General features: G+C 58.3%; 54 protein-coding genes and 3 pseudogenes (1 of these 57 only partly in view). 15 read left to right on the forward strand and 42 right to left on the reverse strand.

The features are described from left to right. Positions 1-61: 61 nt before the first annotated feature. From AC1Q6D_RS29445 to mobH, 4 genes are all read right to left on the reverse strand, one after another. Entirely contained in the window at positions 62-1585 is a 1524-nt protein-coding gene (locus AC1Q6D_RS29445) for an anti-phage protein (RefSeq protein ID WP_218277315.1), read from the reverse strand. 64 nt (positions 1586-1649) lie between these two features. Continuing rightward, entirely contained in the window at positions 1650-2543 is an 894-nt protein-coding gene (locus AC1Q6D_RS29450; RefSeq protein WP_103406502.1) for an anti-phage nucleotidyltransferase, read from the reverse strand. Between the two features lie 17 nt (positions 2544-2560). Then, positions 2561-3547 (reverse strand): anti-phage phospholipase, encoded by a 987-nt coding sequence (locus AC1Q6D_RS29455; RefSeq protein ID WP_207291575.1) that lies wholly within the window; start codon positions 3545-3547, stop codon positions 2561-2563. A gap of 150 nt (positions 3548-3697) precedes the next feature. After that, complete coding sequence (mobH, locus tag AC1Q6D_RS29460; RefSeq protein WP_103406501.1) at positions 3698-5425, reverse strand: MobH family relaxase; 1728 nt, start codon at positions 5423-5425, stop codon at positions 3698-3700. 221 nt (positions 5426-5646) lie between these two features. Here mobH and AC1Q6D_RS29465 point away from each other — a divergent pair, with 221 nt between their 5' ends. Further along, positions 5647-5841: a DUF7740 domain-containing protein gene (locus AC1Q6D_RS29465; protein ID WP_020300924.1), complete on the forward strand. Its 195-nt coding sequence runs from the start codon at positions 5647-5649 to the stop codon at positions 5839-5841. 140 nt (positions 5842-5981) lie between these two features. Here AC1Q6D_RS29465 and AC1Q6D_RS29470 read toward each other — a convergent pair whose 3' ends face one another. Together AC1Q6D_RS29470 and AC1Q6D_RS29475 are read right to left on the reverse strand one after the other, a co-directional pair. Beyond that, positions 5982-6941 carry an ArdC family protein gene (locus AC1Q6D_RS29470; protein ID WP_103406500.1) on the reverse strand — a complete coding sequence of 320 codons (960 nt, stop codon included), beginning with the start codon at positions 6939-6941 and terminating at the stop codon, positions 5982-5984. A 137-nt stretch (positions 6942-7078) separates the two neighbouring features. Then, complete coding sequence (locus AC1Q6D_RS29475) at positions 7079-7408, reverse strand: hypothetical protein (RefSeq protein ID WP_103406499.1); 330 nt, start codon at positions 7406-7408, stop codon at positions 7079-7081. Positions 7409-7864: 456 nt separating this feature from the next. Here AC1Q6D_RS29475 and AC1Q6D_RS29480 point away from each other — a divergent pair, with 456 nt between their 5' ends. Continuing rightward, positions 7865-8263, forward strand: coding sequence for a DUF3742 family protein (locus tag AC1Q6D_RS29480; RefSeq protein WP_103406498.1), 399 nt, complete (start codon positions 7865-7867; stop codon positions 8261-8263). On the opposite strand, the gene AC1Q6D_RS29485 is transcribed toward AC1Q6D_RS29480, so the two are convergent. The 5 genes from AC1Q6D_RS29485 to AC1Q6D_RS29505 all read right to left on the reverse strand — a co-directional run bounded on the left by AC1Q6D_RS29485 (position 8252) and on the right by AC1Q6D_RS29505 (position 12808). Further along, complete coding sequence (locus AC1Q6D_RS29485; RefSeq protein WP_103406497.1) at positions 8252-9793, reverse strand: conjugal transfer protein TraG N-terminal domain-containing protein; 1542 nt, start codon at positions 9791-9793, stop codon at positions 8252-8254. The genes AC1Q6D_RS29480 and AC1Q6D_RS29485 overlap by 12 nt on opposite strands. A gap of 10 nt (positions 9794-9803) precedes the next feature. After that, positions 9804-10112 (reverse strand): hypothetical protein, encoded by a 309-nt coding sequence (locus AC1Q6D_RS29490; protein ID WP_103406496.1) that lies wholly within the window; start codon positions 10110-10112, stop codon positions 9804-9806. Between the two features lie 3 nt (positions 10113-10115). Further along, complete coding sequence (locus AC1Q6D_RS29495; protein ID WP_207291576.1) at positions 10116-11495, reverse strand: integrating conjugative element protein; 1380 nt, start codon at positions 11493-11495, stop codon at positions 10116-10118. After that, complete coding sequence (locus AC1Q6D_RS29500; RefSeq protein ID WP_103406494.1) at positions 11492-12448, reverse strand: TIGR03756 family integrating conjugative element protein; 957 nt, start codon at positions 12446-12448, stop codon at positions 11492-11494. Before AC1Q6D_RS29500 ends, AC1Q6D_RS29495 begins: the two co-directional genes overlap by 4 nt. 105 nt (positions 12449-12553) lie before the next feature. Beyond that, positions 12554-12808: a helix-turn-helix domain-containing protein gene (locus AC1Q6D_RS29505; RefSeq protein ID WP_103406493.1), complete on the reverse strand. Its 255-nt coding sequence runs from the start codon at positions 12806-12808 to the stop codon at positions 12554-12556. Between the two features lie 169 nt (positions 12809-12977). Here AC1Q6D_RS29505 and AC1Q6D_RS29510 point away from each other — a divergent pair, with 169 nt between their 5' ends. The 3 genes and pseudogenes from AC1Q6D_RS29510 (at position 12978) to AC1Q6D_RS29520 (ending at position 14374) form a co-directional block, all read left to right on the forward strand. Further along, a complete protein-coding gene (locus AC1Q6D_RS29510; protein WP_016973553.1) occupies positions 12978-13235 on the forward strand; it encodes a LasR-specific antiactivator QslA in 258 nt (85 codons plus the stop codon). Positions 13236-13380: 145 nt separating this feature from the next. Then, entirely contained in the window at positions 13381-13644 is a 264-nt protein-coding gene (locus AC1Q6D_RS29515) for a hypothetical protein (RefSeq protein WP_016973552.1), read from the forward strand. After that, positions 13641-14374 (forward strand): annotated as a pseudogene (locus AC1Q6D_RS29520) (ATPase). Before AC1Q6D_RS29515 ends, AC1Q6D_RS29520 begins: the two are co-directional and overlap by 4 nt. 36 nt (positions 14375-14410) lie before the next feature. On the opposite strand, the gene AC1Q6D_RS29525 reads toward AC1Q6D_RS29520, so the two are convergent. The 28 genes and pseudogenes from AC1Q6D_RS29525 to AC1Q6D_RS29660 form a co-directional block, all read right to left on the reverse strand. After that, complete coding sequence (locus tag AC1Q6D_RS29525) at positions 14411-17164, reverse strand: conjugative transfer ATPase (protein WP_103406492.1); 2754 nt, start codon at positions 17162-17164, stop codon at positions 14411-14413. Further along, positions 17164-17580, reverse strand: a complete 417-nt coding sequence (locus AC1Q6D_RS29530; RefSeq protein WP_103406491.1) for a TIGR03751 family conjugal transfer lipoprotein — start codon at positions 17578-17580, stop codon at positions 17164-17166. Before AC1Q6D_RS29530 ends, AC1Q6D_RS29525 begins: the two co-directional genes overlap by 1 nt. Next, a complete protein-coding gene (locus AC1Q6D_RS29535) occupies positions 17543-19060 on the reverse strand; it encodes a TIGR03752 family integrating conjugative element protein (RefSeq protein ID WP_103406490.1) in 1518 nt (505 codons plus the stop codon). Before AC1Q6D_RS29535 ends, AC1Q6D_RS29530 begins: the two co-directional genes overlap by 38 nt. Then, complete coding sequence (locus AC1Q6D_RS29540) at positions 19050-19862, reverse strand: TIGR03749 family integrating conjugative element protein (RefSeq protein WP_103406489.1); 813 nt, start codon at positions 19860-19862, stop codon at positions 19050-19052. Before AC1Q6D_RS29540 ends, AC1Q6D_RS29535 begins: the two co-directional genes overlap by 11 nt. Then, positions 19859-20500: a PFL_4703 family integrating conjugative element protein gene (locus AC1Q6D_RS29545; protein WP_103406488.1), complete on the reverse strand. Its 642-nt coding sequence runs from the start codon at positions 20498-20500 to the stop codon at positions 19859-19861. The genes AC1Q6D_RS29540 and AC1Q6D_RS29545 overlap by 4 nt, the downstream gene beginning before the upstream one ends. Next, on the reverse strand, positions 20497-20910 hold the full coding sequence (locus AC1Q6D_RS29550) for a TIGR03750 family conjugal transfer protein (RefSeq protein ID WP_103406487.1): 414 nt from the start codon (positions 20908-20910) through the stop codon (positions 20497-20499). Before AC1Q6D_RS29550 ends, AC1Q6D_RS29545 begins: the two co-directional genes overlap by 4 nt. A gap of 7 nt (positions 20911-20917) precedes the next feature. Beyond that, positions 20918-21289, reverse strand: a complete 372-nt coding sequence (locus AC1Q6D_RS29555; protein ID WP_046509162.1) for a TIGR03745 family integrating conjugative element membrane protein — start codon at positions 21287-21289, stop codon at positions 20918-20920. Positions 21290-21306: 17 nt separating this feature from the next. Continuing rightward, complete coding sequence (locus AC1Q6D_RS29560; protein WP_103406486.1) at positions 21307-21546, reverse strand: TIGR03758 family integrating conjugative element protein; 240 nt, start codon at positions 21544-21546, stop codon at positions 21307-21309. Further along, positions 21543-21875 carry an integrative conjugative element protein, RAQPRD family gene (locus AC1Q6D_RS29565; protein ID WP_103406485.1) on the reverse strand — a complete coding sequence of 111 codons (333 nt, stop codon included), beginning with the start codon at positions 21873-21875 and terminating at the stop codon, positions 21543-21545. Before AC1Q6D_RS29565 ends, AC1Q6D_RS29560 begins: the two co-directional genes overlap by 4 nt. Before the next feature lie 207 nt (positions 21876-22082). Beyond that, positions 22083-23063, reverse strand: coding sequence for an integrase domain-containing protein (locus tag AC1Q6D_RS29570; protein ID WP_103406484.1), 981 nt, complete (start codon positions 23061-23063; stop codon positions 22083-22085). Positions 23064-23201: 138 nt separating this feature from the next. After that, the gene (locus tag AC1Q6D_RS29575) at positions 23202-23930 is read right to left on the reverse strand and encodes a TIGR03747 family integrating conjugative element membrane protein (RefSeq protein WP_103406483.1); all 729 of its coding nucleotides are present in this window, start codon (positions 23928-23930) and stop codon (positions 23202-23204) included. 40 nt (positions 23931-23970) lie between these two features. Beyond that, the gene (gene traD, locus AC1Q6D_RS29580; protein WP_103406482.1) at positions 23971-26130 is read right to left on the reverse strand and encodes a type IV conjugative transfer system coupling protein TraD; all 2160 of its coding nucleotides are present in this window, start codon (positions 26128-26130) and stop codon (positions 23971-23973) included. A gap of 9 nt (positions 26131-26139) precedes the next feature. Continuing rightward, the gene (locus AC1Q6D_RS29585) at positions 26140-26655 is read right to left on the reverse strand and encodes an integrating conjugative element protein (RefSeq protein WP_103406481.1); all 516 of its coding nucleotides are present in this window, start codon (positions 26653-26655) and stop codon (positions 26140-26142) included. Then, positions 26652-27200 (reverse strand): lysozyme family protein, encoded by a 549-nt coding sequence (locus tag AC1Q6D_RS29590; RefSeq protein ID WP_103406480.1) that lies wholly within the window; start codon positions 27198-27200, stop codon positions 26652-26654. Before AC1Q6D_RS29590 ends, AC1Q6D_RS29585 begins: the two co-directional genes overlap by 4 nt. Next, positions 27182-27901, reverse strand: a complete 720-nt coding sequence (locus AC1Q6D_RS29595) for a TIGR03759 family integrating conjugative element protein (protein ID WP_103406479.1) — start codon at positions 27899-27901, stop codon at positions 27182-27184. The genes AC1Q6D_RS29590 and AC1Q6D_RS29595 overlap by 19 nt, the downstream gene beginning before the upstream one ends. Before the next feature lie 9 nt (positions 27902-27910). Further along, positions 27911-28582 carry a chemotaxis protein gene (locus tag AC1Q6D_RS29600; protein WP_103406478.1) on the reverse strand — a complete coding sequence of 224 codons (672 nt, stop codon included), beginning with the start codon at positions 28580-28582 and terminating at the stop codon, positions 27911-27913. Next, positions 28579-29121 (reverse strand): PFGI-1 class ICE element type IV pilus protein PilL2, encoded by a 543-nt coding sequence (pilL2, locus tag AC1Q6D_RS29605; protein ID WP_103406477.1) that lies wholly within the window; start codon positions 29119-29121, stop codon positions 28579-28581. Before pilL2 ends, AC1Q6D_RS29600 begins: the two co-directional genes overlap by 4 nt. Before the next feature lie 106 nt (positions 29122-29227). Continuing rightward, the gene (locus AC1Q6D_RS29610) at positions 29228-29974 is read right to left on the reverse strand and encodes a DUF5983 family protein (protein ID WP_103406476.1); all 747 of its coding nucleotides are present in this window, start codon (positions 29972-29974) and stop codon (positions 29228-29230) included. A 53-nt stretch (positions 29975-30027) separates the two neighbouring features. Continuing rightward, positions 30028-30522 carry a RadC family protein gene (radC, locus tag AC1Q6D_RS29615; protein ID WP_103406475.1) on the reverse strand — a complete coding sequence of 165 codons (495 nt, stop codon included), beginning with the start codon at positions 30520-30522 and terminating at the stop codon, positions 30028-30030. Between the two features lie 99 nt (positions 30523-30621). Beyond that, positions 30622-30879: a hypothetical protein gene (locus AC1Q6D_RS29620; RefSeq protein WP_103406474.1), complete on the reverse strand. Its 258-nt coding sequence runs from the start codon at positions 30877-30879 to the stop codon at positions 30622-30624. Positions 30880-30950: 71 nt separating this feature from the next. Next, positions 30951-31532, reverse strand: a complete 582-nt coding sequence (locus AC1Q6D_RS29625) for an STY4534 family ICE replication protein (RefSeq protein WP_103406473.1) — start codon at positions 31530-31532, stop codon at positions 30951-30953. 896 nt (positions 31533-32428) lie between these two features. Beyond that, positions 32429-34403, reverse strand: a pseudogene (locus AC1Q6D_RS29630) (DNA topoisomerase III). A gap of 224 nt (positions 34404-34627) precedes the next feature. Then, a complete protein-coding gene (locus AC1Q6D_RS29635; RefSeq protein WP_103406471.1) occupies positions 34628-35098 on the reverse strand; it encodes a single-stranded DNA-binding protein in 471 nt (156 codons plus the stop codon). Beyond that, complete coding sequence (locus AC1Q6D_RS29640) at positions 35095-35613, reverse strand: DUF3158 family protein (RefSeq protein WP_103406470.1); 519 nt, start codon at positions 35611-35613, stop codon at positions 35095-35097. Before AC1Q6D_RS29640 ends, AC1Q6D_RS29635 begins: the two co-directional genes overlap by 4 nt. Then, positions 35610-36365, reverse strand: a complete 756-nt coding sequence (locus AC1Q6D_RS29645; RefSeq protein ID WP_103406469.1) for a PFL_4669 family integrating conjugative element protein — start codon at positions 36363-36365, stop codon at positions 35610-35612. Before AC1Q6D_RS29645 ends, AC1Q6D_RS29640 begins: the two co-directional genes overlap by 4 nt. A 327-nt stretch (positions 36366-36692) precedes the next feature. After that, positions 36693-37919 carry an STY4528 family pathogenicity island replication protein gene (locus AC1Q6D_RS29650; RefSeq protein WP_492618493.1) on the reverse strand — a complete coding sequence of 409 codons (1227 nt, stop codon included), beginning with the start codon at positions 37917-37919 and terminating at the stop codon, positions 36693-36695. 5 nt (positions 37920-37924) lie between these two features. Continuing rightward, positions 37925-38473, reverse strand: a complete 549-nt coding sequence (locus AC1Q6D_RS29655; protein ID WP_103406147.1) for a DUF2857 domain-containing protein — start codon at positions 38471-38473, stop codon at positions 37925-37927. Then, the gene (locus tag AC1Q6D_RS29660) at positions 38470-39048 is read right to left on the reverse strand and encodes a hypothetical protein (RefSeq protein WP_103406146.1); all 579 of its coding nucleotides are present in this window, start codon (positions 39046-39048) and stop codon (positions 38470-38472) included. The genes AC1Q6D_RS29655 and AC1Q6D_RS29660 overlap by 4 nt, the downstream gene beginning before the upstream one ends. Between AC1Q6D_RS29660 and AC1Q6D_RS29665 the strand changes: the two genes are divergently transcribed. Further along, positions 39040-39615, forward strand: a complete 576-nt coding sequence (locus AC1Q6D_RS29665) for a dehydroquinate synthase/iron-containing alcohol dehydrogenase family protein (protein WP_256590367.1) — start codon at positions 39040-39042, stop codon at positions 39613-39615. The two genes, AC1Q6D_RS29660 and AC1Q6D_RS29665, sit on opposite strands and share 9 nt — an antisense overlap. A gap of 181 nt (positions 39616-39796) precedes the next feature. Then, on the forward strand, positions 39797-41041 hold the full coding sequence (locus AC1Q6D_RS29670) for an OprD family porin (RefSeq protein ID WP_103406152.1): 1245 nt from the start codon (positions 39797-39799) through the stop codon (positions 41039-41041). Positions 41042-41761: 720 nt separating this feature from the next. Here the strand turns inward: AC1Q6D_RS29670 and AC1Q6D_RS29675 are convergent. After that, entirely contained in the window at positions 41762-43135 is a 1374-nt protein-coding gene (locus AC1Q6D_RS29675; RefSeq protein WP_103406145.1) for a transposase, read from the reverse strand. 160 nt (positions 43136-43295) lie between these two features. Next, complete coding sequence (locus tag AC1Q6D_RS29680) at positions 43296-44213, reverse strand: LysR family transcriptional regulator (RefSeq protein WP_103406144.1); 918 nt, start codon at positions 44211-44213, stop codon at positions 43296-43298. 144 nt (positions 44214-44357) lie between these two features. Between AC1Q6D_RS29680 and AC1Q6D_RS29685 the strand changes: the two genes are divergently transcribed. From AC1Q6D_RS29685 to AC1Q6D_RS29695, 3 genes are read left to right on the forward strand one after another with little or no spacing between them, the layout of a single operon-like run. Continuing rightward, positions 44358-45782 carry a purine-cytosine permease family protein gene (locus AC1Q6D_RS29685; protein ID WP_103406143.1) on the forward strand — a complete coding sequence of 475 codons (1425 nt, stop codon included), beginning with the start codon at positions 44358-44360 and terminating at the stop codon, positions 45780-45782. Positions 45783-45832: 50 nt separating this feature from the next. After that, a complete protein-coding gene (locus AC1Q6D_RS29690; RefSeq protein WP_103406142.1) occupies positions 45833-47446 on the forward strand; it encodes a class I adenylate-forming enzyme family protein in 1614 nt (537 codons plus the stop codon). After that, a complete protein-coding gene (locus AC1Q6D_RS29695) occupies positions 47443-48435 on the forward strand; it encodes a thioesterase, FlK family (RefSeq protein WP_103406141.1) in 993 nt (330 codons plus the stop codon). The genes AC1Q6D_RS29690 and AC1Q6D_RS29695 overlap by 4 nt, the downstream gene beginning before the upstream one ends. Before the next feature lie 390 nt (positions 48436-48825). Here AC1Q6D_RS29695 and AC1Q6D_RS29700 read toward each other — a convergent pair. Next, a pseudogene (locus tag AC1Q6D_RS29700) lies at positions 48826-49043 on the reverse strand (alpha-hydroxy-acid oxidizing protein); the annotation flags it as partial. A gap of 497 nt (positions 49044-49540) precedes the next feature. On the opposite strand from AC1Q6D_RS29700, the gene AC1Q6D_RS29705 reads away from it, so the two are divergent. The 5 genes from AC1Q6D_RS29705 to AC1Q6D_RS29725 all read left to right on the forward strand — a co-directional run. Next, complete coding sequence (locus tag AC1Q6D_RS29705; RefSeq protein WP_103406139.1) at positions 49541-51751, forward strand: putative bifunctional diguanylate cyclase/phosphodiesterase; 2211 nt, start codon at positions 49541-49543, stop codon at positions 51749-51751. A gap of 163 nt (positions 51752-51914) precedes the next feature. After that, positions 51915-54911 carry a xanthine dehydrogenase family protein molybdopterin-binding subunit gene (locus tag AC1Q6D_RS29710; protein WP_103406138.1) on the forward strand — a complete coding sequence of 999 codons (2997 nt, stop codon included), beginning with the start codon at positions 51915-51917 and terminating at the stop codon, positions 54909-54911. Beyond that, positions 54908-55714: an FAD binding domain-containing protein gene (locus AC1Q6D_RS29715; protein WP_103406137.1), complete on the forward strand. Its 807-nt coding sequence runs from the start codon at positions 54908-54910 to the stop codon at positions 55712-55714. Before AC1Q6D_RS29710 ends, AC1Q6D_RS29715 begins: the two co-directional genes overlap by 4 nt. A 2-nt stretch (positions 55715-55716) precedes the next feature. Further along, positions 55717-56217 (forward strand): (2Fe-2S)-binding protein, encoded by a 501-nt coding sequence (locus AC1Q6D_RS29720; protein WP_008060977.1) that lies wholly within the window; start codon positions 55717-55719, stop codon positions 56215-56217. 5 nt (positions 56218-56222) lie between these two features. Then, a protein-coding gene (locus AC1Q6D_RS29725; RefSeq protein ID WP_103406136.1) for an AMP-binding protein crosses the window boundary here: on the forward strand, positions 56223-56277 show its start. 1484 nt of this gene lie beyond the right edge of the window; only the first 55 of its 1539 coding nucleotides appear in the window; it begins with the start codon at positions 56223-56225; its stop codon lies beyond the right edge, outside the window.

A 56277-nucleotide genomic window follows, 5' to 3' on the forward strand; every position in this document is an offset into this window, starting at 1 on the left:
TAGTCATAAACATAACCGTTTGCCTATCCCTTATCGTAAGGGGGAAACGGTGTCCTGTCTTTCATGGGGCTCGTTCACTAACCAACCGTCTTATCTGCGGAATAATGTCGGTAGTACGATCATCTGAAACAACAATCGCAAGCCTTCGATGAAACTGCGCCCGTACGTAGCGCACACCTGAGTTGTATCGTGAGCCCCTTGAGGGAGTGCATTGCTCCGTCGCCTCGCCATCGAGAATAATCCCAATAGCGTAGCAGACCCCTAAGGGATCGAGCAGAATTGTCCCGTCGATTCCGCTGAAACTTCTGAGAAGCGCTTCAGTGAGGCGAGTCGGAACAATGCTGGTCCCTTGTTTGCTGAGGCGCTGCGCTTCGCTGGCTGCGTCTTCCGCAACGACGATCATGCTACCGTGATCTTGACTAATCTGCGTAATCAATAGGTTCCACAGATGGAGCGCATCTGCTGGTGACGACAGAGGAAAGAGTCGAGCATAATTTGCAAGGAAATCTGCCTTGTCGAAAGGCTCCTGGGGAAGCGTAGGAACTGCGTAGTGACTGCGAAGTAGTACCTGGTCTTTGTAGCGCAGCTCCCATAGATAGTGATCGATGAAGGCCACCGTAAACGCATCTTGTGCACTGTGATCATGCGAATAACTCAATTGCCCAAGTCCGTAGATGTGGCGGCTGTCCGCGATGACTCCAACTCCTAGCGTAGCCATCTGTAACACTTTACGAACCCATCGGGGCTCACGAAAAGAAACGGGCTCAGAGAATTGAGCGAGGAACTCGATACTTTCGTTGTTGGGGTCAGCGAGTATAAGGTGGCCGACGCCTTTTGCACCCTCGTACATTAGGGACGAGACAAGGTTTAACGAGTCGAAAAGGTCGGTATGGTAATACTGCTGCTCGATCGAAAGCCCTGGAGTATGCAGAAAATCTTTTGCCGCAATGCGCACGACTTCCTGTGCATTTCTAATGCCGCGACGAGTAAAACGCCCGGGCTCAGGATTATTTAACTCTTCGGTAGCCTCACGAAGGACAGCAGATACTGCAGCGTGTATCAGGCTACGAAAGCCATATCCTTGCCGGCGATTTTCAATCGGCTTGCTAGGCAGCGGTGGGAATAGGCGGAAAGTTGCGTTAGGAATCTGCACGATCGGAGTGACATGATAATCACCGATACGTCTAACCTCACCGCAGAAGGATGTTACGTCATGCTCGGAGTCGAAGACCTTGAGTGCCTCTTGAACGGAGGTGCGCACGGAGTCTCGACGGATCCACTCCGGCTTGTCCCGCATACTGGGCGCATCACTATAAAACATGGTTTGCAAGTCGTGGTCACGATAAGTGGATTCGATCGACTCGAGCAAACCGTCAAATAGTTTAAGCGGCCATTTTCCGTCTTCTGGCTCGACACACACTGGATTAGGATTTGTGCTATCGGGACTACGAGCGCCGACGAGTAGTACCTCTGCCTCAGGCGGTGCTCCTAACTCTTTCAAAACGTTTCGCACCAGCGAGCGAATGTGAATTCTATAGGTGTCTTGGTATCCCCACATGAAAAGGCAGATGGTGCGACCGCTCATTCCGAACTTACTCCAGGTTGGTGATTACACTGATCTTGCGACGGGCGATAAATTCAGGTTCATCTCACCATGTATTCCACAGTTTGATAGCGGCGTTGATAAAAGTCTCCGCGTCGATGCTTTCCCATGAGGTAGGCGTTCCAGTTCGTAGCAGGTAGTACTGCTCATTGGCACACACCAACTTGCTTTTGTCCGCCTCCTGCTGAATCCAGTTCATTGCAGCAACGAAAGATTCCACGTAGCTGGAGCCTAACTTCTCGTTCGGTACGTTGTACAGCAGACCTTCAAGATAGTACGACGGCGCGATGCCAGATTTTAATTTTCCATCCTCCACCAGCTTGCTTCGAAGATTCTTCAGAATACGAATCATTGGTTTGAGCCATTGATTACAGCTCTGGTGTTTTCTTGTAAGGTTTTCCGAATGCTGTTTTGGGTAGTTAGCGATGCGTTCGCCCGCTGCATTGAAAAAGCAGATGCCTTGGTCATACTGCATGTCGTAATTGCTATTGAACTTCCTATAGCGGCGGTACTGCATTGCGGCGATGACATCGGCTTTACGCCTACTGCCATTCGATGCTATGGCAATGGCCTTATCTCCCACTTTAACATCAGAGCCAAAGCGATTAGTGAGAGTTTGGACTACATCTGCCTTGTACTGTTCATACAGATAGGACGCCGGAACCCTTGCTTGGTCATACGCTGCTTTTTCCTCAGCGGATAGTAGTGTTAGGTCGCTGTAGTAGACGTCATCAAGTCGTATGACCACATCCACGTCGCTTTCGGAGTAGATGTTGGTATCGTTGCCATAGGAGCCTTGAAGAAAGACCTTGTAGTTCTTCCCGTGATAGTTAGCATCTGGGTTCTCCAGAGTGCTTTTTATGGTGTGGTAGGTTGCAGCAGACTGCGCGATAGACCCTTGGTGCGACCAGGTTTCGAGTTGCGATTCAGGTATTCCCATTTTGGGCCTCGCTCACGTTACGTCAAAAAGTCCCTTAGTTGCGCCTCGCGAGTGGCGAACGATTCGCTACCACGCTGTCGGAGTATATTCAGCTTATCAAGGTCGTGCTCCAGCAGATCTGTTGCCATTTCAGGTCGTTCGAAGCTATCGCTGATACGAATCGTGGGGATGTCTTTGAATAAAACGTCGCGCAGTTGATCCATGGATTGGGTATTGATCTCTAGGGTCTTCTGGAGCAGCTGAACTGCAAGCCATTTTTTGGCTATTCGCATCAGCAGTCCCGGCTTCGGTTCCGGGTAAATACCGACGCCGACGTTCACGACTCGAATGTCTGTGCGCTCTATTTTTAAGGCCACAGTCGCGTCTGCGATTGCAAAAAGGGTGGGGTTGTTGGCGCAGTAGCCGCCGTCGATCAGCTCGATCTTATCGCCCGCAGAGGTGACAACCACCTTTCTCTCAAAGAACGGATAGGCGGAGCAGGACGCCTGCACTGCTTCAGCGATGTTGACCCCGAAGCCAGAGCTGAAGGTGCCTTTGCGGCCATGGGCCTGAGTAACGCTACCCTTGAAGATCATCGGTCTTTCGGTCATCCAACGAGTGGCTACAATACCGACACCTGTCTTGACGTCTTCAAAGGTTTTGTCTTGAAAAACCTCAGCAGCCAAATCTCGAAGTGCCGCTGTTCTTGCTGTCGCTGAACGGCTGGACATAACGCGGGGTACGTGGGCAGTGTAAAGCGCGTGTATCTGGTCTATCTCATACCCAAGAGCGATGAGCGCGGCAATAATCGCGCCTGTGCTCGTACCATAGACGAGATCGAATCGTTTATAGAGCGGGCATCCAAGCATAGCCTCAATTTCTTTGAGAACGCCTAAAGTATAAAAGCCCTTTGCTCCGCCGCCATCAAGCGCTAGCACACGGCATATCCCGTCGCTGGCATACTCCTTGATGAGCGAGGATGATGGGTTTGAGTGTGTCATCCGTTCGTTTTCCTTATTCTCCATGATTGTATCCCGCGTCTATGGCGCTTGATGCCCGTGCTTTTTGCTGTCGGTGTGAAATACGTTGCAGGGTAGGCCATTGTGCCGCAAACGGAGCTGGTTCCGCCGCCGGAGCGTCTACTCAATCACTTCAGTAGGAGATATGGAAATTTACTATTTTTCGAGTTTAAGAAAGGGGTTATCGGCAGGTATGGACCCGGCTTCGAAAAATAGTACTGAGTTTTCTAGAAGATAGCCTTTGAGTTTTGCCTTCTTCCTGGGGCCTTCGACCTGACAGAGCCAGATATTCAAGCCGTCGTCGCGCTTTTTGTGGATCTTCAGCCTCTCGAACTGTTTCTGCACCCATCGCCATTCGTCACCTTCGTGATCGGCACCCATTGAGATGCGCGGAAACTCCTGAGCATAGCGTTGAAAAATGCCAGGCGTGACCAGAAATACGTGGCCACTCACCGTGTGCACCTTGGCCTTGCTGTCGTTGATGATCAGCTTGTGGCTTTGGATACCTTCTCTTATCCAATTCAGGAATGCCTGACCAGGGGCGTCAGATGGGAGCGGGGAGGTTTCGGGCGGGTTTTCTGACGGCAAGTCACTGGTCTCTGGTCCATCCAACTCGAGCATATCGAGCAGAGTTCCCAGGTAGTCGGTGTCTTCCGTTCCCATGGGATCTCTCGGTGACGAGCTCGGGCGCGATCCTGCACTCACAGTCTCGGGCGCTGCAATTGATGTCGGATTGTCAGTCGAGTGGTCATCGACTGCCACGCTCACAGTTCCGCTGAAAGTTTCGGGACGGTCTTCGTTCCCCCAGATCAACGCCGGTTGAAGACGCAGAAACGTAAAGCTCTGCTGCCAGTTCCCCTGTGTCACAAGCGCGGTCCAAATGGCTTTGCCTTCCGGCGTCGACTCAACCAACCCATGCGATTGCAATTCGTCGAACACCGCAAGGTTGGACGACGGAATCCCCTCAATCGATTGCGACAGCAGATAAGCTCGCAGCTTGTCCGTGACCGTCTTGCTCACCAGCCACAGAGCGTCGTGAGTTAGCCATCCCGCGGCACCTGGCTGGTTAAGTTTCAGCTCGTGCTGAACCAGATGACGCAGTCCGCTGATCAAGTGATGTTGCAGCGAATGAATCGGCGCTTGCAGCGCCTTGCTCGGGTTACCACCGATGTTCTGTGCGGTGGAAACACGGTCGGCCTGCATCACCAACTCACCGAGCACGCCGGCACGTTCGTACTGGCCCGCCAGGACATACAGCAGACTGGCCCACAGTGGCGAAAATCCACTGAGCCAATCGAGGATTGGGCGGTCGAGAATTTGGGTGTAGAGCAAGCCTGCGGCGGCGCCGTGCAGGTGGTAGTCACGACCCTTGATGTAACGAAAACGGTAGGGCTGATCCAGTGGGCCCTGCCAGGGGTGCCAAGGACTGCCATCCTGACGTTCGACCTGCAGGTCCACGGCGATCTTGCCGATGTCATGCAGCAGGGCACCATAAGCAATACCCGCCGACCAGGCATCGGTTTGGGCGGCTTGGTCTTCGGGCGCAGCGCCGGTGGGAAGCAGATAGGACTGACGCAGTTTCAAACTGCAGGCGACCAGTTCCAGTCCATGGTCGAGCATGCCGCCGAGATACGCATGGTGGTGCGTCTCGCTGGCCGGGAGTTGCTGGACCTGTTCGGCGTAGCGATGGATCGGATTTAAATAGAGTTGGATGAACTGCGCGTGGGAGAGGGCGGTGTACTGCCAGATGCGATCGAGCAGCTGGCGGCGGTGCTCCGCGGCTAACAAGCTGTGGGCCGACTCGATGGGCAGGTAACCTTCGGCGACGCTCACGGTCGGCGGCGGAGGGGGCTTCTGCCTTTTTGGGCGAAACAGACTGAGCATCGTGACCTCCCGGAAGTGACTGGGTCATTGGCCTTTTAGCCTTTTCGGATAGCGCTCTTACCCTTGAGTCCCCATTCCCTTCCAACCCTTACCCGTCCTTTTGTCTCATGTCCCTTTGTGCGGCAATAGGGATATTGATTTTGCTAGACATCGTTTTGTTGGGGCTAGTACGGAAAAGAAAAGAGTCGGTACACTGCGCGGCATATTCTTTGGGTCTTGCCATGAACCTCACTGACGCCACGCTCGTGCTGCTGCTCGCGGCACGTATCCATGGGACAGACGAAGCCGTCAGGGCCTCGGCGAAGAGTGTGGTCAAGAAGTTGCCGCGCAGTAAACGCGATCTGATCTACAAGGTGATCGACAGCCGAAGTCCGCTCGAACTGGTGGATTTTCTGGCGCAGAACCTGGATACATAACGGCATGCTGCGGGTGTGCGCCCCTCTCTTGTTCCTTGCGTGAGGGGCCCGCCGCGTGATGCCGTCTGTTTTCTGGAAACAGAAAAAAGGGCTCAACTCGCGTTGGGCCCTGTGAAGCGTTTGCAGGGGTGAGGTAACAATTAAACTCCTTCGCTCATGCAGAGTGAGTCATCCAAGACCGCTTGCTTCAGTTGCTGCTCCAGGTTGAGTACATACTCTGAGGCGCTTCGGGCCTGGCCACTGGCGCGGAAGATTGCACGTTTGTCAGCCTTGAGCAGGCGGAGCCAAGAGTCGATGTAACCCTCGTGTCGCAGCTCTCCCTGTATACCGGTGTAGGCACATAAAAACGCGGCGCCCATCTCGGCGATCAACTCCTCAAAGGCATAGCCTGGCGAGCCGAACGGACAGGCGGACGTCACGCCTTCCCGTTGCAACCGAAAATGATGCCCGGTCCAGTGCGTCAGCTCGTGCAGTGCGGTGGCGTAGTACACACCTTCATCGTGAAATTGTGCTTTTGTCGGCAGTTGGATGAGATCCCTGATCGGGTGGTAAAAGGCTTCGTCGGCAGGCCGATGAACGATGTGTGCCCCTGAACTTAACAACAGATTTTCCGCAGCGCTGTTGGCCTGGAAGGGATCGGTCGGTTCCGTTTCGAGCAGGGTTTGATTGAACATCTCGAGCCCCTCCGTTTGCTCGATATTGAACAGAAAATGCGTCCTGAGAATGCCAAAGTGAGCAATCTTGGGCTGACCGTTTTCATCGAGTACGGGGTGGCCCGACTCGGTCTGTTCCTCGCGCTCCATCGGCTTGTAGAGCACTGCCAGGGCGCTGTGTTCACCCTTACGGATGTGCCCACCGGCCTTTTTGGCTTGGTTGAAGGTCAGCCAACGATCTTGAGTGAATCCCTGCAACCTGGCCTCAGCCCAAAGCAACGGTAAATTGATTCCGGAATAGGGACGGCGCGTGATGGCATTGATGGGGTAGGGTTGATGATCGATGTAAGCGGAGCCACTTGAGGACCAGGGTTTGATCCAGGGGGCAACGCCTTGGTCTAACGCGGTAACGATCTTGTCAGTCACGTCTTGGTAGATATCGCGCATGGCATCTTCCTCGAGAGAAAAACGGAGGAACGCCTTGCCCGTCGGGGGAGGGTTCCCCGGTTGGGTGCGGGTGGATTGATGCAGGTCTTGCATGCCGTCTGAGTGTGGATCTGAGCGTCGAGTACAGCCGCGTGCAATCAGCGCTGGTGCTCTCCTACAAGCGCGATCAGCAATGCGCCAGGCTGGCCCGGCTCTTGGAGTAGGCTGAGACTCAATTGCAGCAACGGAGCGTGGTCTAAGTGACCTGTTGGTTGAATGTGTACTACCTCGAACAGTACATAGGGCTCGTGTGGAGAGGCGAGGTGAGCCTCGAAGGCTGCGCGCAATACGTGGCTCAGCCGATCGACCTGCAGCTTCTCAGGAGGACCTGAGCGTTCGAGCAGAACTGCGCGTTGCCACGCGCCAGGAGTGAACACAATGGGCAACCGAAGGGTGTTCAGTGCTTCTGGTGTAAGTGAGTCGGACATGGTGTGCCTCCGTTGAAAGCGCGAAGAAACCTGTCCCGTGCGGGGAAAGATTTCCCCGCCGTGGGTTGAAGAAAAACAAGAAAGTTTGCCTGACGAGCAGAGTTCGAAAGGCGCTCATAAGAGCAGTAGGCGTTCATCACCGTAGAAACGGTCACCGTGCGAGCCACCGAACGCTAATCGCACTTTGGGGGAACCATCACCGAAGTGATGTAGCCTTGAAGGCTCTGGCTACCTGGGCAGGTGCTGTTGATAACAGCGATCTGTACCTTGTATTTAGCCGGACGATTTACATGGGTCAATCACTGTAGAGAAGCTGTTTCACGGGGCTTGTCTTCTGTCTTCCAGTGAAGATTTTTTCGGCTGGGCAAACTGATAAACGGTCAGGCACGGACAGTTTTCAGTAGTAGGCTGTTACTCCTGTCTCAACCATGAAAACGCTCAGAAGAGGGCGAGACCATGCCGACTCAGCAACCTGTTCAGAATTCACGTGGCCACCGCTGGGCATACGCCTGTGGCATGTCGGTAAAGCGTGGTTATCGCCAATTGAAAGCGTTTGAGTCCCGCCTGGCTGAGCGTGCGGTGACGGCAGGTATGCCCGCAGGTAAATTACTTGTTCGCGGGAGCTTTCTGATTGCCAAACTGGCATTGATCGGAGGATTGCTCTTTGTCAGTGTTTGGCTGGTTACTTTTTTTGTGATGATGCTGGCTGTCATCACTTTGCTATGGTTCAGGGCTTTTGTTGGTTCCGATCATCAAGAGGAAAGTCCAGGGCCAGACTACCTAGGTGCTGATCTCTACATCGGTGACTTCGACGACAATGGGCATTATATAGGCGACAGCAAGTCATCTAATTGAACGCTTAGCAGCACCCAATATTTGATCCGTACCTTTGCTCGCTGAATCACTTGCGGCTTTGCTACCGTTCGCCAACATGCCTTGAATCCCGTTGCCGACTGAATATCCTGCCCAGCTCATGGCCCCTAGAAACAGCATGGGTAGCACGATGAACATCGCCCCCATCACATACTCGATCACCTGTGCCGTGACGGTCCCATCCATAAACCCGGATGTGGGCAGCGACAGCAGCACCTGATTGGACGCCGAAACCTGGTTGTACAAGGTGTCGAGCATGCTGGAGTCGACCCAGCGGGCCAGTTCCCACCAGAAACTCAACATGTGCAGCGTGAACAGTGCGAACGTCACCGTCATGACGGTCTTCAGATGGTAGGTACTGACCAGCAGGACCAACGGCAAGCTGATGATCACGCCCATGATCAGGAAAGCCTGCACCATCGGCAGGGCGGCACGTAGCGCATTCATCGCCGGGAAGTTGCTGAAGGAGCCGAGGGCCAACCCGGTGTTGGTGGCGAGGTTATTGAGCCCCTGATTGATCGAGCCGCCACGAGCGCTGGAGCCATAGTCCAGATACACCTCTCCGGGTGACATGGACATCGATTGCTGGCGCGGGCTGACCAGCTCGCGCAAGGTGGCATCCTCGATCTCGTTGCTCGAACGGCCAGTCAACCAACCTTTCAGCTGAGTCAACAGCGAGGGATCAACCTGCTCGATCAAACGTTCGCGTAACCCTAAACCGCTATCGCTCCACCACTGCTTGCAGGTGGGGTAGCCCGCACCATTCTCTAGTCGCGGTAAGGAAACATCGCGGCTTTCGTCATACGGCCAGTTGACTCGCGGTGTGCGTGAGCGATCGGTGTCGTAATAGCCGGGCGTGTCGAGAAAATAGCTTGAGCCGATCCAGGAGGCGTCGTGACTTTGTGCCTTGTCCAGCTGCGGACGGTTGGTGAACAGTCGAGAGCGGGAATAGCCATAGCAATCGCGGGTGAAGTCGGCGACTTCCTGCAGCAGTACCTGATTGTTGATGCGCGAACTGTCGATCTCCATACGCATCTGTCGGATATCCGGTGCGCAGGGGATGGAGGCAGTAGCCGCGGCAGTCACCCCTTTGCTCAAGGCATGCACCAGAAACCACCAGATCGGTACGTTGGCGGAGCGTTCGCCGATGGTATTGAAGGTGGTTCCCCAGGCTGTTTCCGCTGGCTTGGCCACACTCACGCCGCAGCGCTGGCTCGCCGCATCGTCGAACGCCATTGAGGCAAGGCTCAGCGGAAAGACCGGCGCGCAACCGAACAAGACGACGATGTAGGCCAGCCACAGCCGGTTCTCGATCCTCGGCACCGAGAGCAGTCCCTTGTTGCCTTCATCCGCGCCTTGCTGACGGGCCGACAGCCATTCCTGGAGGATGATTGCGCCAAAGGGCGCGGCAAACAGTCCGGTATCGGACAGGATGCTCCAGAGGCCGTTGTTGATGATCCAGGCCAGCAGCGAGAGATAAAACTCCAGGTAGCTGTTGGTGCTCATGAGCATGGTGGTGACCTCACAGTCGGGTGAGTTCGACGCAGGTAAAGAGCACGAGCCCTAATGCCCCGATGCGTTTCATGCGCCGTCGATCCTGTGGTCGATGGCGGTAGCGCCGAAGCAGATCCCACCAGAGCGCAAACAGAGCGCCGTAGAGCAGGGCACGCCACCACCGCAAATAGGGTCGTATGGATTCGAATGCCTGCTGCCAGACCTCAAAGCTGCCCAGCGCATTGCGGCCGATCCAGGCGATCAGTGCGGCGGTCAGTATCATCAGCGCGGCAATCCCCAGACTCGAAAGCAAAGTGAATAGTGGTAAGCGTTTCATGGCTCACTTGCGCCTGGCGTCAGCGTCTTTGAGTCGATCGGGCTCGGGGTCGCCTTGCTCGACGGTGCGCGAAGCATCGGCACCACCGGCATGCCGATCGAGCACCAGGCTGGCGGTATTGGTGGCCAGCATCTGCCGGACCTGCAATTCGGTTTGTAGCAGGCGTATTTCGCGCTCCAAGGCGTCGAGGTTTTTCGCCAAAGCGGTTTGGGCCGGCTCGGCGGAGGCGATGTTCGGTTCGTGACTGCCCGCCAGCAGCGTGCGCAATAGCAGCAGGGCCTTGTCGAGTACGCTAGACAAGGCCGTCTCACTGGCCAGGCGGCGTGCTAGGAGATCCTGGTCGGGATCATCGCGCAGGGCTTCAACCACACCACGGGTCACCGGCAGCATCGGGCTGGAGGCTTTAGCCAGGTTGTCAGGAGTAGGCGGCAGTGATCCCGACAGCAACCCTTGCAGGGCCTTGAGGCGTTCGCTGTAGGCTTCCTGAATCAACGGTGTCAATCCGCTGCCAGCAGTCGCCCTCAGGGCTTCGCAGCTGTCGCAGGTCGAGACTTCGCTCTCGCCCAACACGCGAACGGCCCATTCGGACTCCTCCTGGGGCGAGGTCCAGGTCTGGCAAATAGCGCCACCCAGGCAATCGCTGCTACTGATCGAGGCGCTGTCGTCCACCGACCGGTTATGCAGCAGGTTATAGCCCGCACGGACCACGTCGGCGGTCACCCGAATGGGCGACTGTCCGCTGCCTCCAGCCTTCGAACCACCGACCCAGGACACTCCATTGTTGCCGTTATGGGCCTCGGTGTTTTTCACCGCGGCCACTGCATCACCGCCGGTTTGCTCCAGGTTGCCCTGCATCTCCTGGTTCTTGGCCAACGCGCCCCAACCGGCTTGGCCGACTTTGTCGGCCATTTTCTCGGCCATGGCTTGGCAGGTCAGCTTGGAGCGGTCGAAGTCGATACGCCCCTGCATCACCCCGTTACTGAGCAACTCATAGAGGCCGGGGTTGGCACGCTGGATGATCAATGCCGGCAGCGACATCACCGCTTGGGTCGCGTTCTGCACGATGCTGCCCATGATCTGCTGGAAACCTTCGGTGGCGCCGTTCAGCTGGTTTTGCAGGGTATTGGTGAGGCTCATGTTGCCGCACATCATGTTTGCTCGCCAGGCCCCGCCGACGCCGAGACCGCTGGGTCGGTAGAGCGAGCTGGGTGAGCCGACTGCCGAACCGCCGCCGATGGTGTACATCACCCGGTCGTCGAGCACTTCGCCCTGCGTGCCCAGACGGTAATTGTCCTCGGCGGCGTGGACATGCGTGGCCACGAGCAGTCCGTAGAGCAACAGACTCATTACACCCAACCTGGGTCGCGCGAGAAGCCGACTCATGAAGCACCACCTTCGAAGTCGATGCTGAACAGAAAGGTTTGCCCCTCACGTTTGCAGCAGCTATACGGACGCCACAGCGACCAGGCGTAGCCGCCATGCGCGCTCTGTACCGGATCGCTGGGGAAGATGGCGCACGTGGGCTGAACCTGGGGGTAGAGCAATTGCCATTTGTGGGTCGAGGCGTCGTTTTCAACGATCGGGCCAGGCGGCCAGTAGCCGTCGCGTTTGGCGGGCGTCAGTGGTACGTACACATGCGGCTGCCCGTTGCGGGTAATCACATCGCCGGAACGTTGCGCCATGACGGCGGCTGCCTTGAAGTCGTCGGGCTGTACCAGAAAGCCCTGTCGGGGATAGACGTTCCCCCACATGTTTCCCGAAGCCTGCCGACCGATTTCACGGACCCCTGGCATGAGCGACTCGGGGTAGAAGCTTTCCGGGATGCCCTGGCGCCAGGCCAGCGAGTCCAGGGTGCTCAGGTAGTAGGGCATGAACGCTGTGGCACCGCTGGCGCAGGCATAGCCGGATTGAGAAGCCAATTGCGTGGCGGCCCAGCCACCGGGGTGGCCAATACCGTCGACGTTCTTGAAGCGGGGCAGGTTGTCACGGTGGGTGTTCGGGGTGACCAGGTTGCCGCCCCCTTCCGCACCGTTGATGGGAGAGGACAGAGCGGCCATCTCGGCCCAGGGGTTATTGCCGGTGGTGGCGTAGCTCGAGACCACCAGTTCAGGAATGAAATGACGCACCTTGGTCGAGGTTTTGACGGTGCAGCCGAAGGGCGTGCAGAGCAGCCAGAAACAAATGCCGACGACCCTGTAGGCGAGGCAGTTTGGCGAAAACACGGAGGCCGTGATGCTGGCGGTGTCCAGCGCCATGCTGGGGCCACACGCCAGCAGAATGCATAGCGCCAAGGGCCGTAGCTTTGTGGGCGGGATTGACGAGCAGGCAAGAGGCATGATCCAGGCTCTCGGTGTATGGCCTGGGCAGGTTCGGTTACTGACTGAAGACTGTCAGTGGAAATTATGAAGGCGGATCTATCGGATTTGTGAGGCGTGAGACTATTATTTGACGTGAAGAGCGCTGCGCAGGATGTCGGGTTCTACAAGTAGCTGATCTGTGGTGATTTCGAGAATATTGGCGAGTTTGCACAGGACCATCAGCGACGGATTGCCCGTGCATCGTTCGATTTGACTGACGTAGGTGCGATCGACCTCGGCCATGAGCGCCAGCTGCTCTTGGGTAAGGTTTTTTACGCGTCGCATCAAGCGGATATTTTCCGCCAGTTGCAGGCGCAACTGTTCGTAGTCTTGAGTCATGCGCGCAAACTGCGCCTTGAGGGACTCTCAATCCACGGGATATAGTCTACATTGGTATTGATCTAGGCCATTTGATGCTGATGTCTGTTATCGAGCGTTCATTTGGTGTCGTTATGATTTCGAAGCTGGGTCCAGCGTCTAACAATAAAATCAGCAATCTAGGGTGTGTATGGACGAAAACTACATTTCAATTCCCGCGGCGGATGGTTGCCCGAGTCTTCTGACACCGTGGGGCAGCGAGTTTGCCCCGATGATCGAACGTGGCGTGCAATGCGCCCAGGCTTGGCTTGATACGCCCGGCGAGATACCCCTGTGGTGGGAGCTGGCGCAAACCCGCAAGACGTTTCCTGTTGGCGACTGCCAGGATGCGTTTGAAGCCGGATTCCTGTTGAGGATTCAGCAGCGGCTTCAGAGCGTGTCACATTAAAAACTCTTGAAAGGTATGGTTCCAGACGCCATTCTTCTAGAATGGAGCCAACAGAACCGGCCTTTGCCCTGTTACCAACAGGCTCACGTAGCTAAGATTCTGATTAAGTGCAAATTCTGCACTCTCTGAGAACGTGGAGCGCGATATGAAAGCCAAACGAGTGTCGAGTGACGAAGTGTTGAGTGATGACCTGGTGAGCCGGCTGGAGAATAAGATCCCAGTCATGGCTGAAGGTGCCATCAATACCGCCTATATCAACGCGCTGGCTGCTGGCCGTAGCGTGATGGAAGTCGTGAACGGCATGCTTGTTGAAACGACTGCCGACGGTAAGCACAAGGTCATTCGGGTGGCTAAACCCAAGCACAAAGTGACGCAGGGTGGTGTCATCAAGGTGCGCCGCTGCTCATGATTGTCCCTCGGTTGAGGGTCTTTGCTGGACCCAACGGCTCCGGCAAGAGCACGATGAAAAGTGCCATCCCTTCCCATCTGATCGGCATTTACATTAACCCGGATGAAATCGAGAAAGCTGCCAAAGAGAGCGGCCGTCTGGACTTCAGTGATTTTCAACTGGAAGCGGAGAGTGATGAAATCCTCGGTTTCATTCGGGAGCATCGGCTGGTCAGGTCCGCCCAGCTTGATGAGGAGGCGGCCAAAATAGGCTTTAGCAGCAACGGCCTCGATTTCCAAACGGTCGTGATGAACTCCTATTTTGCCTCCGTGCTCTCTGACTTCATCCGGAACAAGCTCCTCGAAGACCAGCTTTCGTTTACTTTCGAAACGGTGATGTCCAGCGACGATAAAGTCGCTTTTATGCTCAAGGCGAGAGTGTCGGGGTACCGAACCTACCTCTACTTTGTGGCAACTGAAGATCCAGACATCAATATCAACAGGGTCAAGAACCGTGTTGCGGCAGGTGGACACCCCGTTCCTACAGAGAAAATTGTCCAGCGCTACGCCGTTGCTTGAGCCTGTTGCCTGCGGCTATTTCCGCTTCGAATCGGGCCTACATCTTCGATAACTCCGGCGCCGATTTGGTGCTGCTGGCCGAAGTTACGGATGGGACTGACCTTGAATTCAAGGTTGATGAGGTTCCTGACTGGTTCATGGATGCCTACGTTGAAAAGGTGTCCAACGGCTAGCTGCTGGCTAGGCCTGAGCGGTGAGCTACTCCTCCCTTAGACCGGCTCTATTCCTCGCGCGCTATCGATCCGTTCGGCTACCCGGTAAGCCGCTTCCAACTCTGAGCAGCCGTGCTCCTGCATCAGTGTCCAACGCTCGGCTTTTTCCTCGGGCTCCGTCATGGCCAGGGCGAGGTAAAGACTGGGTGGCACGGTTCGAAACAGCGTTTCGAGCTTCTTCGACAGCACGACCCCTTCGGTGTATTTACCTGGTTCCTTGCTGGCGGAAAACAACAGGGCTTTCTGTGCCGGCGTGAGTTTCTTGAACCGTGCGATTTCTTCGATTTCCGCCGGCGGCATGTTCAGACAAATCCACCATTCGATCATGTTGAGCATGGTCTGCGCGGCCGTGGGGAAGTCGGCAAGGTTTTGCGTCGCCAGCCAGAACCACGCGCCGAGCTTGCGCCACATCTTCGTCCCTTTGACCACGAACGGTGCCAGCAACGGGTTCTTGGTGATGATATGGCCCTCGTCGGTGACCATGATGATCGGCCGACCCAGATACTGATCACGCTCGGCGAGATTGTTCACGGTGTTCATCAGGCTGATGTAGCTGATGGACATCTGTGCCTCGTAGCCTTCACGAGCATAGGTGGCCAGGTCGACAATGGTCACATCGCTCTCGGCCCAAGGCATACCCTCGCGATCAAACAGTTCACCCTCGAAACCTTGGCAAAACAGGTCGATGGACTCGCCCATTTCCTGGGCGCGCTCGCGACGCTTCTCCGGCAAGTGCGGGTCGGCGGCGACGTGCAGCAAGGCGTCGCGCACGTCGCGGGTCAGCACCTGACGGCCCACCGCGATACAGGTCTGTGCCGCATCGAGAATGCACTCGCGAATCAAGCTGCGATCGGCTCGACTCAGGCGCGCCTCTTCCTTGGCCTCGCCGCCGGTGATCATCAGGCGGGCGGTGATTTCCAATTCGCCGAGAATATCGCGCTGGTCTTCGCGACTGGTTACCACCTCGTCGTCCAGCTCATCGATCGACAGACTCGCCACCTGATCCGGCTGCTCGACCAGGCGCCAAGCATCGGCGAACGGGGCGAGACTGACCGAGGCGCCCGGTTTCAATTGGACCTTGTTGACCGACAGGCCCTGTGTCGCGAAGTAGTCGCCCTGCAAACCAAACGAATTACCGGCCTCGACGATAAAAAGGCGAGGGCGGTACACCGCCATGACCTGCATCAACAGGGTGACCAGGGTGGCCGACTTGCCGGCGCCGGTCGGGCCGAACAGTAGCAGATGACCGTTCATGGCCCGGTCCAGGCGTGACAGAGGGTCGAAGCTCAGTGGCGAACCGCCGCGGTTGAACAGGGTGATACCCGGATGGCCGGTGCCCGTGCTGCGGCCCCAGACGGGGGCCAGGTTCGCCAGGTGCTGGGCGAACATCAGGCGCGTGTACCAGTTGCGCGTGTCGCGGGCCGGGTTGTAAGCCATCGGTAACCAACGCAGGTAACTGTTGCAGGCGGCGACTTCATCGCCTTCACGTACCGGTTGTAGCCCCGCACTCAGCAGTGCGCTGGCCAGGTTGACCGAGCGCTGGTGCAGTTGCTGCTCATCGTGACCGCGCACGTAGAACGCCAGGGTTCCTCGGTACAGCTTGTGCTGGCGACCGATGATCGCTCGAGCCTCTTCGACATCTTGGCGGGTCTGGGTCGAGGCCAGGTTTTCCCCGATGGCTTTGCGCGCCAGGCGGTTCAACTGGTCCTCGAGCACATCTTGCGGTTTGACCACCAGGGTCAGGCTCATCACCGTCCCTTCGGGTAACTGGTCGAACAGAGCATTCAATGCATCGCCCTTACGGGTTTCCCCGGTGAGCTGACCAATCAAGGGGGCTCGGCGCAGCTTGTCCACCACCATGACCCGATGGGGTTGGCCGTCGAAGAACCAGAGTCCGTGCTGTACATCTGAACTCGGCTCATTGAAGAACAGTCGCTCGGCGAAATCGTGGTCGAAGGGCAGTTCCAGTGACACACCGTCGTTCGACTCCGGATAGGCCACGCGACGGTAGAACTCCTCGGGCGCTTCATCAGTGAGCCTGGGTGCCGGATTGAACCAGGGCAACAACCAGGCATATAAACCTCGTCCATCGACTCGTGTCGTTTGCACTCCGCATGCCTGCAACGAAGCACCGATACGTTCGCAAGCCTGTTGTAGGGATTGCTCCGGAGTGAGCCCCGTTTCCTCAGCGTCAGACTCGAGCCAGCGATAGACCACCAGGCGCACCCGGCGATTATTGCCACGCCAGGGCAGGCGTGTCACCACCTTATCGTCAAACAGACCGCCGGGCTTGGCGATGGCCTTCAGATGGCGGCGAGTAAGCTCCAGGTACGCTTGGGTGAAGACCGTGTCTCGCGCGCTGTCCTGAATATAATCGGTGAGCCGGGTCAGGTAGGGGGTGAAGTCGTTGTCGTCCTGGCAGAAAAACTGCGCCACCCAAGGCGCTTGATCCAGCTCATCGAAACTGTCCTGCAGGGCATCCTCGAGGGCATCGCGGGCCGCCATCAGCCAATCGGGTTCGCGCCCTTCAGTGCCGAGGGGCAGCAACTCGAACACCGCACCCACCGAGCGATTGTCATCCAGCAAAAAACACTGCTCGGTGTCGAGGTATTCGACCCACGGCAGGTGATCGGTGAAGCTGGGATTGTGCGCATTCAGTGCAGCTTCGTCGGCCAAGGTGGCGCGAGGTCGCAATGGGTGGCGCCAGGCTTTCCACGCAGATGTGCGTTTGCCCGATTCGCCGGTACGCACTACAAGTCTTCCTGACGTTCACCCGGTAATGCGTATTGCACCCGCTGGTAGAACGGAAAAACAGTCGAGTAACCCGGCACCGGTGCCTGCTCGGTACCACTCAAATGCGGATACACGTACAGCACTAGATCGGGATTGGGCAAGCGAGGGAACAAATTGCGGATCTCGTTCGCCGCTGTGCGCGTGTACGCTTCTTGGAGAGCAACGGAGAAATCTGCCTGGGCCAGCGGGCGGCGTAACTGCTGCCGAGCCTCCAGCAGTTGCTGCTGAGTGCCTTGCGAACCGACACCGTTCCAGATGTCCAGCATGGTTTGCTCGCCATGGGGCAGCATTGTCTCCTTGTCGGTGGAACACCCCGTCAAGCCCCAGCAGAGCACGCTAATCCAGGTCAGGCAGAGAAGTACGGTCTTTTTCATGGCGAACGCTCCGGCCCTTGGGCTCGTAGTCGATGGTGATCTCATGGTCGAGGTGCAGGGCGACCTGTGCAGCCGGTGGCACGTACACGGCAGCAAAGGCTTCGCCATACAGTTTGTTGACCCACTCGCGGATGTCGCTGACTCCACCACTGAGAATTGAATTCAGCGCGCTGTTGCCACTGCTGTTGGTGACCCCGAGCGTACTGCCGCCCGAACTGATCACGCTGCTGTTGTTCCGCTCATCCCCGAGCAGAGCAGCGACACCTGCACCGGCGGCTGTGATCAGGCTCTGGCTACCGAGGTACTGTTGGGCGTTCGAGCGGCGCACGCCGGCGATGCACGGAATGCCGTAGGGATCGGACAGGTAACCGAGTCCGCCACGGATCTTGTCGGTGCTCGAACTCTGGGTGGTGGAGGCATTGCGGCTGGCTACCGCTTTCGGTTGAGGTACCGTGCGGATGGTGCCATCGGTAAACACAAAGGTGATCGACTCGACTTGTCCGCGTACGCAAGACAGCGTCCAGTCACCGGACGCCGTGCCGCTCATCACGGCACCCGCGACGTCCGGAAGGTCGATGCCGTTGGCAGTCAGGTTTTCCGGACCCACCAGCACCTTGAAGGGATAGGGATCATTCACTGTGCCGTCCACCGGGACTCGGCCGATCAGTGCGGTCATGGCGACCGAACCCATCAAAGTCGCGTTTTCGGGAATGGTGTAGATCGGCTTCGCGCCTTCGGTACGATCTTCGGATCGTGTCAGGTCACGCTCACCCATGGTGGCAGCGCGTAGTTGTTTCTGGCTGCGATCAATCGCGTTGTCTTTCAAACCTTCCAGTGAGTTGAAGGCGGTAGGCAGACTCAGTGCGGAGGAAGTCTTGGCTTTGCCTCGAGCGTCGGTAGACCGAGCATCCGAGGGTTCAATCCACTGCATTTCATCATTGGCTGACTGCCGCCCTTCGAACTGGACACCATCGCCCGGCTCAAGACCCAATCCGATCGGCATGTCCTTGTCTTTGCCGGTCAGCCCCGACAACTGCTCCTGCAATTGCGTCAGCAGACCACGGGCCTGGCGACTGTCTTGTTCTGCTTTGAGTCGGGCCTCGTTGGCTTGTCGGCGGCCTTCGTCGACTTGCTGGGTCACGCTGCCCAGCGCCGTCTGGATACGCGAATCGACACTGTTTTCCCGCTCGCGCAGGCGGTTGTTTTCCGTCTGCAATGAGTCATTGTGTTTCTTCATACCAAGCATGTCGCTGCGCATGGCCTTCACCTGGCCGACCAGGGTGGCGACCGTGTCGCGTGGGGTATCGCCAGCAATGCCGAGCGACTTGGCTTGCTCGGTGGATAGCTGAAGGTTGCCCTGATCAACTGGGTGCTCTGAAGAGGGAGCGTTACTACCCGCGACCCAGGTTTTCAAAATGATCAACGCCACGGCCAGCAGCGCAGCCGGTACCAGCCATTTGAGCAATGCATTAGCTTTCATCGTCAGCACCTCGCGCAACGGGCGGGAGCAGCACGGCGTGTTCGAGGCCGGCACCGCGAGTGACGAGGTAAGCGATCGTGGTGTCTTCAGCACTGCCGACCGGCCCGAGGAAAGCATGTTGGAAGGTTGCGGCGAACAGCTTGGCCTGAAGCCGACGCGGGTCGAGTTGCACCGTCGCTGGACCACGATTGCGCAACTTCACTGCCGTCACCCAATAATCACCGAGCCGCCAGGCGGCGATGGGTGTGCTGGACACGTTTTCGGTCGGCAGCAGGGTCGGCAGTTCGGTGCGCAGCTTGAGTGGTCCGCGACGGACACCGGGCAGGGATTCTACGGTACGCAACGGCGCGTACAGGCTCTGTGCGGCATAGCGCGTCAATGCGACCGGGATCGGCGTACGTTCTGGAGCAGGGACGGTGCTAGATTCCGTCTCGGTAGCCTGCACCTGAGCATGCTTGAGAATGCGCACGGGCTCCAGCGATTGATCGCCAGGTGTGGCCGCGATATCCAGCAAGATGATCTCGCCCGTCGCGACCGATTGCAGATGCAGGCGGGTTGGCGCAATGACTTCCGACGCGCGCAGGTACAGCGTGCCACCGGTTGATTGCACGCGCAGCTTGCCCGTCAAGGTTGAGGGCACGCCGACTCGAACAGCCTCATCGACAAAAACTACCCGCTCCTGATTGATCACCAGTGGGACCGCGAGGGGAAGGCGTTCCCAATGCATCAGCTCGACGGCCTGCGCCGTAAGTCCCCATAACATCAGTACGACGGTGAGTCCTAGGATAGAAATCCGCTTCATGGTTCACCTCCAGGCGAGGAGATTTTTTGCGGCGTGCCCTGATAACAATCCAGTGCGAGCCCCCACTTGTTGCGTTCGGGGTCCAGGTCAAAACGCACCACGCGTAATGGATAACGCACCACCACCCGTTTCACCGGCTCCGCGGCGTAATACTCATCGGCGTTGAGGTCGAGCTTGACCAGCCAGCTGTCGCGGTCGAGTTGCTTGACCCTAAGTTCCGGATCCTCACTGTAACCTCGGCCCAGTATTTCGTAGACGCCCCGCACCCGCTGGCGGAGTTCACCGGCGGCCTTGCGGTACTCGTAGTCGCCATCGAGGAAGGCCTTGCAGGCGGGTGTCAGGTAGGACTGCAAACCAAAGATGGCGCGGCGATAATCCTGCTCGCCATCCGAAGGCCAGCGGTTGAGTTGGCCAAAGATGTACAGGGCAAAGGCATAGACATTCTCTGAGGGGATATCCCACCACTTGCGTGTGCTGCCCGAGCGTAGGTCTGGGGGGACATGCACGGTCAGATCAGTCGGTGCCGAACGCCAGCCATACCAGAGTCCGGCACAGACCAGGGCGAGGACCATTACCGCCAGGCGCAGGCTGAAGATGTGGGCCTGCTGGGCATCCACCTTGTTCCGAAATCGGCTCATGGCTGCCACCGGGAGAGGGCAGGGCGTAGTCGACGCGAACGGCGAACCGTCCAGGCACCGGAGTGAAGGATCAAACTGCCGCGACCCAGGCGCCAACGGCTGGCGAGTACCCATTCGAGCTTGCGGTACAACCAGGTCTCGGGACGGGCGCGTTTGGCCCGACGCAATAGCGTGCCGCCAGCAAATAACACTAGCGCCATGCCTGCGATCATGCCGGTTGGCGCCACGGCAATGGAGGCGGTGGCGATCGCCAGCGGAACGCCCAGCAGCAGGCCAATGACGGCGCCGGTGCCGAGCGCCATCCACATCTCATCATTGGTCAAACCGCGCAATACGGCGGGATCGCGATTGAGCCGTTCCGGCAGAAAGACCAATGTGCCGTCGGCAAGGCGTTCGATAGTGTCGTTCATGGCGTCCTCACAGAATCGCAGCGGCCTTGGTCAGGAACCAGATGATGATCACCACCAACAGGGCTCCTATACCGACGACGGCACCCAAGTCCTTCCAGGTCTTGCGCTGGTTCTGCACGTCGGCATACACCGTCAGCGAATGCCAGGCCACTCCGAGAAATGCGAGCAGGGCGATCAGCAGGCCGAGCAGGATGCCTCCGTCGTAGGCGTAGTTTTTGATCGTCTCGATCAAGCCAGATCCTTCGCCGCGCGAAGGGGCCTCCATGGTGGGAAGTTCGGCAAAAGCCAGGCTTGGACCAAGCACCAACAGCAGACCGATCAAGCGTTGGCTGGCACGATCACGCAGGTTGTTTTTCAGAGGGGCAAAGCACTTGAGCATGGCGGCGATCTCCTGGGTTAGGACAGGGTGAAGAACATCAAAACCAGCAAGGTAAGCAAGACGCGCGCGGCACTGCCGCCGAAGGCTCCAAAGCGCACACTGCCGGCCGCCCAACCCCGGTAAGCCGTCCACATCACCCACGCACACCAAAGCAACGCCAGGACCAGAACCAGGGATAGCCAGAGCGTCGAACTGCTCTGTGCCGAGAAGCCGGAGGCGTTTTGGAACGCTGAGCTCTGGGCGTCGGTCATGCTCATGGCGACGACTCCACAGGCAGTGTGTCGAGACGGTAATCACCGACCAGCTCAGCGGGATCGCGGGGTTGAGCGCGTGAAGGGGACAGATAGCCCCGTATGCCTTGGCGAATACGTTGGATGTCCTGAGACAGGCGGGGATAGTCGAAGCGATAGCGATCGCCGGGTTCAGCCGTACTGGCTACCTCAGCTCGCGTTGCAAGGCGTTCGATGGTGTCGAGTTGCCGCTGGATAAGACTGAGTAGATCCTGCTCATGAGCCGAGGCGGCATAGCTGCTGCCGTGAACGATAGCCAGCGAGAGTAGCAAGCAGCGAAAGACGGAAGTCGGCATGATGCTGTCCCATATGGAGCTGGGAGCAGAATCAAGTCAAAGGGCGAATTATTCCGTAAGAAACCTGAGGTCTGATGAATCGCTTTTTCTGGGAAACGACCATGCCATTCCCAAAGATCCACCAGCACAGTTCACACGTACCTACTGGTCCGATCATGCCGGACTAAGTCGCGACTAGTAGGAACAGCTCCATATCGAATGGCTTGCTCATGTTCGACTACCAATGTAAGTCGATAACAGTTCGACACGGCCGAGCCCCAACTCGTAGCTAATTTGCATTCGGGCATCCTGATCCAGGCGTCGGTCGAGTTGGTAACAACGGCCACCGTTGATGGGCGCGAGATGATGAGTGATCTGCTCATAGCGTTCGCACGCATAGGCGACCCGAAGTTCGTGGAAGCCTTTGAGGTTGTGCGAATGGAGGATCTCTCGTGCGGGGCGGACGATTTGCCGTTGTAAATCGACATAGCTTTCGTTCGGTGCAAGCAGATTGCGGCTACCGTTGGGCGAAGCCTGTTCGGCAAATTTCAGCGCGTCACGAATAGGATCATTTACCGTAATCCAACGAAGCGCCGATGCACGTGAGTGGCCACCTTGGATGCCATCTCGGATGTTGATTTTGCCATAGTGTTCGGTCTCATGTTTTAGGCGCGGTAGGTCGGCCAAAATGGCCTCGCGCAAGCGCATGCCGGTGGCTCGGGCCAACTGAACGATGGCCACCGCGCGCGGCATTTGGTGTTCGCAGAGCACGTCGACGATCCGCTTCACGTGCTCATGGTCTTGGCCTTGCGGCACCGAGCGACGAACACTGGTGCGCCGCATTCCCAACGCCTTACCCGGACTCGGCACCACCACAGAACGATCGTCGCGAAGCGCCGCCATAGTCCGGTTCACGCTAGACAACCGGTTTTGCGCGGTGGCGATGCCGATAGCGCCTTGTTCGACTTGTTGGCGCAGATGCCCTGCGTAGTCCAGCAAGGTCTGCGAATCTATATGTCGCGCATCATTAAATCCAGGCCCATCCTCCGAACGACACCAGCGGACAAACGCCTGCCAGCGATCACTGTGCGCCTTGACCGTGGCGTAATGCCCGCCGCCAAAAAAATCGCGCAATGCTTGCGGTCCGGCATAACTCAGTTGTCGGCCATAGCCAAAATTGCGTCCATCTCGTCTACCAACCAATGCCATGATCACTCTCCTCTAGAAGCCAAACACCTGTGAGGGTTGTCCACTAACGCGGGACTGGCGGCTCCTTACGACCGGGAGCTTGAGCCTCTCATGAGCTGGCCCCATGAACACTTCCGCAGATAAACATTCGTGTCGCACTCAGAGATATTTTTTGAACGTCGCCGCTGTGATGGCCATGGCCACCCCGAGCATCACGGCGCAAGGCAGAAATACGGCCATGGGGTTGAGCGAGAAGGGCAGCGACAAGTAAAGGATCCAGGGCACGATCAGCAGTGGCATGACCGCTCGTTTAGCCCGGTGATAGACAAAGCTGCTTTCGCGCCCTGCTCCAAATTTTCGCAGGTCGCGGCGCATCAGGCCGTCGATAAAGCCGGTGAACATGGCCAGCAGAAACAGGGGAATCGCCAAGGCCAGAATGGTCAGGCGCACCACGAACGTGAAGCTGACGTACACCGCTGCCAGCACAAAGTCCTCGATGTTCACGTAGAGCTGATTGATCCCGCTCCAAAAGTCTTTGCCCTGGCTCGAGATTCGCGCCTGCTGGGCAAAATCCGTAAAACCGGTCTTTACCAGTAACCACTGCTTGAGGAAATCCAGCCACTGGACAATCGTCTGTCCAGGCTGTTGGATAATGAGTGAGGATGTGAAGTGCTCACTGAGCCAGCCCAGTTCGCTGCTCATCATCGCCTGACTGTGTCGCCAGCCTTGATCGCCCCAGAACAGCAGCAGACCGGCCCACTCGATTAGAATCGAGAACAGCAACGAGGCGATCAACAAACCGATAATGCGCAGGACCAGGCTAATCGCCGAGACGATCAGCCCTGGGCGCTGGATGGGTTGCGGTGGAGGGCGCTGAGCTGAAGTCATCCTCCTTGACTCCACGAGATGCACTGTAGGGCCGACGGCGTCATGGGGCCTCCTGAGCAGGAACACTTGCATCCACCGCTGAAGACTCGCGTGGAGGCGTAACCCGATCTGGATCGAAGTCCAGCGTCGGACCGCCGCCACTTGCATTCCACCAGTGCCCCGCCTGTTCGTTGTAGCTGACGCGCATCCGCTGAGTGAGCTCTTGCAGATCCTTGGGCATGGCATCGTCCGGCGATGGTTTGGGCAGTGGCATGCGGACTTTCCAGAGCTGCCCGCCCACTTGGAAGGAGAACATTTGCCCCTTGGGTAAGCTGACGATGTGCGCCGATTCGATCAGTGGCACGCTGGTGCTGCTGACCCGGTCTTGGGAGGAGGAGGTGAAATCCGTATTGGCCTCCGGATCGGAGGTGTCGGTGGCCCCCGAGACCAGAGTCTTGGTCAGCACGTTGATCTTGGGCAACTGTTGGGTGAGCAGCTCAGCGGTGGCGGTTTCGCGCACCCGCAGCATCTGCAGAGTGTTGAAGTTGCCGATGACCTGGCCGGCTTTGGCTCGGCTGCCGATACGCGCTTCGATATCGCTGAGGGTTTGGGTATACGCCGTCACTTGGATACCCGCACCGCCGCCCTTGTTGATCAGCGGAATGAATTCATCGCCCATCAACTCGTTGAACTCATCGGCGTGCAGGTTGATCGGTAGCTTGTCGGCGCTGCTGCCTGCGGTAGGCAAGCCATGGTTGATGCCATGCTTGTAGATGTGCCCGGCGACCGAGACCAGGTCGGCGAACATGGAGTTGCCCACAGCGGCGGCCACTTCCGCGTCAGTCAGCGCATCGAGGCCGACGTAGACGAGGCCGCGTTTCCGGATGATCTGCATCCAGTCAAAGATCGGTCGTGGGTCATCCAGGTCGGTGTAGTTGGGGGCCAGTAACTGGGCGGTCTTGCCGGTGGTGAGTTTCTCCAGCAGCGGCAGTAGCGACGCCACGATTTTGTCGAAGTAGGTGCGGTCGTAACGAACTGCCGAACGTAATCCATCCAACACCGGATCAAATACCCGTTTCACCGCCAGGTACTGCTCGATGGCCACCACCCGCTTTTCGCGCCCGATCATATGCCGGGGAATGTTCTTCTCGGTGAGCTTGCCTTCGAGCTGGACGATCACTTCCCACGCCTTCGGGTCGGTCTTGGCGAAAAACCGCTGGGCGTATTCGATGAACAGGGCGTCGATGTTGACCACATGTCGCTGGATCTGCAGGTAGTCCGGACGTCGGCCCAGCTCGATCAGTGCGCGGGCGATGATGTTGACGAAGCGCCAGGCGAACTCACGGAAGGCCGCCGAGTTACCTTCGCCACTGAGCTGCCCGGCGATGCGCGAGGCCACTTCCGAGATACGGCCGAAACGTCCTACAGCGTTATAGCGGGCGGAGATCGCCGGCCAGCCCAGATGGAAAACATAGAACTCTTTCTCCCGACCGGCGCGTTTGGCTTCGACGTACATGCGTTTGAGCAAGTCGGCATCGCCCTTCGGATCAAAGACGATGACCACCTCGTGTTCGATGCGATGAATGTCCTGGGTGATGTACACCTCGGCGAGCCGCGTCTTGCCGACACGGGTAGTACCCAGCACCAGGGTGTGACCAACGCGTTCGCCCAGCGGCAAACTGACTTCCGTTTCGTCGGGCTCGACCCCATGCAACAGTGGCGAGCCACCGACTGGAGGTAAAGGGCGTAACGGATTGAGGGCGTTATCCCAGGCCGTGACACGAGCCAGCGTCGAGAGCGGAAACGGTGCATGTTCCAGGCGACGTTCGAGTCCACGGGCCAGACGGTAGCGGGTCGGTTGCTCGACATAGTGGGCGACCGCCGGATCCTGGGCCTCGACCAAGCGCTGGGTGTGCAGGCGGGTCCAGCGAAAGCCGCGACCCATGAACAGACGTTTGCGGCTGACCGGAATCTCTTGGCTGGTCAGTTCGTAGCGGGGCAGCCGGCGGATATTGCGCCGATAGCACAGCACCTCCCAGGCTTGTCGCAGGCGGATCAGGCCGAACAGGCTATAGGCCAGCGCTGTAACCAGACCGATCTCGGGTGATAGAGCCACAGCCCAGGGCGAGTACACGCACAACACCGCAGCGGCGATGCAGATCGCTACGGTGTACAGCTCCACCGCTGGCCGGAGCTTGGACTCCATCACATGCACGGCCATGACCTTGACTCACTGTTCCAGTGAGGTGGCAGTGATCAAGACGGGGTAGTGCTCGATCTGCAGGCGGGTGGCGATGTCGTTGCCATTGACCGGGAGGATGGTGATGCCCGGAGCGGCTGCTCGAATCCGGGCCAGGGCTTCAGTATTGGCTACTTCAACGGCGAGGCCCGCCGCGCCCATTTTCTGCAATTCAGCCGCGCGTTGATGCAACCAAGCCAGCGACTGGCTATCCTCACCGACCAGGAAAAATGGTTGTAAGCCCGGCATGTTCAGGGCTCGAGACGTGATCTGGCCTGGGCTCAAGAGAGAGCTGCGGACGGGCGGTATCCACGCTTCATCGGCATAGGTGGTTAGGTCTGCATGTATGGCCCGATCAGGCTGGATCCTGTTGTTTATGGGCGGCCGGGAAACTTGAAAGTGGGGTCGGGTGAAGTCGCTAGGCTGATCCTCCGCAACGGTCAGTTCCGGCTGGGCGAAAGGTGCTAAGAGCAGGATGACATAGCCAGTAAGGGATATTCGTTTCATGGGGGTGTGCCCTGTTTGAAGGAGACCAACAGTCGTGCGAGTTGCCGGGAAAAACCTACGCGGTAACGCGCAGCCGGCGCGCCGCCTGCCGGGCGGTGATAGCGTCCGGCTGCTGAGACCCAATCGCCGGTGGCGGCGTGATGCTCCTGTAACAGCGCGGCGGTCACGGCGAGATTTCGGTAGGGATCCAGGGCTTCGCAGGGGCTGGAAAAACGTTGCCCGTGGTAACCCAGGTTGGTTTGCCCGAGTCCGGCGTCGACCCGCTTCGCGTCATGTCGGGCGAGCGCCTGAAGCAAGGCGTGACAGGCGGCTTGGCGACTGGCGAAGCGGTAGGGGATTCCGGCGATGTTCAGGGTCCACGGCCAGGGTCGCAGTCGACCACGGACGCGAGTACCACTCTCTTGCAGGGCAATGGCGAACAGCACCGTAGAAGGGATATTGGCGTCATGCGCCGCCAGTTGGTAGGCCGGAGGCGGAAGTTCGTCAGCTTGGGCGGTGAGCACCGTCAGCACCAGCGCAAGACCACTCAGTCGAGGCGTTGCCATTGTCCATTCACCTGTTGAAATGTGGCAGGTAATGACCCCAAGGCACCCAGGCTGAACCAGCGACCACGGTCATGGTTCAGGGTGATCTGCCGGCGTTGGACTTTTGCCCGATCAATGCCTGCTTGCCGAGCCCAGCGACGGACGCGTTCATCCTCGCCTTGGCTGCCCACCAGGTAGATATCGAACGCCGTGTCACTGCTTTGCAGACGCTGCGCTTCGGCGGTGCAGGCCGGGCAGTGGTCCTCGACAAACAAGGCTTGGTGGGGCGCGGCCGCTGAGCTGGTAGGGGCCGGGGATGCCATGCCCTGGATCGGCAGCAGCCCGGGGAACAGCTTGGCCCAGGCCGCGGTGTAAGCGTTTTGGTAGGCCAACTCGCGTTCGGCGCGTTTGGCTTCCAGCGCTACTTGTAGTTCGGCATAGCGCTGGCGCTCTTGGTCGGTCTGGGCTTCGACTCCGAGTGTGGTCAACGGATCGAGGGCCGGGCTCCAGAAACCGCGCGGGCCGGCTTGGATCTGTTCGAAGCGCGTCCACTCCTGCTCCGTCAGCCCCCAGCTCGCAGCCTGTTCAGAGTCAGAGCGCCGCAGGGGAGCGGACTGCGTGTCCTGGATCCCTGATTGTGTTGTGACGGGGTTACCCATCGCAGCACTCGTGATCAGTAGCGAGACCAGACAGATGACGGGGAGGAGTGGCGCTCTGTTCATGATCGCTGCTCAAGGGAGGTGCACGGTCTGGTCTGGCTGAGCGGCCACCGCGAAGATGGCAGCGTTCGGTTCCAGTACTTTCAGCTGCCAGGCCCCGAGCTGCTCGCCCCTGTGCAGCAGCCGGACATCCTTGAGCGAGCGACTGTCATGAGGTGCGACCGCCAGAAAACGCTCACCACCACGGGACTCGACACTCAGCACTGAGAACGGTGGCGAAAGCGGGATGGGCTTGGGGCGAGCCGTCTGTTTCGGCTTGGTCGTGGAAGACGTCGGTGGTGGGGGGGATGGCTGAGTCTTTAGATTCAGGAGCTGCTGCTCGACGTGCTCAACGCGTCCACGTAGCGCGGTCATGTCTGCCGCGGAGGCGCGGGCTGCCAGACCATCGCGCAGTTCCTGTATTTCTTGCGCCCATTGATCCAGCATCGGATCGAGGGTATTGGCCTGCTGCTCCCCGGTATCGACCATCTGTTTCAGGTCTTTCAGTGCGTACTGCAGTTTTTCCTGTGTGTCCTTGAGGGCGCTTGCGTCACGTTGCAGGGTGTCCAACGTTTTTAGTTGCTGAGTGGTCGTGCTCTGTAGCTCAGTCACGCGTTGATACTGGTTGTACAAACCACCGCTCAGGCCGGCGACCACTAGGCAAAGCAATCCAATGATGACGGTTTGAAACGTCGAGGCTTTCATGGGCGCGCCTCCGATTGATGGGGCAAGACGGGTGTGATCGGCGTGACGCTGGCATTAGTTTTCTGCTGTTCGAAGCAAACCGAACGGCTGACCTTATCGGTCGTGAGTTGCCAAGCGGGGCCAGCCAACACTTGTAGCGCGCGGCGCAACGGGATTGGACCGAGCTGGTAATGGGCCGCTGGCAGGGGCCGGGTAAACAGCACCTCCACCGACGGGGAAACTGGACAGAGCGAATAACCCGAGCGCAGCAGCACGTAGTGCAACGCCTCCTGAACCGAAGGGCTCAAGCTGGACGGGATGCTCACGTCGATGATTTGCGTGAGCAGATCGCGTTGCTCCGGGGTGGGTTCGGTGCTGACCAGCGTATAGCGGCCATAACGAAGCTCTGCCGGATGGCTTCCTACAGTTGTGGCCGACGAGAGCTGGGCCCGATTGGAGCCACTGTCGATCGCTGGAGTGGTCGGCAATGGGCTGGGGATTGGTGCGGTGCAGGCGCTCAACAAACCCAGCAAGCAGACAGGCGTGAAAAAACGCTCCATGGAAAAAGCCTCATGTCAGATTCAGTGCAGAACCTGACATGAGGTGAAGGAGCGATTCAGTGAGAAAGTTGATTCAAGGCGGTTCGTGTTAACGCTGAACACGTTGCTATTCGTCAAAAATGGCGAGCCCATCCAAAACGGCAGCGTCGGGGTCGAAAATCAACAATCGCACATCCGCCAATGCCGCCAGATACAGTACGTCGACCAAAGCTTCAGGTGTGCTGGCGTCTAGTTGCTCTTGCCTCAGCGATGAGTAAGGGCGGTCCTCGATCTTCAGCAGGTTATCGTCAGTCCAAGGCGTGCCGATCAGTTTGCAACCGATGCCACAGCAATCCGGCAAGTTGAACAGCTCGAACAAGAGGCCGGTTTGCCACGGGGCGGAGTGACTGACCCACGCGTCCAGGCACAGCATCGCTTCGTTGGGAAGGTGCGCGGTACTGATCTCCCAGGCTCGACTGTAGTGTCCCGTTTCGAACCTCAAGCGATGGACCATGACTTGAGCTTCTTCCAGGGAGTACAAATCGCCGACGTGATGCCGCTCGTTGAAGATTTCGCCCATCACGGCGTAGATCACTTGGCGTACCAACCCGTTAGACGGGCAGCGTTCCTCCAAGTCCTTCGGAATGGATTGGCCATCGCTGATCAAGGCGAAGTCGTCATTGAACAGGCAGGGGAACAGTTGCAACTCTTCGTCCGGCAGATGTGCCTGTGTGTCGTGTACGGGGCGAAAGCAGGGAGGGCAGTCGTTTTCATAGGTGATCAGTAGCAGCCGTGCGATATTCAGGTTGTTGTAGCCGCGAGCAAATGGGTTTGAGGCCGTCAGCAAGATTGAGGCTCGGTGTGCGGGACTCATGAGGAGTTCTCCAGAGTGAAAATGAACAAGGCGCCCGAAGACGCCTGTGAGGATTACAGCCAGCCATGTTCGGCCAGGGAGAGCGGACGGCCTTCACCGACGATGAAGTGGTCCAAAACGCGCACCTCGATCACGGCCAAGGCCTCCTTCAACCGTGCGGTCAAGAGGCGATCCGCCTGGCTGGGTTCCGTACAACCTGAAGGATGGTTGTGGACCAAAATGACAGCGCTCGCGTTATGAGCCATGGATCTCTTAATGACCTGTCGAGGGTAAACGCTGGCGCCGTCAATGCTGCCGTGAAAGAGAACTTCGAACGCCAGCACCCGGTGCTGGGCATCGAGAAACATCACACCGAAAACTTCATGTTCCTGTTGCACAAGGTGCAGTTTTAGGTACGAGGCCACGGCGTCAGGAGAGGTCAGGGTAGGACCGCGGGTGAACAGCCGACGATCCAGAATATGCAACGCTTCGTTGATCATCTGGTTTTCTTGGACGATACGATCAGCCTCGACATTCGAGGTTTCAATCAGTGTGAGTTGGGTGCTCATGGTGGTACCTCCGAAGGGAACAATCAGGGGTACACGCCCGAGGGGAGTGGTGTCCCCAGGTGGATATAGAGTGGCGGGTGTTAGCCGATGGCGCGCTGTTTACAGCCGAGTGAATCGATGGCGCTGGCCGTGCAGGGTTGAACCACAGCCGTCGCAGGGCAACGGGGAAAAAGCTTTGATTCCCCAGCCGGCTTCGGGATCGAAGTCGGCACTGATGGGCATTAATCGAACCAGGCCCCGATGGATATCGGCAATGCGTTTCTCGGTTTCCTCTGTCGTGTAGTAGAGCGATAACGCGCTGTAGTCCTCGTAAGCCGCAGCGGACAGGCAGTCGTCGCAAAGCCAGAAGGATTCCATGTCGGTTCTCCTGTGCGGATTGAAGAAAAGGCGCTCGAGGGAGCGCCTTGATGTGGAACATCGTGGACTGTTCAGGCGGACTGAACGGTACGGGTAGCGTCACGGCGGGCCGTGCGGGGAGTGGGTGGAGATTCAGGTTCGACCTGAGCCTCTGTTGGTTCGTCGGTCCCCTCCGCTTCGGCATCAGCCGATGATGGGGATGGCTCACTGGTGGGCGCTTGCTCAGCAGGTGCTGTTGCTTCCTGCCTGGCGGGCGCTTTGTATTCGAACGTGCCGTTGACCTTGATCCAGTCGATGAACAGCAAACGACCTTTCAGACTGGCACCGGGTTGACCTTGTTTATCGCCTTTCTCGTAGAGAAACGGATCGATCCACAGGTCGCCGATACGGAACGACAGCAAGACCTTTTTCTCGGCGTTGACGGCGTCCATATAGAGACGAATCAAGCGTTCAGCTTCGCCCCCCGCGACTTTGCAATCGAAGCGGGTGTACTCAACCGAATCGGTGGCACCGTGCAGGGCGGCGATGTCGCAGGCCATGAAGGGTTGACCGCGGCGAACTTGAACTTCACGAACACGGTTGAGGTAACCGATACCGGTGGTGTGCAGATTGAAGTAAGTGGTTGCTTCTTGGGATTGGTTGGCGTGGGCCATGGTAGTTCTCCTGTTTCAAGGGAAAACGGCGACGCACAGGCCCTGACGGGGAAGTGAGCCCCCGTCAGGGTGGATAAGGTGAAGTCGAGCGATGAATGACTCGCCACCGGCAAGCCGATGACGATCAGAACGATGCATCTGGGGGAAATAGCGGTGCAGCAGAAAAACGTCTGAGGTGGTGATCCGCAGGCATGGGGTAGTAGGCATTCATCACCGCTGAAGCGGTAACCGCGCGAGCTTCCGAACGCTGATCGCACTTGGGTAAACCACCACGAACGTGGCGTAGCCTCGAAGGTTCTGGCTACCTGGGCTGGGCTGTCAACGACAGCGAACCACGCCCTTTGTATAAGCCTGTCATAGGGGAGCGTCAAGACGCTGCAACCCGATTTTTTATGGCCGGAATACAGTGGCAGTCGCTGGACTGAAGAAAGTGAAGAGTGGGCCTGGCGGGCTGCCAGGCGAGGAACAGAAAGCCACCTTTGGCGGTCTTACGCAGTAGACAAGCTCCTCGCAAAACTTTGTTTAACTGCGCCATGATTCGCCAACCGACCCTTGTCGTGGCCTGGGTCGGAAGCTACTGGCACGCATCCGCGCACAAAGGGTGCCCAGTGTTTCCCCGGTGGGCTCCGGGACTGAATACGATCGCTGAAGCGGATGACCGCTGTTGTCTGGTAGAGGCAACAGCGGTCATCCGCCACCACGATCAGGTCAAGCACAAAACGGGAATGAATTCCGCAGAAGAGAAGGCTCCGAACTCAAGGAGTCCGACCGAGCTACCCGGAGCGAATCGGTCTTGGGTCGCCGTTGGCGGTGAACCTAAAACACTACAGCAGAGAGCGTGGGACGACGTCAAGGCAGAGAACGCACCGTTCTCATGATGATCGTCCCATGGAACATCATGAGCGACGCGTATCTTTACTGATCGGCATAGTGCCCTTGCAATCCGGATAGTGGGAGCATGACCAGAACGGCCCTGATTTACCCTTACGCCTGAACATTGGGGCGTTGCAAGTGGGGCAAAGCGGACCGGCTTCGACCGGTACTGCCAAGGTGAGCGCTCCGCAGTGTTCGACCAATTGTGCAATCCAGTTTGCCTGCTTGGCGACAAACACCTCCAGGGTCAGACGTCCCGCTTCGATTTCGTCCAGGGCCTGTTCCCAAATCGCGGTCATGCCCGGATCGGCGATTGCTCCGGGTACCGCTTCAATCAGAGTATGGGCCGCCGCCGTAGCCATTAACGCACGCTTTTTCTTTGACAAATAACCACGATCAATCAAGCCCTTGATGATGCCGGCTCGCGTGGCTTCGGTGCCGATACCGGTAGTGTCCCGAAGTTTTTGTTTCAGGCGTGGGTCGTTGACCAGTTTGGCCACGTTTTTCATCGCCTTGATCAGATCGCCCTCGGTCAGTGGTTTGGGAGCGGCAGTGCGCATGGACTTGAGTTCGACGTCGTCCACTGCGCACTGCGCACTGCGTACCGTGTTGCAAGACGGGTAATACTTGGGACTTTTGACTGGGCTCATCCTCCTCGGTGTTGTCGTAGAGCAAGCCTTTCCAACCCTGGACCAGGATCTGTTTCCCAACCGCGATCAATCGCTCTGCGCCGCATTCCAGTTCGACCTGGGTCCGATCAATTTCATGCGGCGGAAGAAATTGTGCCAGGTAGTAGCTACGGATCAGTTCGTAGACATTGCGTTCTTGTTCGGACATCCGTGCAAGGTTTGCCGGTTCGGTGGTGGGGATAATGCCGTGGTGCGCGGTGACCTTGGCATCGTTCCAGGCGCGGGAACGTAATGATCGATCGAGTTTTTCAAATACGGGTTGTAGCGCGGGATCGGTTTTGAGCAGGGCATCGAATACCGTGGGTACCTCGTCGAACATACTCGCTGGCAAATAGCGGCAATCGCTGCGTGGGTAGGTGGTGGCTTTGTGGGTTTCATACAGGGCTTGGGCGATATTCAGGGTTTCCTGAACCCCCAGCCCTAATTTGCGCGAGCAGACTTCTTGCAGGGTGCTCAGGTCGAAGGGCAGGGGTGGCGCTTCACGGAAATGCTCCGTCTGCAGCGAGAGTACTATGGCGGGCTTGCCGCTAGAGATCGCTTGGGTTGTCTGACTGGCGAGCGCCTGTTGCAGGCAATGACCGGCCTCATCTCGTCCTGAGCTGGGTGGTAACCACGACGCGATGAATGGTTGCCCCATTGAGGACAGGTGCACATCCACTTCCCAGTAGGGCACCGACACGAAGCTGGCAATCGCACGATCCCGATCGACCACCAAGCGTAGGGTCGGTGTCTGGACGCGTCCAACTGACAGCACACCGTCGTAACCCGCCCGCCGACCGAGTAGGGTAAACAATCGACTGAGGTTCATACCCATCAGCCAGTCGGCACGGCTACGGGCCAGGGCTGAGTGATAGAGCGGAAAGGTCTCTCGACCAGATTTCAGCGAAGACAATGCTTTACGAATCGACACCTCGTTGAGTGCGGACAACCAGAGGCGCTGGACGGGACCTCGATACTTGCAGAGCTCCAGCAGTTCGCGGGCAATCATCTCACCTTCGCGATCGGCATCGGTGGCGATGACGACGGCGGTGGCTTCACCGAGCAGCCGCTTGATGACGTTGAACTGTGCCGCAGTCTTGGGTTTGACCTCGACCTGCCACTGCGTGGGAATGATCGGTAGATGATCCAACGACCAACTCTTGTACTGAATGCCATAAGCTTCGGGTGGGGCTGTCTCCAGCAGATGGCCGATACACCATGTGACGGTTGAGTCGGTGCCGATCAGGCAACCATCACCGCGCCGGGTGGCTCCGAGTACCTTGGCGATATCCCGACCCTGGGAAGGTTTCTCGCAGAGGAAGAGGCGCATAGAACTGCTCCGGATTGAGTTCGGAGCAGCGTGGTTGGAAGTAGCAGTGCTGAGAATGAGAAACCTGAATGGCAGGTTCCTCATATTAGTCGGTGACGGTCGGTTTGAATGGGCCAAGGCTGCTAGCGCGTTGCGGCTGGACGGTGGTGTGGATCTTCACGAGCAGCGAGTAATGACCGTCCTGCAATTTCGCGCAAAGGCGCAATTTTTATGCCTGAAATCGATCAGTCTGTAGGTGGCGACCCCTTGCGCTTTTTGGGTTTCGGTGCAGGTGAACTGGCTTGCTCTGTATGTTGGCCGACGTGTGTCGCAGATGCCGTCGGTTCACTGGAGCGTTCGCGCATGACCACACTGTGCACGCGGTGAGGCAGGATGCCGACTCGGCGGGCCTCGATCTTGAAGGTGACTCGCGCATTGTCTTCGCTGTCCTCCCACTCATCGCGCACGGTGCGGCCTTCGACCAGCACGCGCATGCCTTTCTGGTACAGCGTGCTCCAGTGTTCAGTTTCGCGGTGCCAGAGTTCAACCGGCGCCCAATAGCCGCCTCGGTCTTCATAGCTACCCTCGCGTGGCACGGGGTTGTCGAAGTACACATTCAGCCGCAGCAAACGCCGTGGCTCGTCATTGCCTGATGGAAACTCCTGGAACTCTGGCGCACTGCCGATGTTGCCTTCGCCGACAAAAAAAGTACTCATCCTGATACCTCCACTGCGGTTGTGAACTGGCGCAGCAGCCGTTCGGCGCTGCCCATTTTGATCGCGCAGGTCGTGGCCTGGCGGTAGAGCGAATGCACCACACTCATCTGTAGGTTCAGTGCGATGCGTTCGCACTCGAAACGGTGCAGTCCCTCGCGTACGGTCTGCGGCAGGGCTTGGTTGCGGACCTGGCACTCCCAGACTGCAACCCCCATGCGGGCGAAGTCACGGGTGCGCCAACGCAAAAAGGTGCTGCCAGCGCTGGTGTTCTGCAGCACCAATCGAATATCCAGCAGTGAGTAAGGGGGCCGTCCGGCTTGCTGCACCACATCCTCCATCAGGTGACATAACTGCGCCTCGATTTCCCTTGCCGCCTGCGCCAGGTGCTCCAACTCCCCCTTACCCTTAAAAGGTTTTAAAAGGCCTTTTAGGGAGGCTGCGTGTTCGAGCTGTCGATAGGCATCCGGTGTCAACGTTTCGAAGAGCATTGGTTGAGCCGGGATCGTGGGAATCATGCTTCGTCCTCCGGCTCATCCACTGTCGCAGGGTGCTCTGCCGCTACCTCTTCCAACGCGTCAGCGTCATCCACTGCCACAGCACCACGACGAATGATTGGCGGCGCGAACTGGGAGCGGCGATGACCCTCAAGGATGTCCATGGGGGGCAAACCCAATTTATCGATCGCCGCCAGGGCACGGGCGTTGTTCGCCGCCATGTCATCGCGTGTGGCGCCGGCATGTCGATAGCGCTGCGCCTGGCCGAAAAGGCTGCGCAGCAGATGGGCGCCGTCGTCGATCCAGGCTTCCATATCGATGCGGCCGATCAAGGCGGTGTGATGGGCCAGCAGGGTGCGACGCACCAGGGTGTCGTAGTCGGTCAGCAGATAGACCGCCAGAAAACCCAGCTGGCTGCCGATGTACAACGGCAAGGTGACGGGGTGGATGTTGAGGTTGTCGCTCATGTCGATCTGGGTCGGCAGGTCCTGTCTGATCCGATCCAGCTGCTGGGTCAGTTCCAACATTCCCGCTTTGGCCTGCATCAGTTTTTCTTCGAGTTGCACGATGGCCCAGTCGGCATAGGGGTCGTCCTGAGCCGCGGTTTGTTTGATCAGGTTGGTAACACTGATGTAGCCGGCCATGCCCATGATCGAGTGAACGCCTTCGCGTGCGGTCCGACCTTGCCAGATACGGGCGGCGTGGTGGGTGTGCAGGGTTAGCGTAATACTGCTGCGCAATGAACCCAGGTTGAGCTGATAGTGATCGGCCACGGTGTTGTCCTCGCATAAGCTTGGGCGAGAACGTTGCGACAGTTGGGGGTCAAGGGCAGCCAAAAAGCTGAATGCGGTCTGTTCGGTTTGTCGAGGGTGAATGGGTGTTGCTGATCTCTGTGGACTTGATGCCCGTGGCAACAAGTACATCGAGGTTCATGATCGTCACGGAGGTCGAAGGGACGAGATCCGCCTTGATGCCTGGGGCATCAAATCCACTGAGATCTACGACGAGTCCGGAGCCCGGTGGACCCGTTGAGTAAGTTGCTTTCCTCGAGTGAAGGCGCGCCCTGGCGGTCAGTAGATTTGATGCCCGTGGCATCAAATCTACTGACCGCCAGGGCGTTTCGCGGGGAGCTGACGCAATTCATCCAGGCAAGCTTGCACCAAGGGTGATAGCGGCTCGCCCGGTTTTCTGGAACGTGGTGGTGGTGGTGGTGGTGGTGGTGGTGGTGGTGGTGGTGGTGGTGCAGTCGCACTTGAGCTGACGAAGGGGGACGCTGCGGCCTGACCTGCCCAGGGATGGAATTCACCGCGCAGCGCACGCTGGATGAGGCCCATCAGGTACGCGGTAGGTTTACGGATGCCGCCAGCCGCACAGCGGGCTCCCGCCTCGTTCAACACTGCCTGGCAATCACCAGGCTCTAATTTGTTCAGCGCAAGGAGAGCGGCCTGTTGCTCCTCTGGGCGCAGATGCAAACCTGCCGGCCACTGCAAGCTCGGCTTTTCCATACCGGGGCTCATGTGTTGTACAGTACTAATACATGCTTTTAATACAGTACAGGCAGCGTTCGGATTCCGAACGCCGTTGTCAGTGTTGGGTTCTAAGCCGAGTTCGGACTCCGAACTGGGCGTTGCACGAATCCGAACGGCGGCCATTTCATCCAGTTCGGATTCGTGCAGGAGGGCGTCAGGGAAGGGTGTCTCCAATGCCTGCGCTGTCAAACGTTCGGCTAGCACATCCAGTCGTGTGGGTAGCCGGCGCTGATCAATATCGGTATCCCGCTCAACCTCTGTCAGGACGTGCTGCGCAACGATACGAACATTCTTGGCTGCATGACTAAGGCAATGCCCGACCAGCTCCAAATAGTCCGGATCCAGTTCCATGGCTTCTGCTGGAGTCAGTGGCTCGTCATGCAGCACATATACAGACCCTTGTAGACGCCCCGTGATGGGGTCGCGTCCGTGCGCTACCAGGCTGAGCCAGCGGGTGAGCCGGAGCACACTGAGCACGCGGGCGATGGTCTCGCGAGAGGCTACAGGGCCATAGGGGACAGTCGACAAGTAAGGTTGCAAATCTTGGTAGCGGGGGGGGACCAAGCCCTGGCCGCCCAATAACAAGCGAAATACCTGCCAAGCGTTGCGCTCGAGCGGCGTCAAGCGACTGTCCAGCAGCAAGCGGCGCGGCACACTATCGAGGGATTGGCCGCTGTAGAGAAAGCCGGCCTGCGGGCCGTAGGTGGCAGATTTGGGGGGTGGTGGACGGGTAGGCCACTGATCTTCTATCTGTCGGGCGCACTGTTGCAGCACCCGTTGCCAACGGGAGGTCGTCATCGCAATCACGACTGAGTGCTGTGCTGGGCGATTTGCTGCCAGACCATCACCAGGCTGATTTGTTGCTCCTCGGCCAGCATCATCATGGCGTCGAGTTGATCCTCGCTGCCTTCCTGCTCACGCAACTGGCACCAGCGCCGCCAGAGCGCGTGCTCTTGTGCTTCGCTGAGGTGATGCGGGCGGCCCTTATGGGTTTCGATTTTCAACAGCCGACGGCGCATGGCGGTTTCCGAATGGGTCAAGCCGAAGCACTGGTACATGATGGTGCTGCTGGCACCAAGTTTGAGGGCCCGGTTGATCAGTCGCTCGTTCTGTTCGTCGCGATCGGCTTGCTCAATCAGGCGCCGCAGCACCGGTGAATCGATGCGGATTTCGACCCAGGATACGCTGGCATGGGCCAGGCGCGACAAGGTGGTGGGCGGTAAGGATTGCAGCAGGGTGAGGTCGTCTTCGCCCAAGCCTAACGCCTTGCAGCGCTGTAGGTTTCCCTGACGCAGTTCATGCAGCACCTGGGTCAGCATGGCCTGATTGAGTAGGTTAAAGGACAGGCTCATGACAATGCCTCCGGAGGGGCGAGAGAAGGCTCAAGCATCTTCTCGATCAGGCGTCGAGCCAGGCGGATAAGGCGAAAGAGCTGGATCAGTTGCTCATCAGGTAGGCGTTCCAAGCCCGTGTTCAGGGCGGGGCGATCATTTATCGGGACCTCATAGACACCAATCAGCAACTGGCCGAACAGGGCCGCAGGCAGTTGGTGGCGATCCTCCCAATTGACCTCGTCATGCGCCCGCATCAGGGCGGTCAGCAGCAGCTGAATGCCGGTGACTCGAGGTGAGCTCAGTTCGAGCGACTCCATCCGCAGGGCATAGCCGAGCCCGTCCAACTGCTCGACTACGCTGTCGGTCTGTCCGGCGTAACTCGCCAGGCGCTGTGCCAGGTTGAAGATGGCGGAGCGAAGCTGTTCGGAGGTGTCATGCGCGGGTTCTATATGCCAGAGGTCGCCCACTCTGTGAAACCCATCCGCCTGGGGCCGCGTGGAAACGACGGCTTGATTTTCAACGTCTGACCGTGACTCGTTCGTGGTCTGCCGGCCAAGGTCACCGCCGCCACCGGCCTGGACGCCATGGTGCATGCCATCGAGGCCTACACCAGTTGCACCCGCAAGAATCCGATTGCCGATGGCCTGGCCACCACCGCCCTAGGGTTGCTGGGCGCCAATCTGCGCAAAGTGCTGGCCAACGGTCAGGACGTGGCGGCGCGCACGGCGATGCTGCAAGGCTCGCTGATGGCGGGCATGGCTTTTGTTAATGCCTCGGTGGCGGCGATCCATGGGTTGGCCTATCCGCTGGGGGCGCGCTTTCACATTCCCCACGGTCACGCCAATGCCCTGGTGATGGCGCCAGTGCTGCGTTTCAACCTGAGCGCTGCGCAAAGCCAATACGCGGAGCTCGCGGCGTACCTGTTGCCGGGCCGCCATTTCGAGGACGAGGCCGAAGCCGCCGAAGCCTTTGTCCAGGCAATTGAAGCGCTGGTGGCCGACAGCGGCCTGGAAACCCGGCTGTCGATACTGGGAGTGGACGAATCCGCCCTCACCGAAATGGCCAGCTCGGTGGCGGTGAACCTGCGTCGCCTGATCGACAGCAATCCCAAGGACATGACCGAGCAGGACGTAGAAGCCCTCTACCGCAGCATCTTCTAACCGACTGACGCGCATCGCCTATTAATAGGCGGTGTGCTGAAGGGGTACGCCCCCTAAATTGAGGGGCCGTATCAGCTTGCCTTCCCTTTTTTCACCTCGTCTGTCTACGCAGAGGGGAGGTTTTGTGCGCTTTTTAAACATGAGAATAAAAACAATGAACTGCAGCAGTAAAACCATCCGCATGCTTGCACCTGTCGTTAGCACCCATGCTCTCGGACTGGCGCTGGCCGTGTCTGCCTTTCCGGCCCTGGCCGAGGGTTTCTTCGAGGACGCCAAGGCGAGCCTGACGGCGCGCAACTTCTACATCAACCGCAACTTCACCAATCCGGCTTATCCGCAGAGCAAGGCTGAGGAGTGGACCCAGAGCTTTATCCTCGACGCCAAGTCCGGCTTTACCCAGGGGACGGTGGGTTTCGGTGTCGACGTGCTAGGGCTGTATGCGCTCAAGCTCGATGGTGGTCGCGGTACCACCAACACCCAGTTGCTGCCAGTGCATGACGATGGCCGCCCAGCCGATGACTTCGGGCGATTCGGCGTGGCGTTGAAGGCTCGCCTGTCAAAAACTGAACTGAAGGTCGGCGAATGGATGCCGGTACTGCCGATCCTACGTTCCGATGACGGCCGGTCCCTGCCACAAACCTTCCGCGGTGGCCAGGTGACTTCCCAGGATATCGACGGTTTGACCCTGTACGGCGGGCAGTTCCGCGGCAACAGTCCACGCAACGACGCGAGCATGGACGATATGTCGATGACCGGTAGGGGCGGGGTTACCTCCGATCGCTTCAACTTTGCCGGGGGCGAGTACAGTTTCAACCGCAAGCAAACCATGATTGGCCTGTGGAATGCCGAGCTCAAGGACATCTACAACCAGCAGTTCATCAACCTGGTGCACAGCCAAACAGTGGGAAGCTGGGTATTGGGCGCCAATCTTGGCTACTTCATCGGCAAGGAAAGCGGCAGCGAGCGGGCAGGGGAGTTGGACAACAAAACCGCCTCCGCCATGTTCTCGGCCAAGTACGGCAGCAGCACCTTTTACCTGGGCTTGCAGAAAGTCAGCGGCGACAACGCCTGGATGCGTGTCAATGGCACCAGCGGCGGCACCCTGGCCAACGACAGCTACAACTCCAGTTACGACAATGCCAAGGAGCGGTCCTGGCAGTTGCGTCACGACTTCAACTTCGTTGGTGTCGGCATTCCCGGGTTGACCCTGATGAACCGCTATATCAGCGGTGAAGACGTACACACCGCGACTGTGAGTGACGGCAAGGAGTGGGGCCGGGAGAGTGAGTTGGCCTATGTGATCCAGAGTGGCAGCCTGAAAAACCTGTCGCTGAAATGGCGCAACAGCACCCTGCGTCGCGATTACAGCAGCCTGGAGTTCGACGAGAACCGTCTGATTATCAGCTACCCTTTCTCGGCGCTTTAATACCGCTAAACAGATCGCACGCTACACCAGCGGCTACAGACTTTTGTAGCCGCCGCTTCTTCGACTTTGAGTTAATTAGACCGCGCCAGGGTCGTGGTCCGGGACTATACCGGCCAGTGAAAGCTAAAGAGGATGGGTGAGTCCAGCGGGCCCAAGGCTGGCCTCGTACCGGCTTAAGCTGGTATGAAGCAATAAGCGGCCACTTAGTTTCCGTCCAGATTACAGGCAAGATCGGCTAGGCCAGCGCATTCAGATTGGTCAAGCTGCATCTTCGGCTGTCCACTTTCCATTTTAAGATCTAATGACTTCGTTTTATTTTCTAATGACCACTGAAGGGAGCGAGTGCTTCGATAACATTTCTTACGAAAGCGCAGCGGCGTGTTCCGAGTACAACCGGCATACCCCGTGTAGTGTCATCAACGCTTCGACGTTCCATTGTGTGCAAAATTGCACTCCACTTGATCACCCGATTGCATTCGACCTGACCAGTCATTTGCATTGACCAACGATTCCATCGGATTTGACCAATACACTTTGCAACCATGACCGGCAGAGAGCGGCCGATTCTGTTGAAAAAGTCGGATTTTCAGTTGGCCTGAACTCAAGCACGACCACCAACAGAGAACCTACTCACCACGTTGCGTGGTTTCTCGGCTCTTCGTCGACCTTTGCTGCTCTGTCAGTGGATTAATTTGAGGTTTTTGCTCCGTGCAGGCGCACCTATCCCGTGAGTGGTGGCCCTTGAGATGTAAGTTTGGCCAGCCGTCGCAGGTTCTGCACTGCAGCAGCCAGCGTGAACTCATCGGCTGCGCCACTCATGCCACGTAGTCTCAGGCGATCCAATTTCAGGATGCGTTTGAGGTGGGCAAACAGCATTTCGACCTTTTTACGTTCGTGGCGAGAACGTACGTATTGCGCCGTCGCTGCGATGCGCCGGGCCACATTACGAGCGGCTTCGTGGACGCTGCGAGCGATCTTGCGGAACGCCGTGTTCGGGCAACACTTGGCTTTCATTGGGCATGTCGCGCAGTCGGTTTGGCTGGATCGGAAGTTGATGGTGTTCGCTTTCGTCACGTGTGAGCGCAGGTTCTTGAAAGCTCTCCATTCGCTACGCAATGCCTTACCAGCAGGACAGCGATACTCCTCAGCGTCTTTGTTCCAGTGGAAGTCGCTGATCGAAAAACTGTCGTCCTTGCGCTCTGCTTTATCCCACACCGGCACATGCGGCTCGATATCTTTCTCTTCCACCATCCAGGCCAACATCGGTGCTGTGCCGTAAGCGGTATCGCCGATTAAGCGATCCGGTTTGATGTCGAACAACTCTTCGACTCGATCAATCATGGTTTTGGTGCTCTCGACCTCGGCCGTTCGATGAGCCGGTGTGGGTTCCACATCCATGATCACGCCGTGCTCGGTATCGATCAGATAATTCGTCGAGTAAGCGTAAAACGCTGGGCCACCTGGAGCTGCGGTACAGCGGGCTTGAGGATCGGTCAGCGACAGGCGCTTGGGTAGCGTTTCGGCCAGTGCCTCCTCATCAAGTGCTTCGAGGTACTCACGCACGGCGCGGGTACTCAGGGCCGGATCGCTCCAGTTGACTGGTTCATCGCCTGGTACACCGCGCTGCCGACTCGCATCCGCTTTGATAATGCTGGCGTCCACGGCAAAGCCTTCGCCCTTGATCAGACCCGCGTCCATGCAGCGACGCAGCACCTCATTGAACAGCCATCGAAACAGATCACTGTCCCTGAAACGGCCGTGTCGATTTTTGGAAAACGTCGAGTGATTGGGGACTTCATCCACAAGGCTCAGCCGGCAGAACCAGCGATACGCCAGGTTCAAATGAGCCTCTTCGCATAACCGCCGTTCGGAGCGAATGCCATAGCAATAGCCCACGACCAGCATGCGGATCATCAACTCAGGATCAATCGACGGACGCCCAATTGGGCTATAGAAATCGGCGAGATAGTGGCGCAAGTCGCTCAGATCGAGACACCGATCAATGCTGCGCAGAAGGTGATTGGCTGGGATGTGATCTTCAAGGTTGAACGAGTAAAACAGTCGCTCCTGCCCACTCGATAACTGTCCCATCATGCTGCGTACTCTCCCGCTGGCCGATGAGCAGATTTTGCCTCAGGCCAAGCAGGAGAGATACTTTTTCAACAGAGTCGACCCATAGCTGTCGTTCACCAGCGGAAAACTGCTCCGCAACGGACTGCTGAAAATAGCTCAGCGGAGAAACCAAAAACCTTCATCAGATCGTCGAGGTTTCAAGCGTATCGGCTTCATTGAATAGTTCGCGCATCACCACCACGAACGCTTCAGCCGGACGGGATGGCTTCTGGGTTTGCGACGAGGCGATCACGACTCGTTGCGGTGGGATGCTAGCGTCAAATGGGCGACACACGATGGCTCGCCCGTCGTAGCTCAAGTCTCCAGCGGGTCGAGTGACGAGAATCGACACTCCGTGCCCATGTGCCACGAGTGAGCGCACCATTTCCACCGAGTGCAACTCCATAATGACATTGGGCTCTAAACCGCCCGTGCGGAACAGTGACAGGAAATAGTCGCGACTGTGAGGCAGGTCTAGAAGGATGAAGGGCTCGGTTTGCAAATCCTGAATACACAAGCTGGCTTTTGCTGCCAGATGATGCCCTTCGGGCAGCAGCACATAAGGTGATTGCAGTCCCACCGCCTGTAGCTTGACCTTACGAGCCAGGTTCATGTCATAGATCAGCGCTAAATCAAGGGTGCCGCGCTCCACCCGTTCGATCAGTTCCTCGGTGTCACCTTCGACAATGGCGACTCGTACCTCAGGAAAACGCTGCTTGAAGCGCTCGACCATGGTGGGGACATGTCGCGCGCCCAACGTTGCAAAACAACCCACCGAAAGGTCTCCAACCACGCTATCAGTCTCCTTGGCAGAGAGCTGCGCGGCACTTTGCAGTAGCTGCCTTGCTTGCTGATAGCGGCGGGTTCCGGCGGAGCTGAGTTCGATCCCTTTGCCTGGAATCCTCACGAACAAGCGCTCATCCCATAAGGCTTCCAACTCCGCAATCGCGTTCGATATCGAGGGTTGGGACACACTCAGCGACTTCGCCGCATTGACGGTACTTCGACATTGGGCCGCTGCTACAAAGTATTCGATTTGCCGAAGGCTGAAGTGAATCATTATTTTTAATTCGCTGTATCAACAGTGCATATTTTTAATTATATACCCCGCCGCTTAACCTCAGTCCATCCACAGCCTGTGTCCTTCCAAAAAAACGCGCTGATCTGGCGCAGATGCTGCACTAACAATATCGAGGATTCGCCCATGGCTCGTTCAACTGCACCTGTTGCACCGAGGTCGGTAATTGAAACCCGCTCCATCGATTACATACCGGAAAACGAGCGCCATGGCAGCGCATTCGGTCAGTTCACACTGTGGCTGGGTGTGAACCTGAACATCACGGCCATCGTCACCGGGGCTTTGGCGGTGGTGCTGGGAGGCGATGTATTCTGGTCGTTGATTGGCCTTCTGATAGGCCAAGTACTTGGCAGCATCGTCATGGGCCTGCAAGCCGCCCAGGGGCCGGCGATTGGCCTGCCACAGATGATCCGCAGTCGCGTGCAGTTCGGTGTCTATGGTGCGGTCATTCCGCTTGTACTGGTGAGTTTGTTGTACGTAGGGTTCTCGGCGGGCGGCACGTTGCTGGCCGGTCAATCCGTGGCGAAAGTGCTATCGATCGCGGACTGGCAGGGCATCATTCTGTTCGGCCTGGTAACCCTGTTGTTGGCGACCCTTGGGTATCGCACCATCCACTCCATCGCCAAAGTAGCCAGCGTGGTGGGCGTCATTGCCTTTATCTACATGTTCGGTGCGTTGCTGGCCCGGCACGATATCCATGCGCTGCTCGACAATCGTCACTTCGTCGCTGCCAACTTCGTGTTTTCGATCTCGTTGGCAGCCGCCTGGCAGATTTCGTATGGGCCATACGTAGCGGACTACTCCCGATATTTGCCCAGTCAGACGTCCAAGTTGAAGATCTTTCTGGCTGCATCGCTGGGCACGGTACTGGGATCACAGGCCGCCATGACCTTCGGTGTGTTTGCCGCAGCCCTCGCCGGAACCGCCTTCTCGGGCCATGAGGTAGAGTTTGTCGTAAGCCTGGGCTCGACGGGTTTGTTGGCCATGATCCTGTATCTGGTGGTCGGCTTCGGCAAGATCACCATGATGACCCTCAACGCTTACAGCAGCTACATGTCCAGCGCGACCATTGTCAGCGCGTTCTGCGGCGTCAGCAAAGTGTCTCTGACCCATCGCTTCATCTACGTGCTGGGAATGGTGTCCGTTGCAGTGCTGATTGCCCTGGCCGGTTCCCACAGCTTTATCAGTGCGTTTTCTTCCTTCCTCATTTTTCTCCTGGCGTTCATCACCCCCTGGAGCGCTATCAGTCTAGCCGACGTGTTCTTCGTAAACGGCACGCGCTATGACCTGGCAGCTCTCAATGATCCCGCTGGCCGCTATGGCCGTTGGAACTGGCCGGTTATTGTCACCTACTGCTGTGGGGTACTGATGGAGTTGCCGTTCATTTCCAGCGGTTTCTACACCGGACCGGTCGCCCGTGCGCTGAACTATGCAGATGTTTCCTGGGTGGTCGGCCTGCTGGGTACCGGAATGCTTTATTGCCTGGTCAGTCGGCGAATGGCCGCCAGGGTGCCACCGTCCCTGACGCCTGCTCTCGACAGCAAAGCCTAACTGGATTGCCAATCCAATCAGCCTTCACTCCACTCTCAGGTAGTCTTTTCATGACATCGGATGAATCCCGCTTCGCACGCGAAAACTTGCCCGGCGACCCATACGCAATGCTGTTGCACTGCGCGAACCGCTGGCCGGACAAGGAGGCGCTCGTATTTGACTCCACACCTCAGCGGCTGACCTTCAGCCAATGGTTGCTGGCTTCCCAGACACTGGCCTGTGCCTTGCGGCGGCGCGGGATTCAACCCGGCAGCTCGGTGGCATTGTGGGCGGAAAACAGAATCGAATGGCCAATCGCGCAGGTCGCCATCGCTGCCATTGGTGCGGTGCTGGTGCCGGTTAATACGCACTTTCGCGAGGACGACCTCCTGCATGTGCTGGACCACAGTCAGTCGGTGGCGATCTTGCTTTCCGCGCGCTTTCGCTCCAGTGACTATCTGTCCATGACACTGGACACTCGTAACCGGTTACCCCTTCTGCGCGACGTGATTTGCTTCGACGGACCTGAGCTTCACGCTGAGAATTGCTGGAGTTACGCAGCACTGATGAGCGAAGGACCGCAGCTGCCATTTCAGGCGTGGCCCTGGTCGCCTCGCGAGCTGGCCAGCATCCAGTACACCTCCGGCACCACAGGGCGGCCAAAGGGCGCTGAACTGTGCTTCGAAGGCATGTTGATGAATGCACGAGGAACCGTCGCGCGTCTGGCGGTTACCGCCGAGGATCGCTGGACTTCCATCATTCCGCTATTCCACTGCGCGGGCTGCATTATGAATGTGCTCTCAGCGCTGGCCGCAGGGGCTACGTATGTGGGGGTCAGCGCCTTCGATGCCGAGCGAATGTTGCACCTCGTGGAGGCCGAGCGCTGTACGCTGCTGACGGGCGTTCCCACCTCTTATCTGGCCATGCTGGAGCACCCGCGACGAACACAGTACGACCTTGGCTCGTTGCGGGCGGGTACTTGCGGTGGCGCCGATTGCGACCCGGCTTTGCTCGAACGCTGCGCGTCTGCGTTCCCGATTCCAGGCCTGGTGCAGGTGTACGGCCAGACCGAAGCCAGCACCCTTATCGCTTTGGACAGTTGCGAGAGTGCGCAGCGATTCACCACCGCCGGCATGCCATTGCCAGGCATGCAGGTGCGCGTGTGTGATCCGGACAACGGACAGGTGCTGGCCTGCGGTGAGACCGGGCAGGTTCAGGTGCGCGGGCCCATGGTGATGCTCGGTTATCATCGTGACCCGCTGGAGACTGCTCGTTGTATCGACCTCGATGGCTGGATGCAGACGGGAGATCTCGGACGCGTTACCGCCGATGGCCGAGTGGAACTTGTGGGAGGACGGTTACGCGACATGATCATCCGCGGTGGCGAGAACATCTACCCGGTGGAGGTGGAGAACCTGCTGCGCGGCCACCCGGCGATCACCGAAATCGCTGTATTTGCCATGCCGGATCCTTTCTACGGCGAAGTGGTCGCCGCGGCGGTCGAGTTGGGTGGGGCGCTCTCCGCTGCGCAGGTGAAGCAAGCGTGTGCCGGAAAAATCGCTGGGTTCAAGCATCCATCCAGGGTGTTCAAGGTCAGCCAATGGCCCATGACGTCCAGTGGAAAAATACTCAAGCGCGAGCTGAAAGCCCAAGCCATGGCGATGCAGTTGGAGGAATTGCCATGAGCACACCGATCATCGGCCACCGGCATCACTGCGCATTCGTACCAGGGCTTCAAGAGACGGCTGCCGCCATCGGTAATGCTGGGGTGCAAGTGGTATCTACGCCGGCACTTATTGCTCTGCTGGAGGAAACGGCGGGCAGTGGCGTTCAGGCTTTCTGCGTTCCGGGATGGGGCACGGTTGGCACTAAAGTGGATATTGCGCATTTGAGCCCGGCCTGGCCGGGCATTGAGGTCCAGTGCGAAGCCGTGCTGGAGTCGACCAAGGGCCGCACGTTGAGTTTCGCGGTGAGCGCGAGCCAACAAGGGCGGTTAGTGATGCGCGGCCATCACGAACGAGTGATGGTCGACCTCAGCCGCTTCTCCATACCGCAACCAATCAGCGCGGGCGAGCCAATTGAGTTTTTTTTCGATTTTCACAGTCCATGGTGCTACCTGGCTATGCCGCGCTTGCGAGAAATCGCCGCTGCCCATGGTCGAGCGATTCATTGGCGGCCTATGCACTTGGCCAACCTGATCGATCACATCGGGGGGCGGCGACCACTGGAAGCATCGTCAGCATTTGTGCGGTGGTTTCAGCAGGATTTGCAGGATTGGGCTCGACTGAGACGCTTGACGCTAAGCTACCACCCTCAGTTTCCATTGCGGCCTTCCCGAGCTTTGCGTTGCAGCTTGTATGCAATCGAGAATGGAAAGGGCGTGGAGTTCATCTTCAACGTGATGCGAGCTTACTGGAGTGAAAACCGGGATATCAGCGACCTGGAGATCCTCGGCGATCTGGCGATTGCAGCAGGCCTGGACCGAAGTGCAACTATTCAAGCTGCTTCCGATGAGCGATTCAAACTGGCACTGGAGGCTAACAACGATCAAGCCGTGCAGGTAGGCGTTTTCGGTGCTCCGACCGTCATCGCCGATTCGAAGCTGTTCTGGGGCAATGATCGGCTGGAAATGATGGGCGATTATCTAGCCCAGAGTAACGGTCAGAACAATTAGTCCCTAGCGATGGAGGAGCGTGAATCAGCCTTAAAGTGTGGGAAGGTTTCTGCATTGCATCATTTGACGAACCGCTCCTCAATTCATACCCGGGAGCAAGTCGGCTGACTGCTTTTGGCCGATTCTGTTGAAAAAGGCCGCTACCGACCGATTCTATTGAAAAAGTTGGTCCTTCCAAACTGCCGGATCATCGACTGGTGAAAACGCCTTTTTTGCACGCTGGTACGTGAATTCCGAGTCCGCAAGCCTCTGCCGAAGGTAAAGATCTCAATCTCGGACGCGTACTTTTCTGATGCGCAAGCCACGGTTACGTGTGAAAAACCCACGGGGGCAGCCAGGCCTGATAGATTTAAAAAGTCAATTTTCATAGTCTTCTCTTCGCAGTGCCGTTCAAAAAGTGCCAGGGACCAGAATTGTTCGATCGACGTTTCTGATATCGGTGTGACCGCATGCGCCATCGACACATCCAGCTCCTTGTGCAGGATCTGCAACGCCTTACTGACACCTGACTCGCCCATTGCGCCGAGTTCGTAGACCATGGCGCGAGCTATCAATGTGCCGCCTGCGCCAAGAGCCCATGCGTTGAGCACATCCTGGCCGCTACGAATGATCTGGCGTGTTGCTGGGGCGGTTTAGCTCACCAGGAAGGGACATCGTACCCTGATCAGGCTACGAAGCCGGACAGCTACTGGCCTTGGAAATCGAAACGGGATCTAGCGTTTTTAAACACTCTGTGCCGATTGCTGCCGATCAATCCGAGCCGGAGTCGACCTGAAACAAGCGCTCCGCGTGCGCCACAAAACTTTAAGTGATTCAGTATTGAAGAGTCTGACTTAGGACGGCATTAGGTGGACTGTGGCGACGTACGCTGGAAAAGACATAATCGATTTGGCCAGAGGGTGCTCCTAGGTCGAGCGAGTCGAGAAAGCGAAGTCAGCCAATCGGCGGCAATCTGGTACTGTATTTTATGTTGGATCTGAACCTTTTTTTAGCTGGTCGGTGCTCTATAGAGTGCGCGTCCGACGCACTAGTGGACAGTGATCGGCAGCCCACTATTTCTGGCTCTCTGATGACCGGACGACCTCGAGAGTCTTCAGGAACCACCATGAATACTCGTCCTGGCTTCCACAGCAAGGCCTTGCCCGAGTCGCAACGTGACATCCTCGGCATGATCGCGACCGACCATCATCTGGGCGACATACTCTGCGCCATCTGTCAGATGCACGACGCACAGGCCCCCGAAACCTTCTGCTCTATCCTGCTTACTGATGCCGAGGACAAGCACTTGCTGAGCGGCGCGGCGCCCAGCCTGCCGGTCGAATACAGTGACGCGATTCATGGAATGGCCATTGGTCCACACGAAGGAACCTGCGGCACCGCAGCGTTCCGGCGCGAGCTTGTGGTCACCGAAGACATCGCCCGAGATCCAAACTGGGAGCGTTTTCGCGGCCTGGCGCTGGGGCATAACCTGCGTTCCTGCTGGTCGGTGCCTTTGCTCTCCCATCAAGGAAGCGTGTTGGGTACATTTGCCCTGTACCAGAACCGGGCCCACGCGCCGGACGAGGCGCAGATTCAACGACTGGCCTTTGCCGCCCAACTGGCCGTCATTGCGATCCGCCATGAGCGTGACGGCCAACGACTGGAGGCAAGCGAACAACGTTTTCGGTCATTGTTCACCTACAACCCCAATCCGGTGTTCGCCCTCGATCTGGCCGGCAACATCCAGAGTGTGAATCCAGCAGGCCTGAAGCTGAAACCGCACACTGCAACCAATTTCATTGGTCATCACTTTTCCCATCTGGTGCTCGAAGAAGACCTGCAACGGGTCAGTCAGCATTTTTCCGCAGCCCGCGCCGGAGTGCCTCAGCGCTTCGAGGCGCGGGTTCGCGACGAGAGTGAAAAACTGTTGACCATGGACATCTCTAACCTGCCGATCATGGTCAACGGAGAAATCGTCGGGGTATTTGGCATTGCCCGGGACATCAGCGAGCAGAAGCATTTCGAGCGCCAATTGAGCTTCAATGCCAGCCATGATCGGCTGACCGGTTTGCTTAACCGTGTTTCGCTTGAAGACCGGCTTGTTCTGGATTGTCACATCAGTCGTCGGCGTAAGCGTCGTCTGGCGGTGATGTGCATTGATCTGGATGGATTTAAGTCCATCAACGATTCGATCGGGCACTACTTCGGTGATCAGGTGCTGATCGAGGTGGCGCAGCGTATGACCCAGCAGGTTCGTCCGGGGGATACCATCGTGCGCATGGGTGGTGATGAATTTATCGTTCTGCTACCAGACCTGCTTCATGATGAGGACGTTGTTCCAGTAGCCGAGCGATTGATGGCCAGCATTTCCAGACCCTACTGCATCCAGGGCATTGACCTGCACGTGAGTGCAAGTGTCGGCATCACCCTGAGCGATGGGCACATCGAGCAGCCGATGCAACTGATCCAGCAGGCTGACATGGCCATGTACAAAGCCAAGCAGCACGGGCGCAACAACTTTCAGTGGTACACCAGCGATCTCAATCAGCGCGTTTGCGAGCATGCGGGCCTGCGCAATGACCTGCAAAAGGCAATCGAAACTCAGTCGTTGCAGCTGCATTACCAACCGCAGCTAGACGCGCGCACGGGGCGGGTGGTCGGGATCGAAGCGTTGCTGCGCTGGGAGCATCCGGAAAAAGGATTTATCTCACCCGCGGTGTTTGTGCCGGTGGCAGAGGACAGTGGTCAGATCATCCCGCTAAGCCTTTGGGTCCTCGATACGGCCTGCGCGCAGCTGCGCGAGCTAGGCGAGCAGGGCATCACCGGCATCTCAATGGCGGTGAATATTTCACCGATGCATTTTCAGCGTGGCCAGTTCGTCCAGTGTGTCCAGGCCACCCTGGAGAAACATGGTCTGTGTGGTGAGCAGTTGGAGCTGGAGATCACCGAGTCACTTCTGTTGCATAACGCTGAACAGGCGATCGACACGTTGCACCGGCTCAAGGCATTGGGGGTGCGCATTGCGCTCGATGATTTCGGCACTGGTTTTTCCAGCCTCAGTTACCTCAAGCGCTTGCCCATCGACAAGATCAAGATTGACCGCTCGTTCATCCAGGATATCGCCACCGACCATCACGATGCAGCGATCACCCAAGGCATTATTTCCATGGCCCATCACCTCAGCCTGACGGTGGTCGCCGAAGGCGTGGAAACGGCTTCCCAAGTGAATTTCCTGAAGGGCTGTCGCTGCGATGTTTTTCAGGGGTATTACTTTGCCAAACCGATGCCCTGCGCAGAAATCGAAGCTTTCCTGAGCCATCCCGCCTCACATCCCTGACCGCCAATTCTGTCTGGATCCAGACCTGAAAATCAGACGCTAAGGCAAATTTTCAGACCCCAGCGCAGAACTCCCTCTCCTCAGGCAAGGCGCTCCCCGCGCCTTTCTCACACACTCGGCTCTAACGCTATCGCGCTGCACAACAACAAGAGCCGCGAAAAAAATGACTAGTTTCCAGCCTGCTACCGAAAGCCAGACCGGCCATATCGGCGCCCGTCAGACCCGTGTCGAGGACGCCGCATTGTTGCGTGGCCTCGGCTGCTATGCCGATGACGCGGCGATTCCTCCGGGTACGCTACATGCAGCGATTATCCGTTCACCCCACGCTCATGCGCGGATTACCTCGGTGGACTTTTCCCGTGCGCTGCTGATGAAAGGTGTGCACGGCGTGCTGGTCGGCGAAGACGTCAAACGCTGGGCGCTACCGTTCCCGGTGGGTGTGCGTCAGCCGATGGAGCACTGGTGCGTCGCCGTCGACAAAGTGCGTTATGTCGGAGAGCCGGTGGCCGTGGTGATCGCTGAGAGCCGCTATCTGGCCGAGGACGCGATCGAAGGGGTGCGCGTTGAATACGAGCCGTTGCCGCCGATCATCGATCCGGAACTGGCCACCGCCGAACAGGCGCCGATCCTGCACGAAGCCGTCGGCAGCAACGTGGTCAACGAGCGGCACTTTCGTTATGGCGAGCCGGAGCAGGCGTTCGAGCAGGCGCCGCACAAGGTCTCGCTCAAAGTGAAGTTTCCGCGCAGTTCCTGCACACCCATTGAATGCTATGTGGTGCTGGCTCAGTACGAGCGCGCCACAGGCATTTATGACGTGCTGGCCAATTTCCAGGGTCCCTATGCGCTGCACACGGTCATGGCCCGGGCACTGAATGTGCCCGGCAACCGCCTGCGTTTGCGCACACCGAAAGATTCCGGCGGCAGCTTTGGCATCAAGCAAGGGGTTTTCCCTTACGTGGTGATGATGGGCCTGGCGTCACGCAAGGTCGGTGCACCGGTGAAGTGGGTCGAGGACCGTCTGGAACATCTTCAGGGGGCTTCTTCGGCGACCAATCGGGTCACCGAAATTGAAGCGGCGGTAGAAGCCGATGGCCGCATCACCGCGTTGCGTTATGACCAGATCGACGATTGTGGTGCCTACCTGAGAGCGCCGGAACCGGCGACTTTCTACCGCATGCACGGCAACCTGACGGGTGCCTACGCGATCCGCAATTTGCAAGTGCGCAACCGGGTGGTGCTGACCAACAAAACCCCGTCCGGCCTGAACCGTGGTTTCGGTGGCCCGCAGGTGTATTTCGCCCTTGAACGGCTGCTGCAACACATCGCCGTGCAGTTGAAGCTTGATCCGTTGGACGTGATCCGCCGCAACCTGGTGCCGGCCGATGCCTTCCCTTATCGTGCGGCGGCCGGTGCGTTGCTCGATTCCGGCAATTACCAGGCAGGCATTGCCTTGGCGGCGGCTGATGGCGGTCTCGACGAGTTGCTCAAACGTCGTGATCAGGCGCGTGCCGAAGGCCGGATCTATGGCATTGGTTATGCCGCGGTCATCGAACCGTCGATTTCCAACATGGGCTACATCACCACCGCGATGACACCCGAAGAGCGGCGCAAGGCCGGTCCGAAAAACGGCGCTGTCGCCACCGCCACCATCAACGTCGGACCATTGGGTGACGTCAGTGTGCACGTGTCCTCGGCACCGCAAGGGCAGGGCCATCAAACCACCGTCGCTCAGGTCGTCGCCGAAGTGCTTGGGGTTGCGCTGGAGTCCATCGTGGTCAACGTCGAGCTCGATACCCAGAAGGACGCCTGGTCGATTGCCTCGGGCAACTATTCCAGCCGCTTCGCCGGCGCCGTGGCCGGTGCCGTCTACAAGGCCGCGCTGAAGATCCGCGATCGCCTCGCCGCGATTGCCGCCGAGCAATTACAGGCCAGTCCCGAAGATATCCGTTTCGCCGGCGGCAAGATTTTTGTGGTCAATGGCGGGGCGGTGGCGCCATTCCATCGGATTGCCGGTGCGACCCACTGGTCGCCGGGCCTGCTGCCGGAAGGGGAAAACGGCGGTCTGCGTGAAACCGCCTTCTGGAGCCCGCCGCAATTGGAGGCACCGGACGACCAGGATCAGGTCAACAGCTCGCTGTGCTACGGCTTTGTCTTCGACATCTGCGGTCTGGAAATCGACCGCATGACCGGCGAGATCCACATCGATCGCTACGTCACCTGCCATGACGCCGGCCGCCTGCTCAACCCGGCGCTGGTCGATGGCCAGATTCGTGGCGGCTTCACCCAAGGCCTCGGCGCGGCGCTGATGGAAGAGTTCGCCTATGGCGAGGACGGTAGTTTCCTCTCCGGGACCTTCGCCGATTATCTGGTGCCGACCGCACCGGAAGTGATCGAACCGGTGATCCTGCACATGGAAACGCCATCGCCATTCACCCCACTGGGCGCCAAGGGTGTAGGCGAGGGCAACAATATGAGCACGCCGGTGTGCATCGCCAACGCGGTGGCCGATGCCCTCGGTCGCTCGGACATCCGTTTGCCACTGACGCCATCAAAAGTACGCACGCTCATCGGCATCGACGAGCCGCCACGGCCCGCCGGTATGGAGGCCGATGACAACCTGGACGCACCTGCCGGTGGACCGGCACTGCGGGCCAACGACTCGGTGGTGATTCCTGCTTCGCCGCAACAGGTCTTCGATACCTTGCTCGACCCGCAGACGCTGGCGGCGATCATTCCCGGTTGTCACGACCTCGTGCTTGAAGGCGAAAACCGTTACCGCGCAGACGTCACCGTCGGCGTCGGCATGATCCGTGCGCGCTTCGAGGCCAAGGTTGCCCTGAGTGATCTGGACCCGCCGCATTCATTGCGTCTGTCCGGTTCCGGCAGCAGCTCGATGGGCTCGGCCCAGGGCCAGGCCAAGGTGCGTTTCGTCGAACTGGAAAATGGCCACACACGCCTGGAATACCAATACCAGGTGGCGGTCAGCGGCAAAGTCGCCGCGGTCGGCGGCCGTATGCTGCAAGGGGCCTCGAAAGTGATCATCGGACAAATCTTTACTCGCCTGTCGCAACGGGTCAGCGGCCAAGCCATCTCCACCGGCTGGTGGGCGCGACTGCGGGCCTCGCTTGGCGCGCTGTTTGGCAAGGGAGGTGCGCAATGAAACCGGCTGCTTTCGATTACGTTCGGGCTGACACCCGGCGTCAGGTGGTTGAGCTGCTCGCCGAGTACGGCCAGGAAGCTCGCATCATCGCCGGTGGCCAATCGCTGATGGCGGTGCTGAACATGCGCCTGGCTCAACCCAAGTTGCTGATCGATATCAATCATGTGGCCGAGCTGGCCTATATCGAGCTGCGCAAGGATTGCCTGGCGGTAGGTGCCGGGGTGCGACAGGCGCAGTTGCTGGCGCGTTCGACCCTGATGGACGAGGTGCCTTTATTGGCACTGGCGATGCCCTGGATCGGCCACTTCCAGACGCGTAATCGCGGTACGGTCTGCGGTTCGGTGGCTCACGCCGACCCCAGCGCCGAGTTGCCGCTGTGCCTGGTGACGCTGGGCGGCGAGATCGTTCTCGAGTCGAAAAAAGGCCAGCGCATCGTCAAGGCCGCCGACTTCTTCCAAGGCATTCTCACCACCGACAAGCGTGCGGATGAACTGGTCGTCGAGGTGCGTTTTCCGCTCAAGCGCGAAGGCATCACTTATCGCTTCCGCGAAATCGCCATGCGCCACGGCGACTTTGCAATTGTTTCCCTGGCCGCGGCCATCGGCACGGACCAGGTCGAACTCGGCATCGGCGGCGTCGCCGACCGTCCGCAACGTCGCAGCCTGCCACGGGGTGCGGCGCTGCCTGACGCGCTCAATCAAACCGCCTGGTCGCTCGATGCACAAGACGACGTGCACGCCAGCGCCGCCTATCGCCGCCAACTGGTTCGCGAGCTGGGTCATCAGCTGATCGAAGGAGTCTGAACATGCGTGTAACTGCCGACCAAACCTTTCCGATTCGCCTGGAACTCAATGGCCGCTCCCGCGAAGCGCTGGCCGAACCGCGGACCCAACTCTGCGACTTCCTGCGCCACGACCTCGGTGCCACCGGTGTCCATGTCGGATGCGAACACGGTGTCTGCGGTGCCTGCACGGTGCTGGTGGACGGAGTCGCCATGCGTTCCTGCCTGATGCTCGCGGTACAGGGGCACGAGCGGCGTATCGAGACCGTCGAGTCCCTGGCCGACGACGACACACTGAGCGACCTGCAACAAGCCTTTCGCCGTCATCACGCCTTGCAGTGCGGCTTTTGCACTGCGGGCATTCTCATGTCCTGCGTGGATTTCCTCGAACGGGTACCCAACCCGGACGAGACCCAGGTACGCGACATGCTTTCGGGGCATCTATGTCGCTGCACGGGCTACACCGGCATCGTCCAGGCCGTGCTCGAAGTCGCTGCCCAGCGCCAAACGAACAAAGGGGTATAACAATAATGTTCGATCTCGGACGCAGTTTCCTCGCTGCCGTTGAACGCCGACCGCACGCGG

The organism is Pseudomonas sp. MT92 (assembly GCF_058792515.1).

Coding starts and splice junctions, on each gene's coding strand:
- AC1Q6D_RS29445 (WP_218277315.1), bottom strand. CDS start 1,585: ATGAGCGGTCGCACCATCTGCCTTTTCATGTGGGGATACCAAGACACC.
- AC1Q6D_RS29450 (WP_103406502.1), bottom strand. CDS start 2,543: ATGGGAATACCTGAATCGCAACTCGAAACCTGGTCGCACCAAGGGTCT.
- AC1Q6D_RS29455 (WP_207291575.1), bottom strand. CDS start 3,547: ATGGAGAATAAGGAAAACGAACGGATGACACACTCAAACCCATCATCC.
- mobH (WP_103406501.1), bottom strand. CDS start 5,425: ATGCTCAGTCTGTTTCGCCCAAAAAGGCAGAAGCCCCCTCCGCCGCCG.
- AC1Q6D_RS29465 (WP_020300924.1), top strand. CDS start 5,647: ATGAACCTCACTGACGCCACGCTCGTGCTGCTGCTCGCGGCACGTATC.
- AC1Q6D_RS29470 (WP_103406500.1), bottom strand. CDS start 6,941: ATGCGCGATATCTACCAAGACGTGACTGACAAGATCGTTACCGCGTTA.
- AC1Q6D_RS29475 (WP_103406499.1), bottom strand. CDS start 7,408: ATGTCCGACTCACTTACACCAGAAGCACTGAACACCCTTCGGTTGCCC.
- AC1Q6D_RS29480 (WP_103406498.1), top strand. CDS start 7,865: ATGCCGACTCAGCAACCTGTTCAGAATTCACGTGGCCACCGCTGGGCA.
- AC1Q6D_RS29485 (WP_103406497.1), bottom strand. CDS start 9,793: ATGCTCATGAGCACCAACAGCTACCTGGAGTTTTATCTCTCGCTGCTG.
- AC1Q6D_RS29490 (WP_103406496.1), bottom strand. CDS start 10,112: ATGAAACGCTTACCACTATTCACTTTGCTTTCGAGTCTGGGGATTGCC.
- AC1Q6D_RS29495 (WP_207291576.1), bottom strand. CDS start 11,495: ATGAGTCGGCTTCTCGCGCGACCCAGGTTGGGTGTAATGAGTCTGTTG.
- AC1Q6D_RS29500 (WP_103406494.1), bottom strand. CDS start 12,448: ATGCCTCTTGCCTGCTCGTCAATCCCGCCCACAAAGCTACGGCCCTTG.
- AC1Q6D_RS29505 (WP_103406493.1), bottom strand. CDS start 12,808: ATGACTCAAGACTACGAACAGTTGCGCCTGCAACTGGCGGAAAATATC.
- AC1Q6D_RS29510 (WP_016973553.1), top strand. CDS start 12,978: ATGGACGAAAACTACATTTCAATTCCCGCGGCGGATGGTTGCCCGAGT.
- AC1Q6D_RS29515 (WP_016973552.1), top strand. CDS start 13,381: ATGAAAGCCAAACGAGTGTCGAGTGACGAAGTGTTGAGTGATGACCTG.
- AC1Q6D_RS29530 (WP_103406491.1), bottom strand. CDS start 17,580: ATGAAAAAGACCGTACTTCTCTGCCTGACCTGGATTAGCGTGCTCTGC.
- AC1Q6D_RS29535 (WP_103406490.1), bottom strand. CDS start 19,060: ATGAAAGCTAATGCATTGCTCAAATGGCTGGTACCGGCTGCGCTGCTG.
- AC1Q6D_RS29540 (WP_103406489.1), bottom strand. CDS start 19,862: ATGAAGCGGATTTCTATCCTAGGACTCACCGTCGTACTGATGTTATGG.
- AC1Q6D_RS29545 (WP_103406488.1), bottom strand. CDS start 20,500: ATGAGCCGATTTCGGAACAAGGTGGATGCCCAGCAGGCCCACATCTTC.
- AC1Q6D_RS29550 (WP_103406487.1), bottom strand. CDS start 20,910: ATGAACGACACTATCGAACGCCTTGCCGACGGCACATTGGTCTTTCTG.
- AC1Q6D_RS29555 (WP_046509162.1), bottom strand. CDS start 21,289: ATGCTCAAGTGCTTTGCCCCTCTGAAAAACAACCTGCGTGATCGTGCC.
- AC1Q6D_RS29560 (WP_103406486.1), bottom strand. CDS start 21,546: ATGAGCATGACCGACGCCCAGAGCTCAGCGTTCCAAAACGCCTCCGGC.
- AC1Q6D_RS29565 (WP_103406485.1), bottom strand. CDS start 21,875: ATGCCGACTTCCGTCTTTCGCTGCTTGCTACTCTCGCTGGCTATCGTT.
- AC1Q6D_RS29570 (WP_103406484.1), bottom strand. CDS start 23,063: ATGGCATTGGTTGGTAGACGAGATGGACGCAATTTTGGCTATGGCCGA.
- AC1Q6D_RS29575 (WP_103406483.1), bottom strand. CDS start 23,930: ATGACTTCAGCTCAGCGCCCTCCACCGCAACCCATCCAGCGCCCAGGG.
- traD (WP_103406482.1), bottom strand. CDS start 26,130: ATGGCCGTGCATGTGATGGAGTCCAAGCTCCGGCCAGCGGTGGAGCTG.
- AC1Q6D_RS29585 (WP_103406481.1), bottom strand. CDS start 26,655: ATGAAACGAATATCCCTTACTGGCTATGTCATCCTGCTCTTAGCACCT.
- AC1Q6D_RS29590 (WP_103406480.1), bottom strand. CDS start 27,200: ATGGCAACGCCTCGACTGAGTGGTCTTGCGCTGGTGCTGACGGTGCTC.
- AC1Q6D_RS29595 (WP_103406479.1), bottom strand. CDS start 27,901: ATGAACAGAGCGCCACTCCTCCCCGTCATCTGTCTGGTCTCGCTACTG.
- AC1Q6D_RS29600 (WP_103406478.1), bottom strand. CDS start 28,582: ATGAAAGCCTCGACGTTTCAAACCGTCATCATTGGATTGCTTTGCCTA.
- pilL2 (WP_103406477.1), bottom strand. CDS start 29,121: ATGGAGCGTTTTTTCACGCCTGTCTGCTTGCTGGGTTTGTTGAGCGCC.
- AC1Q6D_RS29610 (WP_103406476.1), bottom strand. CDS start 29,974: ATGAGTCCCGCACACCGAGCCTCAATCTTGCTGACGGCCTCAAACCCA.
- radC (WP_103406475.1), bottom strand. CDS start 30,522: ATGAGCACCCAACTCACACTGATTGAAACCTCGAATGTCGAGGCTGAT.
- AC1Q6D_RS29620 (WP_103406474.1), bottom strand. CDS start 30,879: ATGGAATCCTTCTGGCTTTGCGACGACTGCCTGTCCGCTGCGGCTTAC.
- AC1Q6D_RS29625 (WP_103406473.1), bottom strand. CDS start 31,532: ATGGCCCACGCCAACCAATCCCAAGAAGCAACCACTTACTTCAATCTG.
- AC1Q6D_RS29635 (WP_103406471.1), bottom strand. CDS start 35,098: ATGAGTACTTTTTTTGTCGGCGAAGGCAACATCGGCAGTGCGCCAGAG.
- AC1Q6D_RS29640 (WP_103406470.1), bottom strand. CDS start 35,613: ATGATTCCCACGATCCCGGCTCAACCAATGCTCTTCGAAACGTTGACA.
- AC1Q6D_RS29650 (WP_492618493.1), bottom strand. CDS start 37,919: ATGACGACCTCCCGTTGGCAACGGGTGCTGCAACAGTGCGCCCGACAG.
- AC1Q6D_RS29655 (WP_103406147.1), bottom strand. CDS start 38,473: ATGAGCCTGTCCTTTAACCTACTCAATCAGGCCATGCTGACCCAGGTG.
- AC1Q6D_RS29665 (WP_256590367.1), top strand. CDS start 39,040: ATGGTGCATGCCATCGAGGCCTACACCAGTTGCACCCGCAAGAATCCG.
- AC1Q6D_RS29660 (WP_103406146.1), bottom strand. CDS start 39,048: ATGCACCATGGCGTCCAGGCCGGTGGCGGCGGTGACCTTGGCCGGCAG.
- AC1Q6D_RS29670 (WP_103406152.1), top strand. CDS start 39,797: ATGCTTGCACCTGTCGTTAGCACCCATGCTCTCGGACTGGCGCTGGCC.
- AC1Q6D_RS29675 (WP_103406145.1), bottom strand. CDS start 43,135: ATGATGGGACAGTTATCGAGTGGGCAGGAGCGACTGTTTTACTCGTTC.
- AC1Q6D_RS29680 (WP_103406144.1), bottom strand. CDS start 44,213: ATGATTCACTTCAGCCTTCGGCAAATCGAATACTTTGTAGCAGCGGCC.
- AC1Q6D_RS29685 (WP_103406143.1), top strand. CDS start 44,358: ATGGCTCGTTCAACTGCACCTGTTGCACCGAGGTCGGTAATTGAAACC.
- AC1Q6D_RS29690 (WP_103406142.1), top strand. CDS start 45,833: ATGACATCGGATGAATCCCGCTTCGCACGCGAAAACTTGCCCGGCGAC.
- AC1Q6D_RS29695 (WP_103406141.1), top strand. CDS start 47,443: ATGAGCACACCGATCATCGGCCACCGGCATCACTGCGCATTCGTACCA.
- AC1Q6D_RS29705 (WP_103406139.1), top strand. CDS start 49,541: ATGAATACTCGTCCTGGCTTCCACAGCAAGGCCTTGCCCGAGTCGCAA.
- AC1Q6D_RS29710 (WP_103406138.1), top strand. CDS start 51,915: ATGACTAGTTTCCAGCCTGCTACCGAAAGCCAGACCGGCCATATCGGC.
- AC1Q6D_RS29715 (WP_103406137.1), top strand. CDS start 54,908: ATGAAACCGGCTGCTTTCGATTACGTTCGGGCTGACACCCGGCGTCAG.
- AC1Q6D_RS29720 (WP_008060977.1), top strand. CDS start 55,717: ATGCGTGTAACTGCCGACCAAACCTTTCCGATTCGCCTGGAACTCAAT.